We start from the raw sequence: 57,671 nt of genomic DNA, 5'->3' as shown, positions 1-57,671 counted from the left end.
CAAAATCATTGCTAAACATAAAAACCCAAGAGACATCTACGCAGATAAATTACTTTCTGACGGTGTAATCGATGCATCTTATGTTAATGCTTTAGAAAAACAATACAAATCTGCTTTAGAAGAAAACTTAGAAGCTTCACGTAAAAAAGACTTAACAATCATTACTCCATTCATGAAAAACGAATGGGACGGATTTGTTCAAGTAACAGATACTCAAATGCTTCAAAAAGTTGATACTACTTTTGCTAAAGAAGGATTAGATTCTATCATTAAGACAATCTCAACTTTACCAGAAGACAAAAAGTTTATCAACAAAATAAGTAAAATTGTTACAGACAGAAAATCTGGTTACGATAACAATACCATCGATTGGGGAACTGCAGAAGCACTAGCTTACGGTTCGCTTTTAACAGAAGGATTTGACGTTCGTATTTCTGGTCAAGATGTTGAGCGTGGTACATTCTCTCACCGTCATGCTGTTGTAAAAGTAGAAGATTCTGAAGAAGAGGTAATCTTATTGAACGCTATTGAAAACAAAAAAGGAAACTTTGGCGTATTCAATTCACTTTTATCAGAATATGGAGTTTTAGGTTTTGATTATGGATATGCATTAGCAAACCCAAAAGCCTTAACAATTTGGGAAGCACAATTTGGAGACTTCTCTAACGGTGCTCAAATCATGATTGACCAATACATTTCTTGTGGTGAAGACAAATGGAACAACCAAAATGGTATTGTTTTATTATTGCCTCACGGATATGAAGGTCAAGGTGCAGAACACTCTTCTGCAAGAATGGAACGTTATTTACAGCTTTGCGCAAGACACAACATGTATGTTGCTGATTGTACAACGCCAGCTAACTTCTTCCACTTATTAAGAAGACAAATGAAAACGAATTTCCGTAAACCATTGGTAGTTTTCTCTCCAAAAAGTTTATTGCGTGATCCAAGATGTGTATCTACAGTTGAAGAAATTGCAAGCGGAAGTTTCCAAGAAACAATTGATGATAATACAGTAGACAAAAAAGGTGTAAAAACTTTAGTTTTTGTTACAGGTAAATTCTACTATGATATCGTAGCAGAAAGAGAAAACAACGGAAGAAATGATGTTGCAGTGGTTCGTATCGAACAATTATTCCCTTTCCCTGTAGATCAAATCAAAGAAATTATTGCACAATATCCAAATGCTGACGATTATGTTTGGGCACAAGAAGAGCCTAAAAACATGGGAGCTTACAGCTTTATGTTAATGAACTTTGATCTTGTAAAATGGAGATTGGCTTCATTAAAAGCATATTCTGCTCCAGCGTCTGGAAGCTACACACGTGCAAAACGTCGTCATGCAGATGCAATTAGAATGGTATTCGATAAAAATTTATTCAGATAATAAAAAAAATGTTTCAAGTTTCAATACCGATAGCTATCGGGAATGAAACCATAAAAACCTTAAACAAAGAAATAAGATGATTTTAGAAATGAAAGTCCCATCACCAGGGGAATCAATAAAAGAAGTTGAAATTGCAACTTGGTTAGTAAAAGACGGAGATTATGTAGAAAAAGATCAGGCGATTGCTGAAGTTGATTCAGATAAAGCTACTCTTGAATTACCTGCTGAAATGAGCGGTGTAATTACACTAAAAGCTGAAGAAGGTGATACAGTAGCTGTAGGCGCTGTAGTTTGTTTAATTGATACAGATGCTGCTAAACCAGCAGGTGGCGCAGCTCCAGCGGCTGAAGCTCCAAAAGCAGAGGCGCCGAAAGCGGAAGCTCCAAAGGCAGAAGCACCAAAAGCTGAAGCTCCTAAAGCAGCTCCGGCAGCAACAAGTTATGCAGCTGGAACTCCATCTCCTGCAGCAAGAAAAATATTAGACGAGAAAAATATTGCTCCAGCAACAGTTTCTGGAACTGGTAAAGGCGGAAGAATTACTAAAGATGATGCTGTAAATGCAGTACCTTCTATGGGAACTCCAACTGGTGGTAGCCGTGGAACTGAGCGTACAAAATTATCTATGTTACGTCGTAAAGTAGCAGAAAGACTAGTTTCAGCTAAAAATGAAACAGCTATGCTTACTACTTTCAACGAAGTAAACATGACACCAATCAACCAAATTCGTAATGAATACAAAGATGCTTTCAAAGCAAAACATGGTGGTCTTGGTTTAGGTTTTATGTCATTCTTTACAAAAGCAGTTACAAGAGCTTTACAATTATATCCAGATGTTAACTCTATGATGGACGGTGATTACAAAATCGCTTACGATTTTGCAGATATCTCTATCGCAGTTTCTGGACCAAAAGGATTAATGGTTCCTGTTGTTCGTAATGCTGAACTTTTAACTTTCCGTGGAATTGAAGCTGAAATCAAAAGATTAGCTTTAAGAGCTCGTGATGGTCAAATCACAGTTGACGATATGACTGGAGGAACTTTTACAATTACTAACGGTGGAGTTTTTGGAAGTATGTTATCTACTCCAATCATCAACCCTCCGCAATCAGGAATCTTAGGAATGCACAACATCATCGAGCGTCCGATTGCTGTAAACGGAAAAGTTGAAATTCACCCAATGATGTATGTTGCTCTTTCTTACGACCACAGAATCATCGACGGACGTGAGTCTGTTGGTTTCTTAGTTGCTGTAAAAGAGGCTTTAGAAAACCCAGTAGAATTATTAATGAATGGCGACGCTAAACGTGCTTTAGAGTTGTAATTTTTAAAGTAATTTTTCACAATAATATAAAACCTGTTCATTAATTTGAGCAGGTTTTTTTGCTTAAGATTAGCTTAATTTTAACTTAAGCTGTTAATTTTTTAAAAAAAAGTAAATTTTACCCTTTAAAAAATATTTAATTTAGAATAAATAAGAATAACTTGTGTAGTTGCCGTCCAACAATTAAATTTGCACTATCAAAATTAATTCTAAATAAAAATGAATTTAAAATTTACAATTTCTTTTTTGAGTTTTTGCTTTGCTTTAATGACCAGCGTATCAGCTTTGGCTCAAGAAAAAGCAACTATTAAAGGTCAAATAAGCTTAACAAATAATCAGGCTGCAGATAATGTATCTGTCACATTGAAAGGAACAAAAATAGGAACTAACACAGACGCAAACGGTTTCTATGAAATTAAAAATATTAAACCAGGTAACTATGTGCTAAAAGTTTCTGGAATTGGCTATTCTTCTAAAGAAAAAAGCGTTAGTCTTAATAGCGGCGATTCAATTATTGAAGATTTTAGAATTAGTGAAAACTCTCAAGAATTAAATGAAATTGTTGTAAACGGAAACAGAAAAAATCCGCTAGCTCGCAAAGAAACACAACAAGTATCAAGATTACCTCTTAAAAATCTTGAAAACCCACAAGTTTATACTACAATTACTGCTGAGTTATTAAAAGAACAAGTAGTTACCAATCTTGATGATGCGCTTAAAAATGCTCCAGGATTAACACCTCTTTGGGCTTCTACAGGTCGTGGAGGTGATGGTGCAGGTTACTTCTCTTTAAGAGGATTTGCTGTACAACCAACAATGACTAATGGATTGCCAGGTTTAACAAACGGAGGTTTAGATCCTGCTAACATAGATAAAATTGAAGTAATTAAAGGCCCTTCTGGTACTTTATTCGGAAGCAGTTTAATCTCTTACGGAGGTTTAATTAACTTAACTACAAAAAAACCTTATGATCGTTTTGGAGGAGAAGTTAGCTACACTGCTGGAAGCAACGGTTTAAACAGAGTAACGGCAGATGTTAATACTCCTGTAGACGAGGAACACAGAATTAATTTCCGTGTAAATACTGCTTATCATACAGAAAACAGTTTCCAAGATGCTGGATTTAAAAAATCATTCTTTTTTGCTCCATCATTATCTTACCAAGTAAATGACAAACTTTCGTTTTTCGTTAATACAGAATTCATGAACAACAAACAGACCAACGCTACTATGTTATTTTTAGACAGAGCAGCTCCGTTGAGAGTTCACAATATGGATGAATTAGGTTATGATAACAAACGTTCTTACACTAGTAATGAATTAGCAATCGAAACTCCTTCATACAATTTACAAGGTCAAATGATGTACAAATTCAATGATCAATGGACTTCACAAACTGTAGTTTCAAGAGGTTCTTCTTCATCTAATGGATACTATAGCTATTTATACGAAGGAACACAATACGCTCCAGCTGAAATAAGCGAAGGAATTGTTTTAGGACGTTCTATGAATTATCAAAATTCTACAACTCTAACAACAGATATTCAACAAAACTTTATTGGAGACTTTAAAATAGGAAACCTAAGAAACCGTCTTGTTGTTGGTTTAGATTACTTCAACAGAGGTATGGTTGACAATAGCTCTAATTACGTAAGAAATGGTAATGTTTACATCGGTAATCTAGATGTTGCAACTGTGAATCAATATCTTTATAATATCACAGATCCTACTAAATACATCACTAATGGAGATAATGGAAACTTAACTAAAGCTGGAACTGATGCTCTTATTGCAAGTGCCGGAATTAGTATGAACAAAACAAAACAAGAAGTTTACAGCGCCTATTTTTCTGACGTAATCAATTTTACACCGGCTTTATCAGCAATGGCAAGTTTACGTGTTGACCGTTTTGTAACTGCTGGTGATTTATCAACAAGTGCCGATGATTTTAATCAAACTGCATTTTCTCCTAAATTTGGTATCGTTTATCAGCCAATTATAGATAAAGTTTCGCTTTTTGCGAACTACATGGATGGTTTTGCTAATTCAGCTCCAGTAACAGAAATTTTAGGTGACGGAACTACTCGCCCAAGAACTTTCAAACCAGAACACGCTAACCAATTTGAAATTGGTACAAAATTAAACGTGTTTAAAGATAAACTTTACGCGACATTTAGCTACTATGACATTCAGGTAAAAGACCAAGTTTATGTAGTTTATACGGCTACATCTCAAACGCCTTACCAAGATGGAGCACAAAGAAATAAAGGTTTTGAAGCAGAATTCGTTGCAAACCCTATTGATGGTTTAAACATCGTAGCAGGTTACAGCTATGTTGATGCTGTCTTAAACGCTGGAGATCCTTCTTTTGTAGGACGTAGACCTGAGAGTTCAGGACCAAGAAACTTAGCAAATCTTTGGGCAAGTTATAAATTCCCAGAAGGAGATTTAAAAGGTTTTGGTTTAGGTTTTGGAGGAAACTACGCCGACAAAAACTTAATCATGAACAGAAACGGTGTTGGTCAATTTACAATCCCTTCTTATACTGTTTTAAATTCTTCTATTTTCTACGGAACAGAAAAATACACATTGACATTAAAATTAGACAATATTGCCAATGTTGATACATATGATGGTTGGTCAACAATTCATCCAAGAAATATGAGAACTGTTGCAGCGAACTTCTCGTACAGATTCTAATAAAAAACAATAAAAACACCTTTCTCGTAAAAGAAAGGTGTTTTTTAAATTTTAAAGATTATGATTACAACTGCCAGCGTTATCGTTTTTTTAGCTTTTTACACTCTTTATTATACTTCAAAAAGAGCTGTATTGTCTTATGATTTAGGTTTTGAAAAATGGATGCAGAAAAATCCAAAACAAACTAAAATCATTGGCTTAATGCTTTTGTTATCTGCTTACATGATGTGGCTTTTTACACAATCATTAGGCTGTGGCACTTTGATATTTTTTATTCAGCTCATGACAGTTGGAAGTTTAATCATTATCCTTACACCATTAAAAAAAATAAACAGTAAGTTACTTTTGGCATTACTGGTTTTTATTGCACTAACAGAATTCTACTACCAGTAATCATTATCAAATTATGCCAGCAAATTCAAAATATCTAAATTCCTCTTTTTGGCCACGCTTTTCCAAAATTACTGCTGCAATTTTAGGAGGATACTTTGTTTCTGTTACTTTTCATTTGGCTTTAGCTTCTTGCTTTAACCGTGCCAATGTATTAATCACAATGGCATTTAGCGGTTTTATTCTATGGGTCGCTTTAATGATCATCGCATTTTTAGCCAAAAGTGGTTGGAAAATATGGGGAATTTATATCTTGCTTTCGTTACTTTTTTGTCTTTTTATCTATTTGGGTCAAACCTATAATACGGCACAATAATATTTATGAATAACCGTCATTACAATATCTATTTTCACACACATACTGTCAGCGGAATCGTTATCAGTGTAGTTCTTTTTGTAATTTTCTTCGCTGGATCTTTTTCTTTTTTTAGAGATGAAATCATCAATTGGGAAAGAAGTGAATCTACAGCAATCACAAGAGAAATTCAATTAGATTACAATAACGCACTGCAGCATCTGGACAAAAAATATGTTTTGCACGGAAGAAATATCACTATTTCTAAACCTTCAGTAGAAAATCGAGTAGCTGTTTATATGGAAGGAACCAAAGATACCTTGGCTCCAAAAAAACAGCAAGCAGGGGAGTTTTTTTATTTAGACAACAAAAATTACAAAGGCTATACTTATGAAGAATCGTATTCATTAGGTGAACTTTTATACCGTCTGCACTTTCTGGCGCAAATTCCATATCCTATAGGATACTATTTATCTGGATTTACAGCTTTGTTTTTTTTATTCGCAATCATAACAGGCGTTTTGTTGCATTGGAATAAAATTGTTTCTAATTTTTACATGTTCCGTCCAAAAGAAAAATTAAAAACACTTTGGACAGATGCACATACAGCTTTAGGAATGATTGGTTTGCCATTTCAATTTGTATATGCAGTTACAGGAGCATTTTTTATGATTAAACTTTTAATTGTAGCACCAGCCGTAATGGCTTTATACAAAGGAGACCAAGATAAACTATACAAGGAACTGGAATATACAGATCCCGATTATAAATTTGAAAATAAAAAACTGGCCAATCCATTTAATATTAATGAGCTGGTTGCCAAAACCAAAAAGAATTGGGCCGATTTTGAAATTACCCGTGTTTTTATCCAAAATTATGGAGATGCAAATATGCATGTTTTGGTAGAAGGCGAACTTTTAAGCCATAAAAAGTTTACTGGAATTGGAAAAGTAGTTTACAGAGTTGCCGACGGAAAAGAAATTGCCAAAAAAGACCCAATTGCACAAACCAGTTATTTAGATGTTGTAAAAAATGTTTTGTATAGAATACATTTTGGCGATTATGGCGGATATGCTTTAAAAATTGTAAGCTTCATTTTAGGAATTATAACCTGTTTTGTCATTATTTCTGGAGTTATGATCTGGCTTGTTGCCCGACAAAAAAACAATATGCCAGAAAAGAAAAGGCGTTTCAATAATGCTGTTGTTCGCATTTATCTGGCCATTTGCTTGAGCATGTATCCAATTACAGCACTAGCCTTTATAGGAAGTAAAATTTTCTATCCGTTAAGTCAGTCTAATTTGTATGCACTTTATTTTGGAGGCTGGCTATTGCTAACTATTTTCTTTATTATTAAAAAGAATGATGCTTTTACCAACAAATTCTGTCTGATTTCAGGAAGTATTTTAGGATTCTTAATTCCAATTACCAACGGAATCGTTTCTGGAAATTGGTTTTGGACTTCATTTATGGAAAACAAATTTCAGATTTTCTTTATTGATGTTTTCTGGATTTTCCTAGCTGGAATTTCATTATACACCGCTTATCATTTAAAGCCAAAAAAAGCAGTTTCTTAAAAATTAGCTTAATTTATTTGCCCTCTATTGGTTTTGCGTATACTTTTACGCTTTTAATCAAAATATGGGATTCAAAACCAAAATACGTTTTATACACAAATGGCTCGGATTAATTTCTGGGCTTATTGTTTTTATAGTTTGTATTACGGGCTGCATTTTTTGTTTTCACGACGAAATAAAAGACATCACAAGAAAAGAATGGCGCTTGGTTGAACCTCAAAACAAACCTTTTCTATTACCATCTGAATTACAGAAAAAAGCGAAGGAAGTTCTTCCGGCAAACAAAACCAGTATGGTTGCTTATTATGGAAAAAACAGATCAGCAATTGTTTATACCTATTCGGACACAGAGAATTTATATCTCTATTTTAATCCCTACACAGGCAAATATTTAAAAACAGAAAATCCAAAAACCGATTTCTTTATTATTGTAGAATACATTCATTTGTATCTGCTCCTACCCGATTACATTGGAAAACATATTATTGGTGGCGCAACCATTATTTTTATCCTATTATTAATTTCCGGAATTATACAATGGTGGCCAAAACGAAAAAGTGACATTAAAAGAAGTTTCACCATTAAATGGTCTGCAAAATGGCGACGAGTAAATTACGACTGGCACAATACTACCGGTTTTTACATTTCATTAATTGCCTTAATTCTTGCTATAACCGGACTTACTTTTACTTACGAATGGGTTGGCGACGGAATTTATAAATCTTTCAATTTTGGCGGAGACAAAGCTGCCGAAACCAAAATACCTGTGATTGACACAACCACTTACAAAGCAAATTCAGTTACTGCAATTGACAAAGCATTTACTCAAACCTTAAAATTACAGCCAAAAGCAGAAATGTTCTTTGTAATGATTCCGCAACAAAAAGGCGATATTGTGAGTACAGGTGCCTATCCGCATACCTTACGTTACGATCAGCAAAGCAATTATTATTTTCATCCGTCAAGCGGAAAATTGATTCAGAGCCAGACATTTGATAAAAAGACTTTAGGATTACAGGTTGTAGAAATGAATTACGGAATACATACAGGGCAAGTTCTAGATCTTCCAGGAAAAATTATAGCCTTTACCGTGAGCTTAATTGCCGCCATACTTCCTATCACTGGATTTATAATTTGGTTTGGAAGAAACAAGAAATCTAAAAAAGTAAAAGCATAAAAAAACCGTCTCGTTTTTAACGGGACGGTCTTTTTATAATTGGACTGAAATTATGTGATTAATTTCTGTTTGCTAAAGCATTTTTCTGTAAATTTTTAACCGAACTTACTTTGTTGTCAACATAAGCAACTTCTTTCAAGCTGTCTTCATTAAAGTAAATCCATTTACCAGTTTTAACTCCGTCTGCGTATTCTCCAACGGCTTTTTTGTTTCCATTTTCGTCATAAGATACCCAAACACCGTCTAATTTACCATCTTTAAAAAAGCCTTCTTGCTGCACTTTACCACTTTCATAGTAATACGTTGCTTTTACCTTGTTTCCAGCAGCTTCTAATTCAGGCTTTCCTTCTTGTGCAACTACAATTCCAGAGAACAATATTGCAGCTAAAATTACACTCTTTTTCATATCTTTAGGTATTTAATGTTAAGAAATCTTTATCAAATATAGTTAATAGTTTACATTAAAAAAACTTTTACTTAACAATTTGGTAACATTGATTAAAAACTTAACATTGGAAAAATAGACCTAATAAAAAAACCAGCGCTCAGGCACTGGTTTTACTGGTGTTTTAGAAATATTTAAACTTTACGATAACGTTGTAAATTTCGTAAATAAATTAGTTCAATAATGCTGTAAGCTGTTTATCCAATTCTGGGTCTGAAGGTCTCGCCGCATCATATTTTACAATATTACCACTTGGATCTAGCAGAATAAATCTTGGAATTCCAGTTACATTATAATTAACAATAAACTCAGATTCCCAATCTTTATCGGCTAAAAGTTGTGTACCGCCAAGGCTTTTATCGGCAACAAATTTTCTCCATTTCTCACTGTCTTTCAATTTATCAATAGAGATACTCACAAACTCGATATTTTTTCCATGATACTTTTCTTCTAACTTTTTTAAATACGGAATCTCAGCTCTACAAGGTGCGCACCAAATTGCCCATAAATCAATGTAAACATATTTCCCTTTAAAATCAGAAAGTTTGGTTTTTCCTCCTTTATAATTTTCATAATCAAAACTCGGAGAAGCTTTTCCTATAAATTTATTTGATTTTAAAACTCTCTCGTAATCTTGAGCTACATATTGATGAAAACTTTCAAAACTGCGCTTTAAAGCCGTTTTAAAATCTGTCGAAAAATCACTCTTCTCTATTTTTTCTGTATCCGATTTCAATTTGCCATCCAGTAAAGCAGCAAATTCATTCGGTTCTTTAGTAAAAGCCTCTTTAGTAAAGTTTTCATCACTTAAGGCCTGTTGCGCCAAAAAGTTACTTTCCTCTACCCCTTTACCTTTATATACAATCGTTTCATCAAATTCTTGCGCGTTTAGTGTTAAATTGACTTCAGAATTTGGTTTTAAATACAAATTAGAAGATTCCTTTCCATCATACAACACATAAAATCCTTGAGGAGCATTAAAAGTGGTTGCAAAAACTCCTTTTTTATCAATTGGGATTATTTTCTCAAAATTATCTCTTCCCTTAATTATTAATGTATCACTATTTCTATTGGCAATTTTAGCCGTAAACTTGATAGAATTTGTGTCTTGAGCGACTATGTTTAAAGCATTAAAAATTACTAATCCTGCAACAAAGAGTTTTTTCATAGGTATTTCAATTAGTTTTTAGATAATCAAAACTAAAGAAATTAAAGCTTCCACTTTTTGGAATTAACAAAATATTTAAAATTATTCTGCATCAACTTATCACTTTACTATATTATCTTGAATTTTGTATTTACTTTTGCAGTCTAAAATTTTGATTATGTATAGAAGTCATAATTGTGGCGAATTAAACGCTTCAAATATTAATACCGAAGTTACACTTGCGGGCTGGGTTCAAAAATCACGTGATAAAGGATTTATGAATTGGGTCGATTTACGTGACCGCTACGGAATTACACAACTTATTTTTGACGAAAGTCGTACTAATAAAACTGTTTTTGAATTGGCAAAAACACTTGGACGTGAATTTGTAATTCAGGTAAAAGGAACTGTTATTGAGCGTGAAGCTAAAAACAAAAACATCCCAACTGGTGAAATTGAAATTTTAGTTTCAGAATTAACGATTTTAAATAGTGCACTTACTCCTCCTTTTACAATTGAAGATGAAACTGACGGTGGAGAAGATATCAGAATGAAATACCGTTACTTGGACATCAGAAGAAATCCAGTAAAAAATAGTTTATTATTCCGTCACAAAGTGGCAATGGAAGTTCGTAAATATTTATCTGATTTGGATTTCTGCGAAGTTGAAACACCTTACCTAATCAAATCGACTCCAGAAGGAGCAAGAGATTTTGTTGTGCCAAGCCGCATGAATGAAGGTCAGTTTTATGCTTTGCCGCAATCTCCGCAAACTTTCAAACAATTGTTGATGGTAGGTGGAATGGATAAATATTTCCAAATTGTGAAATGTTTCCGTGACGAAGATTTACGTGCAGACCGTCAGCCAGAGTTTACTCAAATTGACTGCGAAATGGCATTTGTAGAGCAAGAAGATATTTTGAATATTTTCGAAGGATTGACAAGACATTTATTAAAAGAAATTAAAGGCATTGAAGTAGATAAATTCCCAAGAATTACTTACGACTACGCCATGAAAACATACGGAAACGACAAACCGGACATTCGTTTCGGAATGAAGTTTGGAGAATTGAACGAATTTGCACAACACAAAGAATTCCCTGTATTTAATGCGGCTGAATTAGTTGTCGGAATTGCGGTTCCTGGAGCAGGAAATTACACTCGTAAAGAAATCGACGGGTTAATTGATTGGGTTAAACGTCCACAAGTTGGAGCGTCAGGAATGGTTTATGTAAAATGTAACGAAGACGGAACTTACAAATCGTCTGTAGACAAATTCTACGATCAAGACGATTTGACAAACTGGGCAAAAGCAACAGAAGCAAATCCTGGAGATATGATTTTTGTTCTTTCTGGTCCAGCAAACAAAACACGTGCTCAGCTTTCTGCTTTACGTATGGAATTAGCAACTCGTTTAGGCTTACGTAATCCAGAAGAATTTGCTCCATTATGGGTTGTTGATTTCCCATTATTGGAACTTGACGAAGAAAGCGGACGTTATCATGCAATGCACCACCCATTTACTTCTCCAAAACCAGAAGACATGGCTTTACTAGAAACAGAACCTGGAAAAGTTCGTGCAAACGCTTATGATATGGTTTTAAACGGAAATGAAATTGGAGGTGGATCTATTCGTATTCACGATAAAGCGACACAACAATTAATGTTTAAATATTTAGGATTTACTGAAGAAGAAGCAAAAGCACAATTCGGCTTCTTAATGGATGCTTTCCAATTTGGAGCACCACCTCACGGAGGACTTGCTTTTGGTCTTGACAGACTTGTGGCAATTCTTGGAGGTCAGGAAACAATTAGAGATTTCATCGCTTTCCCTAAAAACAATTCAGGACGTGATGTAATGATCGATGCTCCTGCTGCAATTGACGACGCACAATTAAAAGAACTTCGAATTAAAGTAAATATTGCTTAATTTGAAGTAAATTATTCATAAAAAAATAAAAAGCCGCTGAAATTTCAGCGGCTTTTTTAATTTAACCAAATACTAAGAAAAATCTTAAAGGCTATTTTTTTTAGAATTATCATATTCCTACAAACGTAATGTTTTTATATTCCTACAATTAATGATTCGCAAATTATGGTATTTTATAAACAAATTGACGCAATAAACCGCGTAAAAACACTGTAAATCAATAATTTTTACAAAAAATTAACACGTATATGTCTTTTGTATGATTTTAAATATTACATTTGTTTATTATAAATTATTATTACATTACAAATGCGTACAGGTACAGTAAAATTTTTCAATGAATCTAAAGGTTATGGATTCATTACAGACGAAGAAACAGGAAAAGACATCTTCGTTCACGCTTCAGGAATTAACGCGGAAGAATTACGCGAAGGTGACCGTGTAAGCTATGAAGAAGAAGAAGGAAGAAAAGGGAAAGTTGCTGCTAAAGTAGCAGTAATCTAAGAAAAATATAGCAATTTATTTTTTTTGCCTCTGAATGGTCTCAGAAGACGTCCCGAAGTATCGGGACGTTTTTTTTTGCCCATTTCTTAAAAAAATATTAAAATAACGCAATGTTATTTATAATCAATAAAAATTAGACATAAACGCGGTTTACTACCCTACTTAAATCCTTTTTTAGCTTGTGTTTTACAGAGTTCCAAGTTATCTTTGTGGCTCATTTTTTAAGTAAAAAATCGAAGTTTATGCAATCTGATCAATACAGTTACATTCCTATTTTAATGCAGTTTATTCTAGCTGTTGGTTTTGTGGTAGGAACAATCATTATCTCTGGAAAATTAGGACCAAGAAGAACCTCTGAAGTTAAAGATAAAAACTTCGAGTGTGGTATCGAATCTGTTGGTAACGCCCGTATTCCATTCTCTGTAAAATACTTCTTAGTTGCCATTTTGTTCGTATTATTCGACGTAGAGGTTATTTTCCTTTATCCTTGGGCAGTAAACTTTAAAGACTTAGGAATTGAAGGAATGCTAAAAATGTTAGTTTTCATGTCTTTGCTTTTAGTTGGTTTCTTTTACATCATCAAGAAGAAAGCATTAGAGTGGGAATAATGATTTTAGATTTTAGATCGGAGATTTTAGATTTATCTAATATTGAGATTTAAAATTTGAATTCAAATTTAAAGTACTGATTTAAAAAATTGATTTTACTTTTTACGATTTCAATGAATCTAAAATCTAAAATCAGAAATCTAAAATAAAATGAGCGATTCAAAAGTAAATATGGTTGCGCCGCCAGAAGGAGTTACTGGTGAAGGTTTCTTCGCTACAAAACTTAGTGATGTTGTTGGTTTAGCAAGAGCTAACTCATTATGGCCGCTTCCTTTCGCGACTTCATGCTGTGGTATCGAATTCATGGCAACAATGGCATCTCACTATGACTTAGCTCGATTTGGTTCTGAGCGTGTGAGTTTCTCGCCAAGACAAGCCGATATGTTATTAGTTATGGGAACTATTTCTAAAAAAATGGCCCCAATTTTAAGACAAGTATACGAACAAATGGCCGAGCCTCGCTGGGTTATTGCTGTTGGAGCATGCGCTTCGTCAGGAGGAGTATTTGACACTTACTCTGTTCTTCAAGGAATTGACAAAGTAATTCCTGTTGATGTTTATGTGCCAGGATGCCCGCCAAGACCAGAACAAATTGTTGATGGAGTTATGAGACTTCAAGACCTGGTAAAAAGCGAATCTGTGAGACGAAGAAGCTCACCTGAATACCAAGAATTATTAGCTTCATATAATATCTCATAAGATGGCTTTAGAAAACACCCTGATCCAAGATAAACTTACTGAAACATTTAATAACGATGTTTTCAATTTTCAGCAAGAAAGAGATATTTTTTCTTTAGAAGCTTCGGCTGATAAAATTACGCCCCTGATTCTATTCCTTAAAAATGATCCTGAATTACGCTTTCACTTCTTAACAGATTTGTGTGGTATTCATTATCCAGATAACGAAACAGAACGCCAGTTTGCAGTTGTTTATCATTTACACAACTGGTACGAAAACAAAAGATTGAAAATCAAAGTTTTCTTAAACGGCGAAAAACCAGAAATTAAATCGGTTTCAAACATTTTCTTGTCTTCTAACTGGATGGAAAGAGAAACTTTCGATTTCTATGGGATTGACTTTATAGGACATCCTCAATTGAAACGTATTTTAAATATGGATGAAATGTTGTCTCACCCAATGAGAAAAGAATTCCCATTGGAAGACAGCGGAAGAACAGATAAGGATGACCGATTCTTCGGAAGAACAACAACAAATTGCTAAAAAATAATTCAACATTATAAAATGTCAGAACTATTATTACCACCAGAGCATCGATATGCTAAAATAATTAAGGAGAGACTAAACGAAGACGGAAGCGAACTTTCTGTACTGAATTTAGGTCCGACTCACCCTGCTACACACGGTATTTTTCAAAATATCTTGTTGATGGATGGTGAAAAAATTCTTGAGGCTGAACCAACTATTGGTTACATCCACAGAGCATTCGAAAAAATTGCCGAAAATCGTCCTTTTTATCAAATTACACCTCTTACAGACCGTATGAACTATTGTTCATCTCCTATCAATAATATGGGATGGTGGATGACTGTAGAAAAATTATTAGGCATTGAAGTTCCAAAAAGAGCTCAATACTTAAGAGTTATCGTTATGGAGCTGGCTCGTATTACAGACCACATTATCTGTAACGGAATTCTAGGGGTTGATACTGGTGCGTATACTGGTTTCTTATACGTTTTTCAATTTAGAGAAAAAATCTACGAAATCTACGAAGAAATTTGTGGAGCTCGTTTGACTACAAATATGGGAAGAATTGGTGGTTTTGAAAGAGACTGGTCTCCAGAAGTTTTCAAAAAACTAGATAAATTCCTTGAAGAATTCCCACCAGTTTGGCAAGAATTCCAAAACTTATTCGAGAGAAATAGAATTTTCCTTGATAGAACTGTAAACGTAGGTGGTATCACTGCCGAAAAAGCAATGGCTTACGGATTTACAGGCCCAAACTTACGTGCTGCTGGAGTTGATTATGACGTACGTGTAGCACAACCTTATTCATCTTACGAAGATTTCGATTTTATTGTACCTGTTGGAAAATCAGGAGATACGTACGATCGTTTCTGTGTTCGTAATGCTGAAGTTTGGGAAAGTTTAAGCATTATTCGTCAGGCGTTAGAAAAAATGCCTCCCGGAAACGAATATCACGCTGAAGTTCCAGATTACTACCTTCCTCCAAAAGAAGACGTTTACACTTCTATGGAATCTTTAATTTATCACTTTAAGATCGTAATGGGAGAAGTTCCTGTACCAGTTGCAGAAATTTACCACCCAGTAGAAGGAGGAAATGGAGAGCTAGGTTTTTATTTAGTAACAGACGGAAGCAGAACTCCATATAGATTACATTTCAGAAGACCATGCTTTATTTATTATCAAGCATTCCCAGAAATGATTAAAGGTGCCATGCTTTCTGATGCAATTATCATCTTATCAAGTTTGAACGTAATTGCAGGAGAATTAGACGCCTAAATAATTGTTGATTTTAGATTGTAGATTTTAGATTGCTGATTGAGAATGCAGATTTTAGAATTTAGGTTTAAAATTATAATTGAGAATTGAGAATTGAAAATTCAGATTGAAGAATCTAAAACTTAAAACAAAGATTGCAGAATAAGGATTGTAGATAAAGATTTGAAAAAATCTAAAGTCTAAAATCTAAAATCTAAAATAAAAATGGAACGTAAACATTACAAACAAGAAATAAACATGACTGAAGCATTGATCGCTCGTATCAATGAATTGATCAGTCATTATCCTGAGGGCAAACAAAAATCGGCTTTATTGCCTGTTTTGCACGAAGTTCAGGATGCACACAACAACTGGCTTAGTATTGAACTGCAAGATAAAGTTGCCGAGATTCTTCAGATAAAACCAATTGAGGTTTATGAAGTGGTTACTTTCTATACGATGTTCAACCAGAAGCCAATTGGAAAATACATGTTTGAATTTTGCCAGACCTCTTGTTGTTGTTTAAACGGTGCCGAAAATTTAATGGATTATACTTCTGAAAAATTAGGCATTAAAATGGGCGAAACAACTCCAGACGGAATGTTTACCATTGCTGGTGTAGAATGTTTAGGTGCTTGCGGATATGCTCCGATGATGCAATTAGGTGATTTCTACAAAGAGAAATTGACAGAAGAAAAAATCGATCAGATCATTGCTGATTGTAGAGATGATAAAATAATATTACACGATAAATAAGATGTCACAAAAAATATTATTAGATAAAATCAATATTCCTGGAATTAAAACCTACGAAGTGTATCGCCAAAATGGTGGTTATGCTTCTGTAGAAAAAGCTTTAAAAACACTTACTCCAGACGAAGTTACGGAAGAAGTAAAAAAATCAGGATTACGTGGACGTGGTGGAGCAGGTTTCCCTGCGGGAATGAAATGGAGCTTTATTGATAAAAAATCAGGAAAACCAAGACACTTAGTTTGTAACGCCGACGAATCAGAGCCAGGAACGTTCAAAGACCGTTATTTGATGGAATTTATTCCTCACTTATTGATCGAAGGAATGATCACTTCAAGCTATGCTTTGGGCGCTAACCTTTCGTATATCTACATTCGTGGAGAATATATGTGGGTTTTCAAAATTTTAGAAAGAGCAATCGCCGAAGCTAAAGCTGCTGGCTGGTTAGGAAAAAATATATTAGGTTCGGGTTACGATCTTGAACTTCATGTTCACTGTGGAGCTGGAGCTTATATCTGTGGAGAAGAAACTGCATTGATCGAGTCTTTGGAAGGTAAAAGAGGAAATCCTCGTATTAAACCACCTTTTCCAGCGGTTTCTGGTCTTTGGGCAAATCCAACTGTGGTAAACAATGTGGAAACAATTGCGACTGTGCCTTGGATTGTAAACAATTCTGGTGATGATTATGCAAAAATTGGAATTGGACGTTCTACAGGAACTAAATTAATTTCTGCTTCAGGGCACATTAAAAATCCTGGCGTTTACGAAATTGAATTAGGTTTGAGTGTTGACGAATTCATGAATTCTGATGAATATCTAGGAGGAATGTCTTCAAGCAGACCTTTGAAAGCATTTGTACCTGGAGGTTCTTCTGTGCCAATTTTACCAGCTGAATTGATTTTCAAAACAGCAAATGGCGAAGATCGTTTAATGACTTACGAATCTTTAAGTGATGGTGGTTTTGCTACTGGATCTATGTTAGGTTCTGGAGGATTTATTGTGTACAATGACACTGCTTGTGTGGTTAGAAACACTTGGAACTTTGCTCGTTTTTACCACCACGAATCTTGCGGACAATGTACTCCATGCCGTGAAGGAACTGGATGGTTAGAAAAAATCTTATGGAGAATCGAAAACGGTCAAGGCCGTGAAGAAGATATCGAATTATTGTGGAGCATTCAGAGTAAAATTGAAGGAAACACAATTTGTCCGCTTGGTGACGCTGCTTCTTGGCCAGTAGCTGCAGCGATTCGTCACTTTAGAGATGAATTTGAATATCACGTTCGTTTCCCAGAAAAAATTAAAAATAGAGATCACTTTGTTGCCGAGCCTTTCTCACAAGTTAAGCATTTAATTGGCGGTAAAGTAATCGTTTAAAAAATATATAGCAGAAAGTTATAAAGTTAAAAATATTAAAAGGACAGCAACTCTTTTGAATATTCCGACTTTCAACATTCAAATCATAAAGAGATGAAAGTAACCATAGACGGTCAAAGTATAGACGTAGAACCAGGAACAACGATCCTGCAGGCTGCACGTATGATTGGAGGGGATTTAGTACCACCAGCCATGTGCTATTACTCAAAATTAAAAGGCAGCGGCGGTAAATGTCGTTGTTGTTTAGTTGAAGTTTCTAAAGGAAGTGAAGCTGACCCACGACCAATGCCAAAATTAATGGCATCTTGTGTAACAGGATGTATGGATGGTATGGAAGTTAACAGTAAATCGTCTGCAAGAGTAACTGAAGCCCGTAAATCTGTAACAGAATTTTTATTAATCAATCACCCATTAGATTGCCCTATTTGTGATCAAGCTGGTGAATGTGATTTACAGAATTTAAGTTTTGAGCACGGAAATCCGAAATCACGTTACATTGAAGAGAAAAGAACATTTGAACCAGAAGATATTGGTCCAAATATTCAACTTCACATGAACCGTTGTATTTTATGCCAAAGATGTGTGCAAGTTGCAGATCAATTGACAGACAACAGAGTTCACGGAGTATTGGATCGTGGTGACCACGCTAATATTTCAACTGGAATTTCTAAAGCGATCGACAATGAGTTCTCTGGAAACATGATTGATGTTTGTCCAGTTGGAGCTTTAACAGATAAAACTTTCCGTTTTAAATCAAGAGTTTGGTTTAACAAACCTTATAACGCACACAGAGAATGTACTACTCCAGGATGCTGCGGAAAAACTACAGTTTGGATGTTTGGTGGAGAAATTCAGCGTGTAACTGGTCGTAAAGACGAGTACCATGAAGTGGAAGAATTCATTTGCAACAGCTGTCGTTTTGATCACAAAGATGTGAAAGACTGGATAATTGAAGGACCAAGAGAATTTGAAAAAGATTCTGTTATCAACCAAAACAATTACACTCAAAAATTAGAGAAAGTTACAATCGATACAGAAAAGAATATTCTTTTAGGTAGAGATATTGACCGTAAAAAGATTAGTATGGCTGCAATTCCATTAACTGATAAAGATCAAAAATAGTAAGAAATGGAAAGTGCATTTATTATAGAAAAAAGTGTTGTTATTGTTGTCGTTTTTGCGGTAACAATGATCATGGCGATGTATTCTACTTGGGCAGAACGTAAAGTTGCTGCTTTCTTGCAAGATCGTGTTGGACCAAACCGTGCTGGATGGGGAGGTTTATTACAACCACTTGCAGATGGTATGAAATTGTTCTCTAAGGAAGAGTTTTTCCCAAACACACCAAATAGATTTTTATTTGTAGTTGGACCTGCAATTGCAATGAGTACTGCTTTAATGACTAGTGCTGTAATTCCGTGGGGAGATCGTTTGCATCTTTTCGGAAGAGACATTATTCTTCAAGCTACAGATGTAAATATTGCTTTATTGTACATTTTCGGAGTTCTTTCTGTTGGAGTTTACGGTATCATGATTGGTGGATGGGCATCTAACAATAAGTTCTCTTTGATGGGAGCTATTCGTGCCGCTTCTCAAATGGTTTCTTACGAGGTTGCAATGGGATTATCAATAATTGCTTTATTGATGATGACTGGAACAATGAGTTTAAAAGAAATTTCATTACAGCAACAAGGAATGAATTGGAATGTTTTTTATCAGCCTTTATCATTCTTAATTTTCTTAATCTGTTCATTTGCAGAAACAAACAGAACTCCTTTCGATTTAGCAGAATGTGAAAACGAATTAATTGGAGGTTACCATACCGAATATTCATCTATGAAAATGGGATTCTATTTATTTGCTGAATATGCAAGTATGTTTATCTCTTCTACTATTATTTCTGTATTATTCTTTGGTGGATACAACTACCCAGGAATGCAATGGATGGTAGAAAATGTAGGTGTAAATACAGCAAACTTATTAGGAATTGGAGCATTATTTATAAAAATATGTTTCTTCATTTTCTTCTATATGTGGGTACGTTGGACAATTCCAAGATTTAGATATGACCAATTAATGAACTTAGGTTGGAGAATTTTAATTCCGCTTTCGATTATTAATATCATGATTACAGGTGTTGTTATTTTAAGACACGAAATCTTAGCGGCTTTAGGGTTCTAAGAACTGTAATTAGCTTCAAATAAAAACAAAATAGATTTTGAATTTGATCGATGTCAAATTATAAATCATAAACTATAATAGTAAAAATGTCAATAGAAACTATATCATTATCGGGTAGAAAAAAGGTGGTCTCAAATAAGGAGATGTCTTTTGTTGAGCGATTGTATCTTGTGGCGATTGTAAAAGGTTTGGTTATTACAGTAAAACACCTTTTCAGAAAAAAAGTTACCATTCATTACCCAGAGCAGGTTCGTGAAATGAGTCCAGTTTACCGTGGCCAGCACATGCTGAAACGCGATGAACAAGGTCGTGAAAACTGTACAGCTTGCGGATTATGTGCTTTATCATGTCCTGCAGAAGCGATCACTATGAAAGCTGCAGAACGCAAACCTGATGAAAAACACTTGTATAGAGAAGAGAAATATGCAGAAATCTACGAAATCAATATGCTTCGTTGTATTTTCTGTGGTTTATGTGAAGAAGCTTGTCCAAAAGACGCTATTTACTTAACCGAATCTAAAGTATTAGTTCCTGCTAATTACAATAGAGAAGATTTCATTTTCGGGAAAGATAAATTAGTAATGCCTTTAGAAATGGCTTTGAAAAACGCTCAACTTAAAAACGCTAACTAAATGATACATATTCCTGATTTTGCACACGCAACAACTGTTCAAGTTATCTTTTGCTTTTTAGCGTTCATTACCGTTATTACTGCTTTCTTGACTATTTTCAGCAGAAACCCGATTCATAGTGCCATCTACTTGGTAATTTGTTTCTTTTCTATCGCTGGTCATTATTTACTATTAAATTCTCAGTTTTTAGCTGTTGTTCATATAATAGTCTACTCCGGAGCTATTATGATTCTGTTTCTGTTTACCATCATGTTGATGAACCTGAACGAACAGCGAGAAGTTCACCGACCTAGAATTACACGTTTAGGTGCTATCGTTTCTTTCTGTTTAATATTGATTGTTTTGATTACAATCTTTATTAACTCGAAACCAATTGTTGGTGAATACGATTCTACTGGAGAAGATTTCCAATCAATTAAAGTTTTAGGTAAAATATTATTGAACGAATATATGGTTCCGTTCGAATTTGCTTCGATCTTACTTTTGGTTGCTATGATTGGAGCAGTTCTATTGTCTAAAAAAGAAAAATTAAATAAATAATGGGTAATATATTAAATCAAATAGGTATTGAAAACTACATCTTTTTGAGTGTTGTACTTTTCTGTATTGGTATTTTTGGTGTATTGTACAGACGAAATGCTATTATCGTTTTCATGTCTATCGAAATTATGTTGAATGCGGTAAACCTTTTATTTGTTGCTTTTTCAACTTATCATCAAGATGCACAAGGACAAGTTTTTGTGTTCTTCTCGATGGCGGTTGCTGCAGCCGAAGTTGCGGTAGGATTGGCCATTTTAGTTTCTATCTTTAGAAATATCGGATCAATTAGTATCGATAATTTAAAAAATTTAAAAGGATAATCAGAAATGGATACCAATTTAGCTTTAATTTTAGTTTTAACTCCTTTACTAGGTTTTCTAGTAAATGTCTTTTTTGGAAAAAGCTTAGGCAAAACAGTTTCTGGTGCAATCGGAACAATTGCTGTAGCAATTTCTTTTGTAGTTTCTCTTTTACTTTTTAATCAAATAACTTCAACTGGAAAAGGAATTCAAGTTACTTTATTTGATTGGATTCAAATTAGCAACTTAAAAATCAATCTTGGATTTTTATTAGATCAATTATCTGTTCTTTGGTTACTTTTTGTAACTGGAATTGGATCTTTGATTCACTTATACTCTATCAGTTACATGCACGATGATGAGAATATGCACAAGTTTTTTGCTTATTTAAATCTATTCGTATTCTTCATGATAACACTTGTAATCGGAAGCAACTTATTAGTTCTTTTCATTGGATGGGAAGGTGTTGGACTTTGTTCTTACCTATTAATTGGATTCTGGCATAAAAACCAAGACTACAATGATGCTGCAAAAAAAGCTTTCATCATGAACAGAATTGGAGATTTAGGTCTTTTAATCGGTATGTTTATAATCGGTTCGATGTTTTCAACATTAGATTATGCGACTTTAAAAACGGCAATTGCAGGAGCTTCAAACTTAAATTTACCTTTACTTTCTTTAGCAGCTTTATGTTTGTTTATTGGAGCTTGTGGTAAATCTGCTCAAATTCCGTTATACACTTGGTTACCTGATGCGATGGCTGGACCAACTCCAGTTTCTGCTTTGATTCACGCTGCTACGATGGTAACTGCTGGTATCTTTATGGTAACAAGATTAAACTTTGTATTTGACCTTGCAACAGATGTTCAAACTGTAATTGCGGTTATTGGAGCTATCACTTCATTAGTTGCGGCTACAATCGGATTGGTTCAAAACGATATCAAAAAAGTATTGGCTTACTCTACAGTTTCACAATTAGGTTTAATGTTCTTAGCATTAGGTTTTGGAGCTTATGAAGTAGCCGTTTTCCACGTAATCACTCACGCTTTCTTTAAAGCTTGTTTATTCTTAGGATCTGGATCTGTAATTCACGGATTACACGGTGAACAAGATATGCGTAACATGGGAGGTTTGCGTAAAGCAATGCCAATTACATTCTGGACCATGTTGATTTCTTCATTAGCAATCTCAGGAGTTCCATTCTTCTCAGGTTTCTTTTCTAAAGACGAAATTTTATTGACAGCTTTCCACCACAGTATTCCATTATATGTTGTTGGATCGATTGCTTCAATCATGACAGCTTTCTATATGTTCCGTTTAATGTTCTTGACTTTCTTCAAAGAATTTAGAGGAACTGAAGAACAAAAACATCACTTACACGAAAGTGGTTCATTAATTACTATTCCGCTTATCATCTTAGCTATTTTAGCAACTTTTGGCGGATTAATCAGTTTACCTGGAAACAGCTGGTTAAATGGATACCTTGCTCCTCTTTTCACAAAAGTGGCAGGTGAAGAACACCATTTAGGCGCAACTGAATACACTTTAATGGGTGTTGCAGTTTTAGGCGGATTACTAGGAATTTTAATTGCTTACATAAAATACTTTAAACAAGATAATGTTCCAGAATCTGATGAAAACATTACTGGTTTAAGCAAAGTGTTATACAACAAATATTATGTAGACGAAGTTTACGATGCAGTATTTGTTCAGCCAATTAATAGTTTATCTAAATTCTTTAGAGACTATATCGAGACAGGATTATCTGCACTTGTATTTGGATTAGGTAAAATAGCAAACGAAATTGCTTTCCAAGGAAAAAAATTACAAACCGGAAGTATAGGATTATATCTATTTGTATTTGTTTTAGGACTTTGTGCAATTGTTTCCTATATATTTTTAGCTCAATAATATTATTACTATGAACGTTTCTACTATATTAATTATACTTTTAATTGGTGCATTTGCCACTTACTTTTCTGGTGACAAACTAGCTTCAAAAGTTGCTTTACTTTTTAGTTTAGCTGCTTTAGGATGTTCAATTGTATTATTGAATAATTATAACGCTGGTGAAAATATTAGCGTAATCAACAGCTGGATTAATCAGCCAAAAATTTCTTTCGCTTTAAATGGTGATGGACTTGGGCTTGCAATGGTTTTACTAACTGCAGCTTTAACTCCGATAATCATATCTTCTTCTTTCGGAAATGAATATAAAAATGCAAAAGGCTTTTATGCTCTAATCTTGTTTATGGCATTTGCTATGGTCGGGACTTTCTTAGCAGCTGATGGTCTTTTATATTATATTTTCTGGGAATTAGCACTTATTCCAATCTACTTTATTGCTTTGATCTGGGGTAATGGCGACGCTGAAGAACGCAGAAAAGCAGTGGTTAAATTCTTTATTTACACACTTGCTGGTTCGTTATTCATGTTAACTGCATTTATTTATTTATATCAAAAAGCAGGTTCTTTCTTAATCGAAGATTTATATAAAGTAAACTTATCTGCTTGCGAGCAATTCTGGATTTTCTTGGCTTTCTTCTTAGCTTATGCTATCAAAATTCCAATTATTCCTTTCCATACTTGGCAAGCAAATGTATACCAAAAAGCACCAACTGTTGGGACAATGCTTTTATCTGGTATCATGCTTAAAATGGGATTATACAGTGTTATCCGTTGGCAATTGCCAATTGCACCAATCGCTGCAAAAGAATACATGTATATCTTTATTGCTTTAGGAATTGCAGGTGTAATCTACGGATCAATCGTTGCATTGAGACAAAAGGATTTAAAGAAATTATTAGCTTATTCTTCTCTTGCTCACGTTGGATTAATCGCTGCGGGATCTTACACCTTAACTCTTGATGGTTTAAGAGGAGCTGTTTTGCAAATGATTGCTCACGGTTTTGTTGTAGTTGGATTATTCTTTGCTGCTGAAGTAATTTTCAGAAGATATGAAACTAGAGAAATTTCAGAAATGGGCGGAATCCGTTCTCAATCTCCAAAATTCACATCAATGTTTTTAATCTTAGTATTGGCTTCTGTTGCATTACCAAGCACATTTAACTTTGTTGGAGAGTTTACCGTATTGTACAGTTTATCTCAAATCAATATTTGGTTTGCTATTCTTGGCGGAACGACTATCATTTTAGGAGCTTACTATATGTTAAGAATGTTCCAGCACGTAATGTTAGGTGAAACAAATTCTAAAACTTTTTCTGATGTTACGCTTAACGAAGGAGTTTCATTTGCGGTAATCATTGCAGTTTTACTATTCTTTGGTTTCTATCCAAAACCAATCACAGATTTGATTACACCAAGCTTGGAAACTATTTTACAAGTTATCAATAAGAACTAATATTTTAAACAAAAAATAAATTAGGATTTAAGCTTAAAATTGAAATCCTAAATCAAAAAGATAAAAATGAATACATTAATAGCTATAACAGGATTGGGTATTTTCTGCCTATTGTTTGAAATTCTTAATTTAAGAAAGGCCATAATTCCTATTACCATTTTGGGTTTAATAGGTGTATTGGCACTTAATTATTGTGAATTTGGAACAGAACAAAGTTATTATAACAATATGATAGCAGTGAGTAAGTTTTCTACAGCTTTTTCATCATTGTTTATCGTTTTGACGATTTTCCTTGTAGCGTTAAGTCACAATTTTTACCAAAATCACCCAACGAAAATTTCAGATTTCGTTGCAATTAAAGTATTCTTACTAGCTGGAGCTGTAGCAATGGTTTCTTTTGGAAACTTAGCGATGTTCTTTTTAGGAATTGAAATCTTATCTATTGCTTTATATGTACTTGCTGCAAGTGATCGTTTGAATATCAAAAGTAACGAAGCAGGTATGAAGTATTTCTTAATGGGATCTTTCGCATCAGGAATTATTCTTTTCGGAATCTGCTTGATCTACGGCGCTATGGGAAGCTTTGATATCAGCGAAATTCACGAAAGTGCTTTGTCTGCAGAGTTACCAATCTGGTTTCCAATCGGAATGATTTTAATGGTTGTTGGAATGTTATTTAAAGTAGCTGCTGTTCCTTTCCATTTCTGGGCTCCAGATGTTTATGAAGGTTCTCCTGCACTAACCACTGCTTTAATGAGCACATTGGCAAAAGTAGTAGCAATTGCAACTTTATTTAAGCTAATTGCTGGTATGAACTTCATTTCTTCATTAGAAAATCAAGATCTATTGCATACTTTTGAAGTTATAGTGGTTATTATTTCTATTGCTTCAATGTCTGTTGGTAATATTATGGCACTTAGACAAGTAAACGTAAAACGTATGCTTGCTTTCTCTGGAATCTCTCACGCAGGTTTCATGTTAATGACATTGTTAACTGTTTCTGCATCAGCTGGAGTTTTATTGTACTACACTGCTGCTTATGCATTAGCAGGAATCGCAGCTTTCAGTGTGATTTTATATGTATGCAGAGATCAAGATAATGAAGATATTACAAACTTCCACGGTTTAGGAAAAACAAATCCGCTATTGGCTGCAGTTTTAACGGCTTCATTATTATCAATGGCTGGAATTCCTATTTTCTCTGGATTCTTTGCTAAGTTGTTCTTATTCAATCAAACAATTCAAGCAGGATATATTGGTTTAGTAATTGTTGCAGTAATCAATTCTATCATTAGTGTTGGATATTATTTCAAACTGATCATTGCAATGTATTCTAAAGAACCTAATCAAGAAAGAACAGGAAGGCCATTCCTTATTTATGCTACAGCTGTAGTATCAATTGTTTTAAATATTGCTTTAGGTTTATTCCCATCATTAGTTTTAGACTTATTGAAATAAGATAGTTTTTTTAAATTAAAATATTCAAAATCCATTAAATTAGTTTTAATGGATTTTTTTTATGCCTTAAATAAAGAACAGAAATTCATGTTAAAAAATTCTTCTATGCAAGTGCACATCAAAAAATCTCCATATATTTGAATTCAATTAAATGTATTAAAATATGAACTTTAATTCAAAAAATCCATTTTTAAACAGTAAGCGTTTTTCGTCTAATACTGAATCAAGAACAGAAGTACACCAAGCTCAGATTATTGATTACAATCAAGAAATGACGGTGTCTGGAACAATTAACAAAACAGCAATCTTATTTCTAATTTTATGCGGAGCTGCTATGGTGACATGGTGGATGGCTTTTAATGGAATGAATCCGATGTTACCTACAATTGGAGGTGCAATTATTGGTTTTATTTTAGTATTAGTTTCTTCATTCAAACCACAGCTATCTCCTTACCTAGCGCCAGGATATGCTTTATTCGAAGGATTGTTCATAGGAGGTATTTCTGCAATATTTGAATTAAAATTTCCAGGAATCGTAATCAATGCAGTTGGTGCAACTCTTGTTACTTTCTTGGTTTGCCTTGGTTTGTACAAATTTAGAATCGTAAAAGTTACAGAACAATTCAAATCTGTTGTGGTTGCTGCAACGTTAGCAATTGCGACTTATTATTTAATTTCTTGGGTTGTATCAATGTTTACAAGCTGGACACCTGTTCATTATGGAAATTCTATGATGAGTATCGGTATCAGTGTTTTTGTTATCATTATAGCAGCACTTAACCTTTTCTTAGATTTTGATTTAATTGAAAAAGGTGCAAGAGAAAAAATGCCAAAATATATGGAATGGTTTGGAGCAATGGGATTAATGATCACATTGGTTTGGTTGTATATTGAATTCTTAAGACTTTTATCAAAACTTTCTAGTAAAGACTAATTGTCCAAAAATATTAATTCAGGCCCTTTTGAGTAAAATCAAAAGGGCTTTTTTTATTTCTAATAGACTAAAATTTGAATGCCAATTCAATATTCTAATTAAATCTTCTAAGAATAATCTCTTATTCAAAACGGAAAAAGAATCCATTTCCTACAAAAAATTAAAATGTAATTTATGTAATAAAAAAAAAATACAGATTATCCCCTTTCATTTTGTTTAAGGTTTAAAATTACTAAAAGCGAGAAAAATACGGCTTTCCGTACTCAACGACTAATATGTAATAAATTACAATTAATGCAATTTATTACATTTTTAATATTTTAAAAGCTTAATAATTCAAGTATCTTCTTTTTTTTAGCAAAAAAATTATACTATTAAAAATTAATGCATAATTTTGTGTAATCGATTACAATTAAACCACTTGAAATCGAAAGTAAAAACCACTTACTTATTTTATTAACTATCTTAAACAAACCTTATGAAAAAAAACCTACTTTTCGTGGCTGTCTTTCTCATGACAGTTCAATTATGGGCCCAAACTATCCAAATTAATGAAGCTTCTGGCTGGTTGGAAACTGCTTTTGTAAAATGGCAGCCAGTCAGTGGTGCTCAGACCTACAATGTGTATTACACTGGCAACGGATTTACGGACCAAAAAATAGACGACCAGCTTATTAGAAGTTATGGTTCTTATTTCCGCGCTGACATTCCGGGACTTAAAGCCGGAACTTACACTGTAAAAGTAAAACCTGTTGTAAATGGCACAGAAGGAACTGGAGCCACAACAGGAAATCTAACTGTAACTGCACACGACAGAAACGGATTTGCTTTTGATGGCGGGCGTGTTCCAGGAGGATACAAAGCAGACGGAACTCCTAAAGACAATGCGGTAATTCTGTACATTACCCAAAATACTAAAAACACTATTTCAATGAATATTACTGGTGCAAGTTCAAACCCTTGTATTGGTTTACAGAATATTCTTTACGCTATCAAGAAAGGAAAAGATACGCGTCCATTTATTATTCGTTTAATCGGGAATATTACTGATATGACGGTTATGGAAGGTGGCGATGTTGTTATTGAAAACGCAAATAATGCTTCGAGTTATGTTACCATTGAAGGTATTGGAGACGATGCTGTCGCAAATGGATGGGGAGTTAGACTGAAGTCGGCTTCCAACATCGAGGTAAGCAATCTTGGGTTTATGAACTGCAATAGTACTGCAGGCGATAACGTAGGAATGCAGCAGGACAATGACCACGTTTGGGTTCATAACTGTGATTTATTCTACGGAAATGCAGGCAGTGATGCTGACCAAATAAAAGGCGACGGTGCACTTGACAACAAAACTTCAACTTATATCACATTATCATACAACCACTTTTGGGATAATGGAAAAGCAAGTCTTTTAGGTTTAAGCGAAGGAACAACTTCTGGACTTTATATCACGTATCACCACAACTGGTTTGACCATTCCGATTCACGTCATCCTCGTGTGCGTTATTATTCAGCACATATTTATAACAACTATTACGATGGTGTTTCTAAATATGGAGCAGGATCAACTATGGGATCTTCACTTTTTGTTGAAGGAAATTATTTTAGAAATAGTAAGCACCCAATGCTAACTTCACTTCAAGGTTCTGATATTTGGGATGAAGCAAACCAAGTGAATAATGCTGGAACAATGGGAACATTCTCAGGTGAAGCTGGAGGAAGCATTAAAGCTTTCAATAATACTTTTGATGCTTCTAACGGAACAAATAATATGCGTTTTGTAGCTTATAATGATCCAAATCCATTGTACAATATTTCAGGAAAAATAAGCTCTACAACAGATTTTGATGCTTACGTAGCAGCAACAAGAGGAGAAACGGTGAGCAGTGCTGTAAAATCTAAATCGGGCGCTAATGTTTACAATAACTTCGATACAGATGCTAATTTGTATGTAAAAAATTTAGTAATCGATACTCCCGCTGCGGCGAAAACAAAAACTACTCAATATGCTGGACGTGTTTCTGGAGGAGATTTAAAATGGACATTTAATAATGCAACAGATGATACTTCTTCATTAGTAATAACTGCATTAAAAACAGCTCTTACAAACTATACGGGAACTTTAGTAGCTGTACAAGGAGAAGGAAATCCACCTGCTGGAACGCAGACCTTAACTTTGACTTCTGCATCAAACAACAATCAAACAGTTGCAAGTGGCACTGCAATCTCTTCAATCGTATTTACATGGGGTGGAGATGCAACTGATGCAACAGTAACAGGATTGCCTGCTTCTGGATTATCTTTTGTAAAAAATTCTACAGCTAAAACTATAACTATTACGGGTACGCCAACTGCAACAGTTTCGTATTCCATTGCAACTTCTGGAACTAGTGGTTCCCCAGCCACTGGTTCTGGAACTGTAACAGTAACTGCAGCTGGAACACAAACATTAACTTCATCTGGCAACGACAGCCAAACGGTATCTTCTGGAACTGCTATTGCTTCAATTATATTTACTTGGGGCGGAAACGCTACAGATGCATCTGTAACTGGATTACCTGTTTCTGGATTGTCTTTTGTAAAAAATACAACAGCAAAAACTATAACTATTACAGGAACACCAACAGCTAATGCATCTTATTCTGTAACAACATCAGGCACTGCAGGAACACCTGTAACGGCATCAGGAACAATAACGGTAACAACAGGCTCAACTGGCGGATCTGAGCTTCATAACTTTACAACATCTGGAAAAACGAGTACGTTCTACTCTATTACAGGAAACATGAATTCTACTCCTGGATCTGTAAGCTATAACGGATTAACATTGACAGAGCGTTTAAAAATAGAATCTAGTACATCAATAACGTATACAACAACTAGTGCATCAACTTTAACTTTGGTTTTCGATTCAAGCTTTACTGGAACGATTAAAGTAGACAATGTTTCTTATACAGCATCGGCAGGTATCGTAACGGCTTCAATTGCTGCTGGGTCTCATACTATAACAAAAGGCTCTGTTGCTAATTTATTCTATATCAGCACAGTTTACAGCGGAACGACTTTAAAAATGGCCGCAGTAGCCGAAACTACAACTCCAGAATCAGCAAAAATAATTTTATATCCTAATCCTGTTTCAAGTACATTATACTTATCAGATTCAGAACAGAAAGTGCAAAAAGTACTTATTTACAATATTTCTGGAAACCTTGTAGTTAATTCTGGAAACTCTGAAAGCATTGATACAAGCGGTTTAATTCCTGGAACTTATCTAGCTAAAATTTATACCGTTGACGGGTCATTTAACCAAACATTAATTAAAAAATAACTTAACTTAAAAAGGCTTCCAAATCTGGAAGCCTTTTTTACTTTATTATCATTATCTTCTTCGATTTCTAAACTCCTCTTGTTCTGTAACTTTTCCAAATTCATTCAAACATTTTTTGATTGTTTCAAGATTAAAACCAACAAAAAACAACATTCCAATAAAAATGGTGATCCAACTGTACATAATTTTTACACCAGAAATATCTGAAGCAACAACATAAAAGACAATTGTTGGCAAAATAGCCACAAGCAATGTTAATCCTAAAGATAACATAAGCGGATTAATAAAATAGCTATTGAAACTTTTAAGTCCCAGTTTTCTAATCACTATTGAAATAAATAACAGCGCAACAATACTAAAAACAATACCTGCAAAACCATAGATTAGAACTTGGTCCCCCAGATTGTTAATCTGGTTTTCATGACCAAAAAAAGTATTAAAATTGAATCCCGTCATACTTCTTTTCATTGAGTGTAACTTCAAATAAACCTTGCGCTCTATAACCAATAATTTTGGCTAATATAAAATTAGGAAATTCCTGAATTCCAACATTATAAAGACTTACACTATCATTAAAAAACTCTCTCCTGTCTGCAATTTTATCTTCCATTTGAGAAACTCTTTTCTGCAATTCTAGAAAATTATTGTTGGATAAAAGAGCTGGATAATTTTCAGAAACTGCAAATAGATTTTTCATGGTTTTTGAAAACTCATTGGCATTTTCTATTTTTTCATCAACTGTTTTTGAATTCAAAAAATCAGTTCTTAATTTGGTCAAACTGGTTAGCATTGCGGTTTCATGTTCCATAAATTTCGAAGCTACTTTCACCAATTCTGGAACTTCATCAGCTCTCTGCATTAAAATAACATCAATGTTTCTAAAAGCTTTCTCATAATTATTCTTTAGCATAACCAACTTATTATAAATTCTGATAAGTACATTAAAAAATATAAGTATGAGAAGTAATCCAACAATTAAGGCAATGTTTTGAGCGGTCATATTTTTTTAATTTAAAATGATATAAATGAGTATAAGGGAAATGAAAAACAAAGTCACCAAAAAAGAGTCTAATAAAGGTTTATATTTATTTCTGAATGAAATACTTCTCGGCATAGCAATGCCAAAAACAGTATCTGGACTTCCTTTTCTAATTATGGTAGTACCATTGTCTGAATCTGCGTAACCTATAAGAAGCATATAATCATTGCTTTTTAAGTAAGTTTCGGTATACCTTGTCTTTCCTCCTGCTTGATTATCTATTCTGTTGAAATAATATTCTAATCCTTCCCCATCTACTGTTACCGAGCCTGTTTCGTCTTTTATCTTAAATTTACCTGTTTTAATTTCTGAAAAAATAGTGCTGTAAGTCGTTCTTCCATCATCATCGCGAGGACTTTCTTTTTCAATTTTATAATAATATCCAATACAAGGTTTATTAAAATAGGGCGAAATAATGGGTTCGATTTCTTCTAAATCTCCTACAATCTCTACCTGACCCATCGCTATTGCATCAATTTTTGAAGTTGGTAAAATAGACTGCAGCCTCATAAATTTGCTTTTATTACTTGGGAAAAATATAGAACTAACTATAATGAAACCTGGAATAATGAGCAAAAGAAGTTTCAAATTTCCATTTTCAGCCAAATAGATAAAAGATAAAATAATACCGATCAAAACAACGATTCCAAGGATTTTTTTACTCAATGGTGTTTTTTGAATATTATGTTTTCGATTGAATTTTTCCCTTTCTATCCTTTCCTCTTTACTGTTTCTAATTCCCGAAACAATCATTCCAATAAAAGCCGATAAAAAAACAGACAAAAACAATAGCAATACAACTGCCAAAGGATACGAAGAATCAATTAGAAAACTTACTCCAACAATTGCAGGAGATAAAACAAAAAACAGCCAGTTTGGAAATTTAAAATTAAAAAGCCCTGAATAAATTACCGTCTGGAACAAAGCAATTCCTAAACTAAAAAGCATCAGAAAAACAACCTCTACGGCATCTGTTTTATTTTGAGTTAAAAATTCGAAAAGATCATTCATAAAATGATAAATAGTAATATGGTTAAAGGTTTAAAATAGGATCTCAACTTCCGTAGAAACTAATTTTCTGATTCTATTTCTTTCTACATCTGAAATTGGATTATTACTTAAATCCAAACCAATCAATTTACTCAATTTATTGATTTCGTTTGGAACTTCGGTAATTTGGTTATGACTTAAAATAAGAAACTTCAAATTTTTAAACTTCAAAATCTCTTCAGGAAATAGTACCAATTTGTTCTTAGACAAATTCAATTCTAATACTAATTCTGGTTTTAATTTCGCTTGTTCCAGATCATAGAAAGACGTTTTTTCTCTTTTCTTCTCTTCTTTATTTTTACTCAAAAGACCAAACCCTGCTAAAACAAGTGCTGCTACAAAAAAAATGCACAAGAAAGCAACCCAAACAGGATCTTGATTTTTTTCGTTTGTGAAAAGTCTTTGGTAAATATAAAATGCCATTCCGAAAAACAGAACCAGAAATAAACCTAAAAAAATTAAATAAAGAAGGTATTTAAAAAAGGTAAAAATCACTTTTTTAACGCTAGAAGTATTTTTTGCAAATCGGAAATAGACAACTAACGCCAAGATTAAGACCCAAAAAACAGCAACTCCAATTTTAGCCCATAGGTTTCCATTTTCAATAATCGAAAAGGAAATAAAAGTTGGAAACATCAAAACAAACCAAATAATTATTCCTCCAATTCCAATAGAAACACAGCCAATTTTATCCTCTTTCCCATTTGATTTCAACCAAAAATAGGCCAATAAAAACGATAAAAGAAGTACTCCAAGAAATCCGTATCCAAATGGCGTAAGTCCGGCTAAAAAAAATAGAGTCATTTTGGGTTGCTTATAAATTATAGAAAGTCTAGGCTAATAAAAGTAAAAATACTACAAATATTTAGCATTAAAAAACCGCCTTTCTCAAATACTGAAAAAAGCGGTTTTTGTTTATTTTTAAACTTCCTGTATTACAAGTCAAATTTAATGCCTTGTGCCAACGGAAGATTTGTAGTATAATTAATGGTGTTGGTCTGACGTCTCATATAAATTTTCCACGCATCAGATCCTGACTCACGCCCTCCTCCTGTTTCTTTTTCACCACCAAAAGCACCTCCGATTTCAGCACCAGAAGTCCCTATATTTACGTTTGCTATTCCACAATCAGAACCTGTTGCAGATAAAAATCTTTCTGCTTCGCGTAAATTATTAGTCATAATTGCAGAAGATAATCCTTGCGCAACGCCATTCTGAATTTCGATGGCATTCTCTACTTCTCCAGAATATTTAATTAAATACAAAACCGGAGCAAATGTTTCGTGCTGTACAATTTCAAACGAATTTTCAGCTTCTGCAATTGCAGGTTTTACATAACAGCCACTCTCATAACCTTGACCAGAAAGCACTCCTCCTTCAACAAGGATTTTTCCACCTTCGGCTACAACTTTATTCAAAGCTGCTGCATACATTTCTACAGCATGAGTATCAATTAGAGGTCCAACATGATTGTTTTCGTCAAGCGGATTTCCGATTCTTAATTGTTTATAAGCCGCAACTAGCGCGTCTTTTACTTTATCATAAATACTTTCATGAATAATCAATCGTCGAGTTGAAGTACAACGTTGTCCAGCCGTTCCAACAGCTCCAAAAACAGCACCAATAACCGTCATTTTAATATCTGCATCTGGAGTAACAATAATAGCATTATTTCCTCCTAATTCTAATAATGATTTTCCTAGTCTTCCTGCAACAGTTTGTGCTACGATTTTCCCCATTCGGGTAGAACCTGTAGCTGAAATAAGCGGAATTCGAGTATCTGCAGTCAATAATTCTCCTATTTTATAATCACCATTTATTAAACACGAAATTCCTTCTGGAAGATTGTTTTCTTTTATAACTTGAGCAATTATATTTTGGCAGGCAATTCCGCAAAGAGGTGTTTTTTCAGAAGGTTTCCAAACGCAGACATCTCCAGAAATCCAAGCTAAAGCTGTGTTCCAAGACCAAACTGCAACTGGGAAATTAAATGCCGAAATAATTCCAACAATTCCAAGCGGATGATATTGCTCGTACATACGGTGTCCAGGTCTTTCAGAATGCATTGTTAACCCGTGAAGCTGACGAGATAACCCTACTGCAAAATCGCAGATATCAATCATTTCCTGTACTTCTCCATATCCTTCTTGTAATGATTTCCCCATTTCGTAAGAAACCAATTTACCAAGCGCTTCTTTATTTTGTCTCAATTTTTCTCCAAACTGACGCACAATTTCACCACGCTGTGGAGCAGGAATTAATCTAAAAGTTTTAAAAGCTTCTGCCGCAGTTTGAATTGCTTTTTCGTAATCAGCTGCCGTTGACATTTTTACCGAAGCAATTAATTTTCCATCAACTGGCGAATAACTTTCTAGGATTTCTCCAGAAGAAAAATTATTAATTCCTGTTGATGTTCCTTCATTTATTGTCTTGATGCCCAATTTATCAAGAGCTTCCTTCATTCCAAATTGCGATGCTATTGTTGTCATTGTAACTTTTTTGGTTAAAATTGTTATATTTTTATGTAAAGATATTGTTTTAGAATTAATTTTAATTATTTGTCGCTTTTAAAAACACGCTTATTTTTAAGAAACAATAAAAGCAGAATAACAAAAAGAATAAAACTCAGACTTGATAAAATACAAATCACTTTATTTTTTCTTTCTAATTTTTCTTCAAATGATTTTTTAACTAAATCTATTTGATATTTAATGTTATTCTGAAATTTAATGATTTGTATACCTCTATTTTTTTTTGATTTATTATACAACTCATCTAACAATTCTAATTCACTATTCTGAATATTTTGTAATAGATTCGTTCTCGAACATATCGAACAGTCTAAAGCATTATAATCTTTTTGGGTATAAATCAAATACTCTTTTCCTTTTTCAAAATAATAATCACAAGATCCCATACTAACTCCTAGAATCGTTCTAAAACTTTGTCCATTAATAATCTCGTCTTTATAAATTTTTGAAATTTTAATAGTATAGGAGTACATTTTTTGACCATATTCAGAATATAAAGAACTATCAACTTTTACTACTTTTCCAATAAAAACCTGATGGGCTAGCTCCCAATTTTCTTTTATCGATGGTTTTTCCGAACAATCACAGCAATATACTTCTGAGCTCATTAAAAACAAAAACAGTACAAATAGCGCCTTTTTAATCATCCTATATATTTTTAGTTAAATGTAAATTTAGGGTTAATTAACATGATTTTTTTCAAAATTGAGTGCTTTATTTCTCTTTATTGATGAAATTTGCAATTCTAATTTTTTTGAATATGAATAATTTCCATCGCTTTTTTCTTTGCATCATTTTAATTTCATCTAATGCTTTTTCCCAAAAGGAAAAAACCTCTTTTTCTGTAGTTCCATTGGGAGTAATGGGCGGTATCGACGAGAAAAATCTTTCGTCTTACTTAATCGCTCCAGCCAATACAACTGATTATATCTGTCTTGATGCTGGAACTGTAAACGCCGGAATCGAAAAAGCTATAGAAAATAAAACTTTTAAAGTTTCTACAAGCGAAGTTTTACGAAAATACGTCAAAGGATATTTGATTTCTCATGCACATTTAGATCATGTGTCAGGTTTGATAATCAATTCTCCTGCCGATTCTTCGAAAACGGTTTATGCTACAAAGAAATGCATGGAAATGATGGAAAACCATTATTTCAACGATCAGACTTGGGCTAATTTTGGAGATGCAGGTCCTGGTTTTCATATCAAAAAATATCATTTTCAGACTTTAGATTTGGCGAAAGAAACTCTTTTGACCAATGCTAAAATGACGGTTAAAGCATTTCCTTTAAGCCATGTTAATCCGTTTGAAAGTACCGCTTTCTTAATTAAAAACGACAATAATTATGCTTTGTATTTAGGTGATACAGGGCCTGACGAAGTAGAAAAAAGCAATAATCTTCGCAATTTATGGACCGCAGTTGCTCCATTGGTTAAAGCCAAGCAATTGAAAGGAATTTTTATTGAAGTTTCGTTTCCAAATGAACAGCCAGATAAATTTTTGTTTGGTCATTTGACTCCGAATTATTTAATGAAGGAACTTCATGTTTTAGAGGAATTAGCAGGAAAAGGTTCTCTGGAAAACTTTAAAATTATTATTACACATTTGAAACCGCCGGCAAAGAATATTGCCAAAATTAAAGAGCAGTTAAAAGCTCAAAACAATTTAGGATTGAAGATTATTTATCCTGAACAAGGAAAGAAATTTGAGTTGTAATTTTATTTTGTTACTGATTCTGAGGATTATTTTTTTATAAATCCTAAACATAAAACATTAATTAAACCCGACAGTTTTTTGAAACCTGTCGGGTTTCGTATTTCTATCAAATAAAATATTACTTCTTAGCCGTAAATCTAGGATCGGTTTCCATAACAGTTCCACAATTATCACAGGTTCTTAATTCTTCTGAGTTGTAGAAATGTTCAAAATGAAGAAGAAAGTCTTTCTCTATATTATGAAGTTCAAAATACACTTCATACAATTTATGATTGCAGTTATCGCAATGCCAAAGCAAACCATCTGTAAAACCTTGCCCAGCACGTTTTCTTTCGATCACGAGTCCGATAGAGCCTTCTGAACGAACAGGAGAATGCGGCACTTTTGCAGGATGCAGATACATATCGCCTGCATTTAATTCCATTTCTTTACGCTGTCCATCTTCCTGAATGACAACCTTAATGCTTCCTTCTAACTGATAAAAAAGCTCCTCTGTTTCGTTATAATGATAATCTTTTCGCGCATTCGGACCTGCAACAATCATTACAATATAATCTCCAGAATCAACATACAGGTTTTTATTTCCAACAGGCGGTTTTAGTAAATGACGGTTTTCGTCAATCCATTGCGTCAGGTTAAAAGGTTTTGCTATAGCCATTTTTATTCAAAATTTATGAAAAGCTAAGGTAGTGAAATTGTAGAGACGCACCGCAGTGCGTCTATGGGTTTGTATTTTAATTTCTGAAAAACGTTAGACACACTGCAGTGTGTCTCTACCTTAAAACCTCTTTTATCAAATAAACATAAACCGGAAGATGATCACTAAAACCTGCTTCGCTGAGTGTATTTCGTAAGGGATAACCCTTATAAGCGCCAAAATTTTGAATAAGATAAGGTCTATTGAAAATACCTGCTTTCCAGAAATTAAAAGTCGAAAAATCAGCTTTAACCAAAGATTCTGTTAGGATAATTTGATCAAAAATATTCCAAGAGTCTCTATAAGCAATAGTTCCTAAGCCTTTTTTAGCAAGCTCTTCAAACGGATTAAAAACATCAAATTCAGCGACTTCAGATTTTATTCCCTTAGCACCTAACCCTATTTTTATACTTTTATTAAATGGTCCGTCATTAAAATCTCCCATTGTCAATACTTTTGCCTGCGGATTAATTTGTTGTAATGAATCAATAATTTTTCGGTTCAATTTTCCTGCGGCTTCCCGAAATATCATTGTTGCTTTTTCTCCTCCAGATCTGGACGGCCAGTGATTGACAATAATATGGATTTCCTCGTCTTCCAAAAACCCCGAAACCAAAAGCTGGTCCCTTGTAAAAACTCGATTTTTATTTTCTTTTTTAACTTCAATTTCCTCATCAACAACTTCTGCTTCTTGTTCTTTTTTGATCATTTCTTTTTTATAAATGATTAAAGGAATATTCGAATAAGAAGTGGGTCTAAAATATTTTTTCTGATACAGCAAGGCCACATCGATTCCTCGTTTGTCTGGGGAATCAAAATGAATGATTCCTAAATCTAGCGGCAACAGCTTTGGTTCTTTTATTAAATCTTCTAAAACGTCACGATTTTCTATTTCAGCTCCACCAATTAAGGTTGGCGCATTTGAATTTTCAGGCATTCCAATTTCAGAAATAACTCTTGCTAGATTTTTTAATTTCTGCTGATATTTTTCTGTCGTCCAACGTTGTGCGCCATTTGGCGTCCACTCGTCATCATTTATAAATTCATCATTTACAGTGTCGTAAAGATTTTCAAAATTGTAAAAAGCTACGGTGTGTATTTTGTATTTTTTGGGTTGACTAAATAGAACGTTCAACGCAAAAAGAACAATCAAAGAGAATTTATATTTTAACGGCATAGAGAAGATTTTAAAAAAACAAATTTAACTATTTTGTAAGATTTTTACCTGGATAAAATTTAAAAATATTACATTTGTTTCTAATAAAAGTCTTGTATCTTGCTAAAAAAATCTGACAATTAATAACATGAGAAAAATGCTGTTTTTTGCTTTATTCTTGAGCTTTATGAATCCATTTTACGGGCAAAAAAATAGTTCCAGAGCAGAGGAAATCAGAAAACAATATAAAATTCCAGAATTGGCTTATGCAGTTGTTTCTTCAGATTCTATTCTTGAAATTGAAGCTTTAGGATTTCAACGTTACAAGTCTTCTCATAAAGCAAAAATTAATGATATATTTCGTTTAGGATCCATCACAAAAACGATCACAAGTTATATTGCGGCAACTTTAGTCAAAGAAGGAAAAATAAAATGGGATACTAAATTTTTTGATTTGTATCCTGAATTAAAAGCAGAAAGTAATCCAGAAATTTATAATGCAACTCTGCAAGATTTCTTGACATTTAGAGCGCCAATTCCAACTTGGTCTTATGGAAATGATACTCCAAATCAGCAAGAAATTAAAGGCAATAATCAAGAACAGCGTTATGAGTTTATGAGCTGGTTTTTTAAGCAAAAACAAATTGTTACAGAAAAACAAGAATGGTATGGTTCCAATCCAAGTTTTGTTGCTGCAGGTTTAATGCTCGAAAAAGCAACTGGAAAGAGTTATGAAACTTTAGTGCAAGAATTGGGTAAAAAGCTAAATATTAACTTCGGTTTTGGACAACCAAACGTGACTGATATAAACCAGCCGTGGGGACATGATGAAAATTTGAAGCCCGAAAAACCATTTGTAAATTATAAATTAAATTGGCTTTCATCAGCAGGAAATATCAATGTAAATCTTCCTGATTTTTGCAAATTTACACAGATGCAACTACAAGGTTTGTTAGGAAAATCAAAAGTAATGTGTGAAGAAGAATTTAATAAAATGCATTTTGGTTTTCCTGAATTTTCTTTTGGATGGTATTCTGAAATAAATGAAAATTCGGGCCTAAAATATTCTTTTCACTACGGAAATCCAGGAACATTTTTAACCAAAGTGTATATTTGCAAAGACATCAATAAAGCTTTTATCTTATTTGCCAATGTGCAGTCTGAAGAAGCAGACAAAGGTTTAATGTTACTTTTGTCCGAACTGCAAAAACAATATGGAGGTTAAATTGTTAAACCTTAAAAATTAATTTTATAATTTTAAGCAAAAGAAAAAAATGAATAAAAACTGCTTTCACTATATAAAGAGACACTTTGTCTTTTGTAAACTCGCATTTCTTATTTTTGCTTTACATTCATTCAACTGTCAATCTCAACAAAACATGATAACACCGCCTTATTTACAAAAAGGAGATACTGTGGCACTTTTGGCAACAGCAAGAAAAAACATTGACGACAATTTAAAACCAACAATAGATTTATTGCATAGTTGGGGTTTAGAGGCCGTAATTGGTTCTACAATTGGATTAGATTATCATCAATTGGCTGGAACAGATGAACAGAGAGCTGCCGATTTTCAAAAGCAATTGGACAATCCGAATATTAAAGCTATTTGGTGTGTTAGAGGCGGATACGGAACTGTTAGAATGTTAGATTTATTAGATTTTACCAAATTTAAACAGCATCCAAAATGGGTTATTGGTTTTAGCGATGTAACGGTTCTTCATAATCATTTGAATACAATGGGTTACAAATCTATTCATGGTATTATGCCCGTAACGGTTCCTAGAGCGACTCCAGATGCTGTGAGCTCGTTAAAAGCCGCTTTATTTAACGAGCCTATTTCCTACTCTATCAGCCCAACTCCGATGAATCGTTTGGGAAGTGCTACTGGAGAATTAGTAGGCGGTAATTTATCTATTTTGTATAGTTTATTAGGATCCCCATCGGCAATTGACTGCAAGGATAAAATTTTATTTATAGAAGATTTAGACGAATATCTGTATCATATTGACCGAATGATGATGAATCTAAGACGTAACGGATGTATCGAAAATTTAAAAGGAATTATCATTGGCGGAATGACAAGCATGAAAGACAATGAAGTTCCTTGGGGGAAAAATGCTCTGGAAATTATTGATGATGTAACAAAAAAATACAATATTCCAGTAATTTTTAATTTCCCAGCAGGTCATATTAGAGACAACAGAGCCTTAATTATGGGAAATACTGTTTCTATAGAAGTTACTGCTTCTGGAAGCACGGTTACTTTTAAAAAGTAATATCGCATTGCTTAGGATTTAAGCAAATCTAACAATACCACATAAAATCTCGCAAAGACGCGAAGTCGCAAAGTTTTAATATTCTTTGCGACTTCGCGTCTTTGCGTGCAAAAAACATAAACCTATTATTCAATTTTCAACAACCTGAAACCTGAAACAAAAAAACAAAACCCATGGCAGAACATAACGATTTAGGAAAATTAGGAGAAGATCTCGCTGCAGCATATCTTGAAGAAAATGGATATTCGATTATAGAACGAAACTTTGTTATCCAAAAAGCAGAAATAGATATAATCGCACAAAAAGATGCTGTTTTGGCAATTGTTGAAGTTAAAACCCGTTCGAGTTTAGATTTTGGTTCTCCGCAAGATTTTGTGAAGTCCAAAAAAATTCAATTACTCATTAAAGCAGTAAATGCCTACATAAACGATAGGGAAAAGGATTTTCAAGAAGATTTAGAAATCCGTTTTGATATCATTGCGGTGCATAAAAACGGCGAATCATTTGCAATTGAACATCTTACTGACGCTTTTTATCACTTTTAACATATTTTTTCATTGTTATAATTGTAACAATTTGTTTTTTTATTTATATTTGCAAAGAATTATAACATCGCAATGTTAAATTAACTACCAACTCAACTGTTACCAAAAAAAAAAAAAGATTATGAAAACTGTTTCTTCTATTGTAGAAAACTACATTAAAACAAAACCATTTTTATTAAATGCCCTGTCGCTCGGAATTATTAACCTAACTTCACTTTCGCGAAATATTATGACCGAATTAGAAAGTGAGTTTGGCAAAGAAGTAAAACAAGGCGCTGTTGTAATGTCTTTAAAACGACTAACGGAAGAACTAGATTTTAAACTAAACCACAAAATCAATAAAGTAATTAAAAATATTGGTGAAATCACAGTTCGTTCGGAACTTACCGATTACACTTTTGCTGCATCTGAAACTGTCTTAAACAAACAAGCAGATTTGATCTCTGATATTAATGCTCTATCTGATATTTTTTATACCTCATCTCGTGGAGTAAACGAAACAAATATCGTGGTGAGCAGCAGTGTAAATCACTTAGTTGAAAAACACTTTATGAGAGAAAAATTAATCCAAAAATTGGATAATTTAGCTTCTATTACGGTAAAATTACCAAAAGAAAATATTGTTGTTCCTGGTATTTATTACTTCATTTTCCAACGTTTGGCTTGGGAAGGAATTATTATCAATGAGGTAATTTCTACTTCGAATGAATTTACAATCTTAGTTGGAGAAGATCAAGTAGATGTGGCTTTTAAAGTAATTAAAGACTTGAAAAACTAATTTGACTCTTCTTTCTTTTTAAAAATAAATTTAGAGTTTATATATAACAAAATCCTTTTGTCTTTTCAGGAAGACAAAAGGATTTTTCTTTTGAAATAAAGCAGAACAAGAGTTTCTGTTATATTTCTCAAATAAGAATATTCTCAAAAGTAAAACTCAAAAATTACTTTTTTCTTCAGAAAAGCGTCAATATGACACTTACTTGTAAAATGCCACTTTACAGAACATTTTATGTCTTTCTCTAAAAAAACTAACAAAAAATTTGAATTAAGTTTTTTTATATATGATTTGTTGAGAATAATATTTTTATATATTTGCGAAGAAGTCAGACATCAGACCTCGCATTTTGATAGTTTAATACCACTGGAATTAAATAAACGCAAATTAAATTGTTAGAAGCGGCCAACCATAGTGAAAAATTATTGGTAAGTGAACTCAAAAAAGGAAACGAAAAATCCTTTCGACAACTTTTTGATATGTACCGCCAAGATATTTATGGATACAGCATTAGTCTTCTTAAATCAAAAGAAGCTGCAGAGGAAAATGTACAGGATGTTTTTATGAAAGTTTGGCTCAATCGCGAAAGTCTAAATGTAGAACAATCTTTTAAAGCCTACATTTTTACCATTGCCAGAAATCAGGCTTTTAATGTTTTGAATAAGGCTGCAAATGAAATTTTATTGAAAGAAGCCGTTTTCTACGAAAGTCAGAAATCACATGAATACGGAGATTATACGGTTCGGGAAGCCGATTGCAAAAAACTTCGAAAACAAGCTATAAAACAGCTCCCGCCCAAACGACGGCAGATTTTTAAAATGTCGCGGAAAAAAGGAATGAGCTACGAAGAAATAAGCGAGGAACTCGGAATCTCGATAAATACAGTCCGGAACCAAATGAGTAAAGCGCTCGAATCGATGCGCGGTTTTTTTCAACTTCACGATGAAATTATCTAACCAAAACCACAATAATGCCATTAAAATCACTCTCCGGAGTGATTTTTTTTTTGAATGCTTTTAAAACTTCACCCAATCTTGTCATCCTGAGGAACGAAGGATCGCACACGAAATTCCACAATCGAAATCAATAATTTTTTGTCTCTCCTATTGATTTTCCCTATTAAAAATGAAAAAAAAGAATCGTGAATAAACCTGTTTGCCCGCGAGAGGGATGGGAGCAAGCTACCGAAGTAGCGCGGACAGCCCGACAGCATTAGAAAAAGGGGCGCATAAAGACAAAGATTGTTGGCCCTTTTTTCTAATGCTGGCTCGCCCAAAAAATCATTTTTATATTCAGGTTGAGGGATTTCTTTGTCGATTTTCTTGTGTGATCCTTCATTTCTCAGGGTGACAAATGCATTTAATCATTATTTCTTCAAAAAAATAAATTCTCATTTCATTAAAAACCAATGCATTAAATAATTCAAAATGTTAAAATTTAAAAATTTATAACGTTTGAGTAGTACTCGATTGCATCTCGGCTGTATTATAGAAACACAGAACCTAAAAACATTCTTAATGAATTCAAATTCTGAAATAAAAACGCTTTTAGAGAAATTTATTTTAAACCAATGTACTGCCGAAGAAACAGAACAAGTTATTGCCTATTGCCGCAATAATAATCTTACTGATGATTTTCCGACAGTAGAAGAAGTGAAAAATCTGTTGGGCGAAATGCCAAAAATGGAGGAACAGAAAGCTGATTCTATTTTTGATGCTATTCTAGCTACAGCAAAAGAACAGGAAACAGTAATAGAAATAGAGCCTAGAAAATCTAATTATAGAAAATATATTTCTATTGCGGCTTCTGTCTTGGTGCTTTTGGGTGTTGGTTTTGCTTACAAACAAGGTTTCTTTACTAAAAGTGCGGAAGTTCCATTCGATTTTAAAAGTTCGGATATTGTCTTGCAGATGGAAGACGGAAGCGTTCAGGTTATTTCTGAAAATGGAAAAGTTCAGGTTCATGATAAAAAAGGAAATATTATTGGAAATCAAAACGGTGATAAATTAGTTTACGAAAATCAAACCGATTCTGATAAATTGGCTTACAACACGCTTAAAATTCCGTTTGGAAAAAAATTTCGTTTGCAATTATCTGACGGAACTATGGTTCATTTAAACGCTGGAACTACTTTAAAATATCCCGTAAAATTTATTGCTGGAGAAAATCGTCAGGTTTATCTGGACGGAGAAGCTTTTTTTGACGTTGCAAAAGATAAAAAACATCCTTTTATTGTAAATGCTGATGCGCTGAATGTACGCGTTTTAGGAACTCATTTTAATGTTTCTAATTATCCAGAAGATGCAGCTACAGATGTTGTTTTGGTTGAAGGCTCTGTTGGAATGTACCGTTCAAACGAAGAATTTGATGCTTCTAAAAATACAGTCTTAAAACCTGGTTATAAAGGAAGTTTCAATAAAGAAAATGCTTCGATTTTTACAAAACCGGTTCTTACTGAAATTTATACTTCTTGGATTGATGGCGGACTGACTTTTAGAAACATGACTTTCAAAAACATTATAACTAAACTAGAAAGACGCTATAACGTAACGATCATTAATAAAAACGAAAAACTGGCCAACGAGAAATTTAATGCCAGCTTTAAAGAAGAATCAATTGAGAATGTGATGAGCTATTTTAATGATGTTCATGGCATTAATTACACGATAAAAAACAATCAAATACTAATTAAATAACCACTAAAACCAATAAAAATATATGATGAGATAACATTACGGGAATAAAAAAATCGGAAAGAGCTGCGAACAATTTCCGATTAACTAAGTGATTGAATATAACGAATTAACTACAATCAATTAACAAAATTATGAAAAAAAAATCTAAGAATAATGGGTTTCTATACTCATTGTTCCAAAATGACCTAAAATTGAAATTAACTACTCTACTTATTTTGGTCGCCATGTTTAATATCAAAGCAAGTACTTATGCTCAAAAAACAAAAGTTACCCTTGAATTAAACAATTCAACAATCGAAAAGGTTATTGAGACCATTGAACAAAAAACAGATTTCAGATTTATTTACAAAATGAATGACGTCGACTTAGATCGAACGGTTTCAATCTCTGTAAAGGAACAATCGATATATGTAGTTTTGGACCGAATTTTTAAAGGAACCCCAACCGAATTTAAAATTCGAGACACACAGATTATTCTTAAAAAACCAGAATTAAAATCGCAAAATATTCAAGACGAAAAAGAAACTATTTCTGGAATTATTACTAACGAAAATGGTGCTCCGCTTCCTGGAGCTTCTATCATCGAAGAAGGCACAAAAAATAGTGTGGTAACCGATTTTGATGGTAAATTTAAATTTACTGTCGAAAGTAGTTCTTCTATTATCGTAGTAAGTTTTGTAGGATATAAAACTAAAAAAGTTTCTGCTGGAAATGGCATTTTAAACATTCAATTGGAACCAGACGCCACCAACTTACAAGAAGTTGTTTTAGTAGGTTACGGTTCTTTGTCTAAAAAAGACGTTACTGGAGCTGTGTCTACAATTAATGCAAAAGACATGAATCAGGGTGCTCTTGTAAATCCGTTGCAATTGATTTCTGGAAAAGCAGCTGGTGTAAATATCAATCAGATTGGTAGTGAACCAGGTGGTGCTCCAAGTGTGCGTATTAGAGGTGTTTCTTCTCTTATCGGAGGAAACGATCCTTTGGTAGTTGTAGATGGAATTCAGGGAAACTTAGATTTATTGAATCAGATTCCACCAACAGAAATCGAGAATATTGATATCTTAAAAGATGCATCGGCTACTGCAATTTACGGTTCTCGCGGTGCGCCTGGAGTTATCATTGTTACTACTAAAAAGAATAAAGCAGGTAAAACTACAATCGAATATATCGGTTCTGCATCTGTAGATTTTATTCCAAAAAAACTAGATATGTTAAGTGCTGATGAATGGTGGACAGCGGCTCAAAATGTTGGTGTTCCAGCATCTGCAAACCACGGTTCTGATACAGATTGGTACGGAATTTTAACTAAAACTGGAATCACTCAAAACCATACTTTATCATTTGGCGGAGGTGCAGAAAAATTTAATTACAGAGCTTCGATCAGTGCGATTTTGCAAGATGGAGTTGTAATCAATTCAAATAATAAAAAATATATTGCGCGTGTTCAGGCATCGCAAACGGGTTTAGACGGAAAATTAAGATTGACTTATAATTTAAACAACGGAACAGATTATACCACCTCAAGTATTCAATCTATCGGACGCGTAAATTATGTTTCTAACTTAATTACAAATGCTTATTTAATGCGTCCGACTGATCCGGTTTTCAATACTGACGGAACGTATTTTACAGATCCAAACGTTTTTCAATACTTAAATCCTTATGCTGCGCAGCAGGAAATTACAAACGAATCTCAAGCTGATAATTTGTTTGGAAGCTTAAAAGCTGATTTGGATTTATTTGACGGATTAACCGCAAGCTGGTTCGGAAGCTGGAGAAAAACAAACAAAACGATTGGTTTTTATAATCCATCATCATCTACAGATTCTCATGCAATTGATCAAAAAGGTTTTGCTAACATTAAAAATGACAGACAAAACGAAAGATTAATGGACATCAGTCTTAATTACAAAAAGACTTTTGGAGCGCACAGCATAAATGTTTTGGCATTGTATGAGTGGCAGAATCAATTGTACCAAGGAAATTATGCTCAAATAAGAGGTTTTGTTGATGACATGACAACGTACAATAATCTAGAATTGGGAGACGTTTCGAAAGTACTTCCTGGAGATATGAAATCGTACAAAAATGACAGAACTGTTGTTTCTTTCTTAAATCGTATTAATTATTCTTATGCAGATCGTTATTTGTTTACCGGAAGTATTAGAAAAGATGGTGCGTCTGTATTTGGAGCTAACAATAAATGGGGGTATTTCCCATCTGCATCTGTTGCATGGAATATTTCAAAAGAAAATTTCATGGCAAACCAATCTCTAATTAACGATTTAAAATTAAGAGTTGGCTATGGTGAAACAGGTAATCAGCAAGGATTAGAGCCTAATAAAACACAACTTTTGGTTGGTAGTAGTGGAAGCACTTATTTTGGTGGTTCTCAAATTAATAATTTCAATATTGCTCAAAACGCAAATCCTGATTTGAAATGGGAAACTAAAAAACAAACCAATATCGGTCTTGATTTTGCTATGTTAGACAACAGATTAAGAGGAACAATAGATGTTTATACTTCAAAAACAGATAATTTATTATTTGATTATACGGTACCTCAGCCTCCTTATCCTTTCAATAAAATTAAGGCAAACGTAGGAAGTATTTCAAACAAAGGTCTTGAGGTTGCTCTTGGATATGATGTAATCAGAAACGAAAACACCACTTTTACACTTGCTGGAAACGTTTCTTTAATGAAAAACGAAGTACTTAACTTAAGTGGCAGTATTAATGGAGTTCCTTTAAATACAGATTATGTTGCTTGGGGAGGCGCTGGTTCAAGTTCTTACTTAATAAAAGGACAGCCAATTGGTACTTATAATATTTTACATCACACAGGTGTAGATGCCGCTGGAGTTGAAACAGTCGAAGATCGTGACGGAAATGGTACGATTGATCAAGGTGATAGAAGTGCAGACAGAGTAATTAGAGGATCTGCTTTACCAAAATATACATATGCTTTCAATCCAACCTTTACGCACAAAAACTTTGACGCTTCAATGTTATGGAGAGGTTCAGGAGGAAATAAAATCTACAACCAAGTACGTGCTAACATAAGCAAACTGGAAAATATTGGTAAATCTAACATTCTGGCAAGTGCTGTAGATGAAGGTATTTACACTTCTCCTTACGCATCTGATATGTACTTAGAAGATGGTTCATTTTTGCGTCTGGAAAATGTTACTGCTGGATATAATTTTCGTTTTACTGATGTTAAATACATCGAATCTGTTAGAATCTCTCTTACAGGAAACAACCTTTTACTTATCACAAATTACTCTGGTATAGACCCAGAAGTAACTTTGAGCGGAAGTGGAAAAGTTGAAGATAACTTTGGTTCAGATAGAGGAATTTATCCTCGTACCAGAAGTATTGCTATCGGTTTGAATGTAAAATTTAAATAGTAAAAGAAATGAAACTTAAAAATATATTAGTGTTAGGAAGTGTATGTTTCCTGTCTCTTGTTGGCTGTACCAATGTAGATGAAAATATTTATGATAAATATCCTGCCGAAGATTTCTACGGAACCCCAGCCGGTGCAGATGTTGCGCTTGCTAGTGTATATGCTCAAGTAGGCGGAAACTGGGATGGTGTAGGATACGCTGGTGCAGATAACGGCTGGTACGATTTGAACAGTATGGCTGCAGACGAACAAGTAATTCCGCACAGAAATACAGGCGACTGGCAGCTTGACTTTGCACGTGTTTACACGCACAAATGGCTTCCAACAGATTTGATGGTAAACAACACTTGGAATTGGCTTTACAAATCAATTTTCAGTGCCAATTTAGCCGTTTCTCAATTAGAGACTGCCAATGCAGAAAAGTCAAAAATTGCAGAAGCAAAAGTATTGCGTGCTTTTTTCTATTACCTGTTAATGGATGATTACGGAAATATTCCGTTCTACACAGACAATAATATTACCGTTGATAAAATTCCGCAAGCAAGCCGCCAGCAAGTTTATGATTTTGTTATAAAAGAATTGACTGAAAATGTAGAATTGCTTTCTGGAGAAAAAGGAGGAAATTATTACGGAAGATTTAACAAATGGGCTGCTTATACTTTATTAGCAAAAGTATATTTGAATGCAGAAGTTTATACAGGACAAGCAAAATGGGCGGAATGTCTTGCGGCTTGCCAAAAAGTTTCTGAAGGAAATTTTAGCCTTCACCCAGCTTCAAACAATGCTGCAAGTCCGCTTGGAAATACGTATTATGAATTGTTCGGAGATGTACTTCCTGCAGATGAAACTATCCTTTCTATCTATACAACTGTAGATGTTGTTTCTAGAAATATTCTTAGCGTAAGAAGTTTATACGGACCACATTGCCAGGCTCTTTTTGGGTATAGCGGATGGAATGGTACAATTGTTCCTAAAGATTTCTATCAAAAATATACAGATAGTGACATTCGTAAAAAACAGTTTTTAATTGGAGAACAGCCAGGCGGAACAAATTATACACTTGACATCAGTTCATTGGACAATCCTGGAGCAGGTGCTCAAGAAGGAGTTCGTAACGTTAAATTCTATCCTGTAACTCCTAGAAATGGCGGAGGTGCATCAAACGACTTCCCTATTTACAGATATGCAGACGTTCTTTTAATGATGGCGGAATGTAATGTTCGTTTAAATAATCCCGCTGCTGCAAAACCATTTATCGACGCAGTTAAGCAACGTGCTGGTTTAGGAGCTTTGGATAACGTACCTACTTTAACTGATATTTATAACGAAAGAGGTCTTGAGCTAAACTGGGAAGGTCACAGAAGACAAGATATGATCCGTTTTGGAACTTTCTTAGCCGCAAAACAATTCATGGAAGGTTCAGAAGAATATAGAAAAATCTATCCTATTCCAACTTCTGCTTTAAATGCAAATCCAGGTCTTAAACAAAATCCAGGTTACTAATTAAAAGTATTTTATATGAAATCGCCGTTCTAAAACAAGTTTAATAATGAAGTACGGCAGTATCATAGTACTTTAAAAACAAATAATAACTACATATGAAACAATATATAAATAGATTATTTGCACTTACAGCCTTACTTATTGTTGGAGCTGCTTGTGAAAATGATGCAGAATTAACCTATCTAAAAGATGTCCAGTTCTCATCAGATATAAAAATTGCTCCAGGTACAACTTTTGTACTTCTGGAAGACAATGCAGATACAGATGCCATTACTATTTCTTGGGATAAAGTCACTTTTCCTATTGAAGCACCTGTAACTTATGCTGTACAATTTGATGTTCCTTCAGATATTACGGGTTCAAATGCTTGGCTACATGCCACACGTATAGAAGTAGGGCAAGATGTTTTGACTAAAACTTTTTCAGTAAGAGATTTCAATAAAATTGCGACAGATTTAGGTTTACCAATAGACAAAGCAAGCAAACTTGTAGTGCGTGTTGAAGCTCTAATGGACAGAAAAGTGTTTTCTAAAAACGTAGAGTTGACTGTTACTCCTTATGAAAAAGCAGTTGCTTTTGGCGAAATTTATATGCCTGGCGATTATCAAGGTTGGGCGGTTGAAACTGCTGCAACTTTAACCGCAATTGAAAAAGGAGTCTATCAAGGATACATGACTGCTGAAGGAACTGCACTAGCATTCAAATTAAATACTGCCAGAACATGGGCTGAATTTTATGGTGCAGGTGCTACTAATGAAGATTTAGTTAGAATGGATGATGATAATTTATTTCTTCCAAGTGCAGGTTCGTACCAAATTAAAGTAAATTTGAACACGTTGAAATGGTCTGCAACTGCTTATGCATGGGGAATTGTTGGAACTGCTCAAACAGGAGGATGGGACAACAGCACACCAATGAGTTATGATCATCAAACTAAAACATGGAAAGTAACAGCAGACTTAGTTCCTGGAGCATTGAAATTCAGATTGAACAACAAATGGGATGTTAATTATGGCCCTGCTGATGAGTCTAAAAATGTTATTACTAAAGATAATGCAGGTGCTTACACTATTTCTGAAGCGGGAACTTATGAAATTACCTTCACTATTGAAGAAACAGATCCAAACACAAATGGCTATCCTGCAACAGCAACTTGCAGCATAGTTAAAAAATAATCTAACATCATTCATACTGGTTAGATTAGTTTTGAGTGATACCTGCCTTTCTGAGCAAAAGGCAGGTTATCTAAAAAAATAAAAACTGCCGCTCAAAACCTATCCAATTTAATTTTAAAATTATGAAGTCTAACTCCAATATTTTTCTTGCTTTACTGCTTTCAATAGCTTTTGTGTCGTGCAGTTCTTCTGAAGAAAACCTTAAACCAGAGCCAAATCCAGGAACAGAAAACGAATATCAGCAGTATGGATCTCCATTTGATAAAGTGGCAGCCAACGAAGATGCCGTAATTTATCAGGTAAATGTGCGCTCTTTTAGTCCAGAAGGAAACTTAAAAGGTGTTCAGAAACGACTTGGAGATATTCAGAAACTAGGTGCAAATGTCATTTATCTGATGCCGATTTATCCTGTTGGAAAAATAAAAACAGCTGGAAAATTAGGTTCTCCTTATTCTATTAAGGATTATAAAGCCGTTAATTCTGATTACGGAACATTAGAAGACCTTCGAGCATTGGTTACCGAGGCACACAGCAAAAATATGGCGGTAATTTTAGACTGGGTTGCCAATCATACTTCTTGGGATAATCAATGGATAACGGCTCATCCTGATTGGTACCAAAAAGATGCCAGCGGAAACATTACCATTCCGCCTAGAACAAACTGGCAAGATGTAGCGCAGTTAAATTATACCAATGCAGAAATGAAAAAGGCGATGATCGATGCCATGTCCTATTGGGTTTACAATGCCAACATTGATGGATTTAGATGTGATGCAGCCGATTTTGTTCCGATGAATTTCTGGTCAGAAGCGATTTCTAAAATCCGTAAAATCAAAAAGCAAAGAATGATATTAATGGCAGAAGGCACTAGAGTCAATCATTTTGATGCGGGATTCGATTACACTTTTGGTTTTGCTTATTTCGGCGCTTTAGAAAAAGTGTTTTCAGAAGCGCAACCTGCAAGTTATCTTCAAACTGAAAGCTCCAAAGAATATGGACAGCTGGACGCTTCAAGAAGAATTGTACGTTATACAACAAATCACGACGTGAATCTTTCTGACGGAACTCCGCTTGAACTTTTTGGAGGAAAAAAAGGTTCTTTAGCCGCATTTGTAATTGCATCAAGCATGAAATCTGTTCCTATGATTTATAATGGTCAGGAAATTGGGTACAACAAACGCATCGATTATTTTGACAATGTTCCTATCGATTGGTCTACTGCAGATAATGAAATGCTTTTAGAATATCAGAAAATAATCGCATTTAGAAATTCTAGTGAAGCACTCCGAAAAGGAAAACTAACGGGTTATAGCAGCAATGATGTGAGTATTTTTACAATGGAAACTACAAATGAAAAAGTCTTAATTGTAGCAAATATTAAAAATAAATCTATTAAATACACGACTCCAACTTCTTTGGCTAATACCAACTGGAAAGATGCATTAACTGGAAGTACAATTTCTATTGGTTCAGAAATTAATTTAGAAGCTTACCAATATTTAATACTTAAAAAAGAATAAAAGCTTTTAATAAAGTTAGATTTGCAAAAAACTAAATAAAATGAATTTTCAATCCCAAAAAACATTGCTTCAAATGCGTTTGAACAAAAAAACAGCGCTTTTATTTTTTGTTATCCTAAGTGTATTTTCGCTTCAGGCACAAGAAATAACTTCGCCAGACAAAAATCTTTCTCTAAAATTTGAATTAAAAGAAGGCGGCATTCCGTCTTACCAATTATCATACAAACAGAAACCGGTTATTAAACCAAGTTCTTTAGGTTTAGAGCTTAAAAACAACGCTTCGTTTATGGATGGTTTTACCATTACAAATACTGCACAATCTTCTGTTGATGAAAATTGGAATCCGGTTTTAGGAGAAGAAAAAACAATTCGCAATCATTACAACGAATTGGTTGTCACTTTAGCGCAAGCGAAAAACAACAATAGGTTTATCCGTATTCGTTTCCGTTTATTTAACGACGGATTGGGATTTAGATATGAATTTCCGAAACAAAATGATCTGAATTATTTTGTAATTAAAGAAGAGCGCACTGAATTTCAATTGGCTGGAAATCATAAAATTTTCTGGATTCCAGGAGATTATGACACCAACGAATATGCTTATACAACATCAAAGATTTCAGAAATTCCTTCTTTGATGAAAAAAGCTACGATTGAGATTAATGCACAGCAGCCAATCAAAGAATTATCTGTACAAACACCATCTATGATGAAATCAAACGATGGTTTATATATCAACATTCACGAAGCAGGATTAATTAACTATCCCGCAATGTACCTTGAAGTTGATGCTAAAACCAACAAAATGACAAGTCATTTGGCACCAGATGCCATTGGTGCAAAAGGCTACATGCAGACTGACACTCAAACACCTTGGAGAACTATTGTAGTAAGTGATAAAGCAACTGACATTTTAGCTTCAAAATTAATTTTAAACCTTAACGAACCAACCAGTTACAAAGATGTTTCATGGATTAAACCTGTAAAATACATTGGAATTTGGTGGGAATATTTCGTTGCAGGAAGAAGCACGTGGGCTTTCGGGAAAGAAAACAACGTAAAAATGACAGATGATTTTACGAAACTTACGCCAAACGGAAAACACGGAGCCACTACAGAACGTGCAAAAGAATACATTGATTTTGCTTCTAAAAATGGCTTTGATGCAATCCTTATAGAAGGTTGGAACATTGGCTGGGAAGACTGGATTGGCAACTGGAAAGAAGACGTTTTTGATTTTGTAACTGCATATCCTGATTTTGATGTAAAAGCGGTTCATGCTTATGCTGCTTCAAAAGGTGTAAAAATTATCATGCACCATGAAACCTCTGGATCGGCTACAAATTACGAACGTCGTCTAGATCGTGCTTTTCAATTTATGAATGACAACGGTTATGATGCCGTAAAAACAGGTTATGTAGGACAGATTATTCCACGTGGCGAACATCATGACGGGCAATGGATGGTGAATCATTACATTAACGTTGCGAAACGTGCTGCCGATTATAAAATTATGATTAACAGCCACGAGGCCGTTCGACCAACGGGATTAAACCGAACTTTTCCAAACTGGATTGCTCAGGAATCAGCGCGCGGTACTGAGTTCGAATCTATGGGAGGATTAGCTCCAGATCACACTACAATTTTACCATTTACCCGTTTAATGGGAGGTCCAATGGATTTTACGCCTGGAATTTTCCAGACCGATCTTTCGTATTACGGAACAGGAAGTTCACAACGAGTAAACACGACTTTAGTAAAACAATTGGCTTATTATGTAACTATGTACAGTCCGTTGCAGATGGCGGCTGATATTCCTGGAAATTACGAGCGTTTTCCAGATGCATTTCAGTTCATTAAAGACGTTGCCGTAGATTGGGATAACAGTTATATTCTAGAAGCCGAACCTGGAGATTACATTACAATTGCTCGTAAAGCAAAAGGCAAAAAAGAATGGTATATTGGCGGAATTACAGATGAAAATGCCAGAACAGCAAACATTTCATTTGATTATTTACCTGCAGGAAAAAATTTCGTTGCCACCATTTATGCCGATGCTAAAGAGGCCAATTGGAATCAAAATCCACAAAAATATACGGTTACTAAAGTTATCGTAAACTCAAAAAGCAAATTGAAGCAATATTTAGCTCCTGGTGGAGGTGTTGCCATTAGCATCAAAGAAGGAACTGCTTCAGATTTAAAAGGATTGAAAAAATTATAATTTAAGACGCTAAGATTCTGAGATACTCAGTTTCTAATTTTTTTTCCACGAATTTTCAGAATTAAGATTTTCTAGATAAATCCTTAATTCGATAATTCGTGGCAGAAAAACCTATGCTCCTTTTTAAGCAAAAAAACTTACTATTTTGAAACTATTAACCACAAATGTTTGTCGAATTTAAAAACAATGCGAGTGAGAATGAATTTTAGTTAGAAATGCCGACAAGCATCCAAAAAACTATTATTATGGAAATCAAAATTACCACTAGATTATTTCATATTACAAAAGCATTAATTTGCTTTCTACTATTATTTGCAAGTTCAGCTTATGCACAAGATCCTCCGCAGTACGGGACACCGTTTGCAGGAGTTCCTGACACGAGAGATATTAATATGTATCAGGTTCATATTCGTCCGTTTAGTGCCAACGGAGATTTAGCTGGAGTAACTGCCCGATTAGATAATATAAAAGCACTAGGAACCAATGTTATTTATTTAATGCCGATTTTTCCGCACGGCACCGATTCCCGAAGTTCACCTTCACCTTATTGTATCAAAGATTTTAAAGCTGTCGGATCAGAATATGGTTCATTGGCCGATCTAAGAACTCTGGTTGATGGTGCGCACAGCCGCGGAATGGCCGTTATTTTAGACATCGCTATCAATGGAACTTCTTGGGACAATGTCTGGATTGCTTCACACCCTGAATATTATAAACGAACTGGCACAACCATTCAGCAACTAGGAAACTTCTCTGATATTGCAGCGCTAGATCTTAACAGTTCGGCAACACGAGCAGCTATAAAAGACGCCATGCGTTATTGGATTTTTGCTGCCAACATTGATGGTTACCGTTGCGATTATGCTAATAATCCTCCTTTGGATTTTTGGTCAGAAGTGAATTCAAATCTTCGAAGCATAACTTCTCATAACTTATTAATGTTAGCCGAAGGAGACAGACAAGAAAACTTTCAAGTTGGTTTCGATATGAATTATGGCGACAGATGGTTTCATGCAGGTTTGTATGATATTGCCAATGGCGGACCAGTTTCTCAAAGAATCCAAGATCAGACAACTTATGAATATGCAAAAGCAACAGGTAATCAGCAAATCGTTAGATATACGGGTAACCATGATACGTACACCAATGATGATGGCGTAAGAAGACCAATTATTGTATTCAAGAATCATAACGGAATTGTTGCTAATTTCTTGGTTTCTGCTTACATGAAAGGGGTTTCTTTTTTAATGAGCGGACAAGAGATCGACTACGAACCCAAAACGGATTGGCCGTGGCAGAACTTTAAATTTAACTGGTCTCAAAATCCAACAGCTGCTGCAGATTTTGCAAAAATCTTAAATTTCAGAACAACAAGCGCAGCCATCAGACGCGGTGATTTAACGACATACGCAAATGATGATATTAGCATTTTCACTAAAACATTAGGTACAGAAAAAGTAATCGTAATGTCGAATTTGAGAAATGCAGCTAAATCGTATGTTATTCCAGCAGCTTTGGCAGGAACTTATGTAAATCCGTATAACAATAATGCTTCAGTAACTTTAACAGCAGGGTCTACACGTAATTTTGCTGCTTACGAATATTTGGTTTTAACGAATACCAATGCACCTGTTGTCGCAGTAACCGGAGTTTCAGTTAGTCCAACAACGGTAACAGTTGGTTTAGGCACAACACAGCAGTTAAATGCGACGATTGCTCCAGCAAATGCCACAAATCAAAATGTAACTTGGACATCGAGTAATACAGCGGTTGCAACCATAAATGCTTCTGGATTGATTACGGCAGTTGCAGCAGGAACTGCAACGATTACAGTTAAAACAGTTGACGGAAATAAAACAGCAACTTCGGCTATAACTGTGGCAACAATTCCAGTTTCTTCTGTGGCAGTTTCTCCAACTTCTGCAAGTCTGTATGCTGGAAATACACAACAGCTTTCGACGACAATTTCGCCAGCAAATGCCACAAACAAAAATGTAACTTGGTCTTCAAGCAATACAGCAATTGCAACTGTTAATAGCGCTGGTTTAGTAACAGCTGTTGCAGCAGGAACAGCAACGATTACAGCAACTACACAAGACGGAAATAAAACAGCTTCGGCAACCATTACGGTTAATCCGAATACGAATTTCACGGTTTATTTCTACAAACCATCAAACTGGGGAACTGGAATTAAAATCTACTATTGGAATGCTTTACCAACAGGCGTTTTAGCAAATGCAACGTGGCCTGGAGTAAACATGACTGATAATGGAAATGGATGGTATAGCTACACTTTTACAAATGTAACCTCAACCAACTTAATTTTCAACGACGGAACCAACCAAACGGCTGATTTAAGCAGAGATAAAAACGGCTGGTACATGAACAGCGCTTGGTACGATTCTAATCCAGGAACGGGTGTTGCGGTTACAAGTGTGAGTTTGAGTCCTACAACAGCTTCATTAAACGTTGGCGGAACGCAACAGCTTACTCCTACTATTCTTCCTGCAAATGCAACGAATAAATCGGTAACCTATAGTTCTAACAATACT

At 34.2% G+C, this 57,671-nt stretch carries 48 protein-coding genes (2 of these 48 cut by a window edge); 38 read left to right on the top strand and 10 right to left on the bottom strand.

Annotated elements, in window-relative coordinates:
* The 7 genes from BSF41_RS11650 to BSF41_RS11620 all read left to right on the top strand — a co-directional run.
* Positions 1 to 1,387: the 3' end of a 2-oxoglutarate dehydrogenase E1 component gene (locus BSF41_RS11650; RefSeq protein ID WP_095929664.1), read on the top strand. The gene continues 1,388 nt to the left of window position 1, outside the view; only the last 1,387 of its 2,775 coding nucleotides appear in the window; its start codon lies off the left edge, out of view; the stop codon is at positions 1,385 to 1,387.
* A gap of 76 nt (positions 1,388 to 1,463) precedes the next feature.
* Complete coding sequence (gene odhB, locus BSF41_RS11645; RefSeq protein ID WP_095929663.1) at positions 1,464 to 2,708, top strand: 2-oxoglutarate dehydrogenase complex dihydrolipoyllysine-residue succinyltransferase; 1,245 nt, start codon at positions 1,464 to 1,466, stop codon at positions 2,706 to 2,708.
* Between the two features lie 219 nt (positions 2,709 to 2,927).
* Positions 2,928 to 5,408, top strand: coding sequence for a TonB-dependent receptor (locus tag BSF41_RS11640; RefSeq protein ID WP_095929662.1), 2,481 nt, complete (start codon positions 2,928 to 2,930; stop codon positions 5,406 to 5,408).
* Between the two features lie 60 nt (positions 5,409 to 5,468).
* Positions 5,469 to 5,801 (top strand): hypothetical protein, encoded by a 333-nt coding sequence (locus BSF41_RS11635; protein ID WP_095929661.1) that lies wholly within the window; start codon positions 5,469 to 5,471, stop codon positions 5,799 to 5,801.
* A gap of 13 nt (positions 5,802 to 5,814) precedes the next feature.
* A complete protein-coding gene (locus BSF41_RS11630; RefSeq protein ID WP_095929660.1) occupies positions 5,815 to 6,114 on the top strand; it encodes a hypothetical protein in 300 nt (99 codons plus the stop codon).
* 5 nt (positions 6,115 to 6,119) lie between these two features.
* Positions 6,120 to 7,670 (top strand): PepSY domain-containing protein, encoded by a 1,551-nt coding sequence (locus tag BSF41_RS11625; RefSeq protein ID WP_095929659.1) that lies wholly within the window; start codon positions 6,120 to 6,122, stop codon positions 7,668 to 7,670.
* A gap of 64 nt (positions 7,671 to 7,734) precedes the next feature.
* Entirely contained in the window at positions 7,735 to 8,847 is a 1,113-nt protein-coding gene (locus BSF41_RS11620; RefSeq protein ID WP_095929658.1) for a PepSY domain-containing protein, read from the top strand.
* 58 nt (positions 8,848 to 8,905) lie between these two features.
* Here BSF41_RS11620 and BSF41_RS11615 read toward each other — a convergent pair whose 3' ends face one another.
* Positions 8,906 to 9,253 (bottom strand): toxin-antitoxin system YwqK family antitoxin, encoded by a 348-nt coding sequence (locus BSF41_RS11615; RefSeq protein WP_095929657.1) that lies wholly within the window; start codon positions 9,251 to 9,253, stop codon positions 8,906 to 8,908.
* 211 nt (positions 9,254 to 9,464) lie between these two features.
* A complete protein-coding gene (locus BSF41_RS11610) occupies positions 9,465 to 10,460 on the bottom strand; it encodes a TlpA disulfide reductase family protein (protein WP_095929656.1) in 996 nt (331 codons plus the stop codon).
* Between the two features lie 157 nt (positions 10,461 to 10,617).
* Here BSF41_RS11610 and aspS point away from each other — a divergent pair, with 157 nt between their 5' ends.
* The 18 genes from aspS to BSF41_RS11520 all read left to right on the top strand — a co-directional run bounded on the left by aspS (position 10,618) and on the right by BSF41_RS11520 (position 30,803).
* Entirely contained in the window at positions 10,618 to 12,369 is a 1,752-nt protein-coding gene (gene aspS, locus BSF41_RS11605; RefSeq protein WP_095929655.1) for an aspartate--tRNA ligase, read from the top strand.
* A 309-nt stretch (positions 12,370 to 12,678) separates the two neighbouring features.
* On the top strand, positions 12,679 to 12,873 hold the full coding sequence (locus BSF41_RS11600; protein ID WP_007137066.1) for a cold-shock protein: 195 nt from the start codon (positions 12,679 to 12,681) through the stop codon (positions 12,871 to 12,873).
* A 242-nt stretch (positions 12,874 to 13,115) separates the two neighbouring features.
* Positions 13,116 to 13,481: an NADH-quinone oxidoreductase subunit A gene (locus BSF41_RS11595; RefSeq protein WP_095929654.1), complete on the top strand. Its 366-nt coding sequence runs from the start codon at positions 13,116 to 13,118 to the stop codon at positions 13,479 to 13,481.
* A 150-nt stretch (positions 13,482 to 13,631) separates the two neighbouring features.
* A complete protein-coding gene (locus tag BSF41_RS11590) occupies positions 13,632 to 14,180 on the top strand; it encodes an NADH-quinone oxidoreductase subunit B (protein WP_095929653.1) in 549 nt (182 codons plus the stop codon).
* A gap of 1 nt (position 14,181) precedes the next feature.
* On the top strand, positions 14,182 to 14,703 hold the full coding sequence (locus BSF41_RS11585; RefSeq protein ID WP_095929652.1) for an NADH-quinone oxidoreductase subunit C: 522 nt from the start codon (positions 14,182 to 14,184) through the stop codon (positions 14,701 to 14,703).
* Between the two features lie 21 nt (positions 14,704 to 14,724).
* On the top strand, positions 14,725 to 15,963 hold the full coding sequence (locus BSF41_RS11580; RefSeq protein ID WP_095929651.1) for an NADH-quinone oxidoreductase subunit D: 1,239 nt from the start codon (positions 14,725 to 14,727) through the stop codon (positions 15,961 to 15,963).
* Positions 15,964 to 16,167: 204 nt separating this feature from the next.
* Complete coding sequence (locus BSF41_RS11575; RefSeq protein ID WP_095929650.1) at positions 16,168 to 16,698, top strand: NAD(P)H-dependent oxidoreductase subunit E; 531 nt, start codon at positions 16,168 to 16,170, stop codon at positions 16,696 to 16,698.
* A gap of 1 nt (position 16,699) precedes the next feature.
* Positions 16,700 to 18,070 (top strand): NADH-quinone oxidoreductase subunit NuoF, encoded by a 1,371-nt coding sequence (gene nuoF / locus BSF41_RS11570; protein ID WP_095929649.1) that lies wholly within the window; start codon positions 16,700 to 16,702, stop codon positions 18,068 to 18,070.
* Between the two features lie 93 nt (positions 18,071 to 18,163).
* A complete protein-coding gene (locus BSF41_RS11565) occupies positions 18,164 to 19,192 on the top strand; it encodes a 2Fe-2S iron-sulfur cluster-binding protein (RefSeq protein WP_095929648.1) in 1,029 nt (342 codons plus the stop codon).
* A gap of 6 nt (positions 19,193 to 19,198) precedes the next feature.
* Positions 19,199 to 20,251, top strand: a complete 1,053-nt coding sequence (nuoH, locus tag BSF41_RS11560) for an NADH-quinone oxidoreductase subunit NuoH (RefSeq protein WP_095929647.1) — start codon at positions 19,199 to 19,201, stop codon at positions 20,249 to 20,251.
* An 86-nt stretch (positions 20,252 to 20,337) separates the two neighbouring features.
* On the top strand, positions 20,338 to 20,883 hold the full coding sequence (locus BSF41_RS11555; RefSeq protein WP_095929646.1) for an NADH-quinone oxidoreductase subunit I: 546 nt from the start codon (positions 20,338 to 20,340) through the stop codon (positions 20,881 to 20,883).
* Positions 20,884 to 21,423 (top strand): NADH-quinone oxidoreductase subunit J, encoded by a 540-nt coding sequence (locus BSF41_RS11550; protein WP_095929645.1) that lies wholly within the window; start codon positions 20,884 to 20,886, stop codon positions 21,421 to 21,423.
* Entirely contained in the window at positions 21,423 to 21,743 is a 321-nt protein-coding gene (nuoK, locus tag BSF41_RS11545; protein WP_008466103.1) for an NADH-quinone oxidoreductase subunit NuoK, read from the top strand. The genes BSF41_RS11550 and nuoK overlap by 1 nt, the downstream gene beginning before the upstream one ends.
* 6 nt (positions 21,744 to 21,749) lie before the next feature.
* Positions 21,750 to 23,633 carry an NADH-quinone oxidoreductase subunit L gene (gene nuoL, locus BSF41_RS11540; RefSeq protein WP_095929644.1) on the top strand — a complete coding sequence of 628 codons (1,884 nt, stop codon included), beginning with the start codon at positions 21,750 to 21,752 and terminating at the stop codon, positions 23,631 to 23,633.
* A gap of 10 nt (positions 23,634 to 23,643) precedes the next feature.
* A complete protein-coding gene (locus BSF41_RS11535) occupies positions 23,644 to 25,083 on the top strand; it encodes a NuoM family protein (RefSeq protein ID WP_095929643.1) in 1,440 nt (479 codons plus the stop codon).
* Between the two features lie 66 nt (positions 25,084 to 25,149).
* Complete coding sequence (locus BSF41_RS11530; RefSeq protein WP_095929642.1) at positions 25,150 to 26,541, top strand: NADH-quinone oxidoreductase subunit N; 1,392 nt, start codon at positions 25,150 to 25,152, stop codon at positions 26,539 to 26,541.
* 163 nt (positions 26,542 to 26,704) lie between these two features.
* Positions 26,705 to 27,475 (top strand): Bax inhibitor-1/YccA family protein, encoded by a 771-nt coding sequence (locus BSF41_RS11525; protein ID WP_095929641.1) that lies wholly within the window; start codon positions 26,705 to 26,707, stop codon positions 27,473 to 27,475.
* A 478-nt stretch (positions 27,476 to 27,953) separates the two neighbouring features.
* Positions 27,954 to 30,803 (top strand): T9SS type A sorting domain-containing protein, encoded by a 2,850-nt coding sequence (locus tag BSF41_RS11520; RefSeq protein WP_095929640.1) that lies wholly within the window; start codon positions 27,954 to 27,956, stop codon positions 30,801 to 30,803.
* Between the two features lie 51 nt (positions 30,804 to 30,854).
* Here BSF41_RS11520 and BSF41_RS11515 read toward each other — a convergent pair whose 3' ends face one another.
* The 6 genes from BSF41_RS11515 to BSF41_RS11490 form a co-directional block, all read right to left on the bottom strand.
* Entirely contained in the window at positions 30,855 to 31,271 is a 417-nt protein-coding gene (locus BSF41_RS11515) for a hypothetical protein (protein ID WP_141248137.1), read from the bottom strand.
* Positions 31,240 to 31,713 (bottom strand): LemA family protein, encoded by a 474-nt coding sequence (locus BSF41_RS11510; protein ID WP_253251812.1) that lies wholly within the window; start codon positions 31,711 to 31,713, stop codon positions 31,240 to 31,242. The genes BSF41_RS11515 and BSF41_RS11510 overlap by 32 nt, the downstream gene beginning before the upstream one ends.
* A 96-nt stretch (positions 31,714 to 31,809) precedes the next feature.
* The gene (locus BSF41_RS11505) at positions 31,810 to 32,853 is read right to left on the bottom strand and encodes a hypothetical protein (RefSeq protein WP_095929637.1); all 1,044 of its coding nucleotides are present in this window, start codon (positions 32,851 to 32,853) and stop codon (positions 31,810 to 31,812) included.
* 30 nt (positions 32,854 to 32,883) lie between these two features.
* Positions 32,884 to 33,696, bottom strand: a complete 813-nt coding sequence (locus tag BSF41_RS11500) for a leucine-rich repeat domain-containing protein (RefSeq protein WP_095929636.1) — start codon at positions 33,694 to 33,696, stop codon at positions 32,884 to 32,886.
* Between the two features lie 131 nt (positions 33,697 to 33,827).
* A complete protein-coding gene (locus BSF41_RS11495; RefSeq protein WP_095929635.1) occupies positions 33,828 to 35,381 on the bottom strand; it encodes an aldehyde dehydrogenase family protein in 1,554 nt (517 codons plus the stop codon).
* Positions 35,382 to 35,446: 65 nt separating this feature from the next.
* Complete coding sequence (locus BSF41_RS11490; protein WP_095929634.1) at positions 35,447 to 36,070, bottom strand: hypothetical protein; 624 nt, start codon at positions 36,068 to 36,070, stop codon at positions 35,447 to 35,449.
* 113 nt (positions 36,071 to 36,183) lie between these two features.
* Between BSF41_RS11490 and BSF41_RS11485 the strand changes: the two genes are divergently transcribed.
* On the top strand, positions 36,184 to 37,140 hold the full coding sequence (locus BSF41_RS11485; protein WP_095929781.1) for an MBL fold metallo-hydrolase: 957 nt from the start codon (positions 36,184 to 36,186) through the stop codon (positions 37,138 to 37,140).
* Positions 37,141 to 37,258: 118 nt separating this feature from the next.
* On the opposite strand, the gene BSF41_RS11480 is transcribed toward BSF41_RS11485, so the two are convergent.
* Both BSF41_RS11480 and BSF41_RS11475 read right to left on the bottom strand, forming a co-directional pair.
* On the bottom strand, positions 37,259 to 37,798 hold the full coding sequence (locus BSF41_RS11480; protein ID WP_095929633.1) for a 3-hydroxyanthranilate 3,4-dioxygenase: 540 nt from the start codon (positions 37,796 to 37,798) through the stop codon (positions 37,259 to 37,261).
* 115 nt (positions 37,799 to 37,913) lie between these two features.
* Positions 37,914 to 39,014, bottom strand: coding sequence for an endonuclease (locus tag BSF41_RS11475; protein WP_095929632.1), 1,101 nt, complete (start codon positions 39,012 to 39,014; stop codon positions 37,914 to 37,916).
* Between the two features lie 166 nt (positions 39,015 to 39,180).
* Here BSF41_RS11475 and BSF41_RS11470 point away from each other — a divergent pair, with 166 nt between their 5' ends.
* From BSF41_RS11470 to BSF41_RS11410, 12 genes are all read left to right on the top strand, one after another.
* Positions 39,181 to 40,218, top strand: coding sequence for a serine hydrolase (locus tag BSF41_RS11470; RefSeq protein ID WP_172426894.1), 1,038 nt, complete (start codon positions 39,181 to 39,183; stop codon positions 40,216 to 40,218).
* 154 nt (positions 40,219 to 40,372) lie between these two features.
* Positions 40,373 to 41,272, top strand: a complete 900-nt coding sequence (locus BSF41_RS11465; protein ID WP_095929630.1) for an LD-carboxypeptidase — start codon at positions 40,373 to 40,375, stop codon at positions 41,270 to 41,272.
* Between the two features lie 173 nt (positions 41,273 to 41,445).
* A complete protein-coding gene (locus tag BSF41_RS11460; protein ID WP_095929629.1) occupies positions 41,446 to 41,817 on the top strand; it encodes a YraN family protein in 372 nt (123 codons plus the stop codon).
* 121 nt (positions 41,818 to 41,938) lie between these two features.
* Positions 41,939 to 42,595, top strand: coding sequence for a hypothetical protein (locus tag BSF41_RS11455; protein ID WP_008466087.1), 657 nt, complete (start codon positions 41,939 to 41,941; stop codon positions 42,593 to 42,595).
* Between the two features lie 389 nt (positions 42,596 to 42,984).
* Positions 42,985 to 43,548: an RNA polymerase sigma factor gene (locus BSF41_RS11450; RefSeq protein WP_095929628.1), complete on the top strand. Its 564-nt coding sequence runs from the start codon at positions 42,985 to 42,987 to the stop codon at positions 43,546 to 43,548.
* Positions 43,549 to 44,109: 561 nt separating this feature from the next.
* Positions 44,110 to 45,288 carry a FecR family protein gene (locus tag BSF41_RS11440; protein WP_095929626.1) on the top strand — a complete coding sequence of 393 codons (1,179 nt, stop codon included), beginning with the start codon at positions 44,110 to 44,112 and terminating at the stop codon, positions 45,286 to 45,288.
* A 191-nt stretch (positions 45,289 to 45,479) separates the two neighbouring features.
* On the top strand, positions 45,480 to 48,701 hold the full coding sequence (locus BSF41_RS11435) for a TonB-dependent receptor (protein ID WP_253251811.1): 3,222 nt from the start codon (positions 45,480 to 45,482) through the stop codon (positions 48,699 to 48,701).
* 8 nt (positions 48,702 to 48,709) lie between these two features.
* A complete protein-coding gene (locus BSF41_RS11430) occupies positions 48,710 to 50,203 on the top strand; it encodes a RagB/SusD family nutrient uptake outer membrane protein (RefSeq protein ID WP_095929624.1) in 1,494 nt (497 codons plus the stop codon).
* A gap of 95 nt (positions 50,204 to 50,298) precedes the next feature.
* Positions 50,299 to 51,378: a SusE domain-containing protein gene (locus tag BSF41_RS11425; RefSeq protein ID WP_095929623.1), complete on the top strand. Its 1,080-nt coding sequence runs from the start codon at positions 50,299 to 50,301 to the stop codon at positions 51,376 to 51,378.
* Positions 51,379 to 51,500: 122 nt separating this feature from the next.
* Positions 51,501 to 52,898 (top strand): alpha-amylase family glycosyl hydrolase, encoded by a 1,398-nt coding sequence (locus BSF41_RS11420; RefSeq protein ID WP_095929622.1) that lies wholly within the window; start codon positions 51,501 to 51,503, stop codon positions 52,896 to 52,898.
* A gap of 73 nt (positions 52,899 to 52,971) precedes the next feature.
* Entirely contained in the window at positions 52,972 to 55,119 is a 2,148-nt protein-coding gene (locus BSF41_RS11415; RefSeq protein ID WP_095929780.1) for a glycoside hydrolase family 97 protein, read from the top strand.
* A gap of 245 nt (positions 55,120 to 55,364) precedes the next feature.
* Positions 55,365 to 57,671: the 5' portion of an Ig-like domain-containing protein gene (locus BSF41_RS11410; protein ID WP_172426893.1), read on the top strand. 810 nt of this gene lie beyond the right edge of the window; the window shows 2,307 of its 3,117 coding nt (coding positions 1–2,307); it begins with the start codon at positions 55,365 to 55,367; its stop codon lies beyond the right edge, outside the window.

Origin of the sequence: Flavobacterium sp. ACN2 (genome assembly GCF_002303885.1) — a bacterium.
Taxonomy (GTDB): domain Bacteria; phylum Bacteroidota; class Bacteroidia; order Flavobacteriales; family Flavobacteriaceae; genus Flavobacterium.
This window is presented reverse-complemented; position numbering and strand designations above follow the sequence as displayed.

Bases quoted from the DNA above. Each gene is read 5' to 3' on its own strand.
- odhB (WP_095929663.1), top strand. From the start codon at position 1,464: ATGATTTTAGAAATGAAAGTCCCATCACCAGGGGAATCAATAAAAGAA.
- BSF41_RS11640 (WP_095929662.1), top strand. From the start codon at position 2,928: ATGAATTTAAAATTTACAATTTCTTTTTTGAGTTTTTGCTTTGCTTTA.
- BSF41_RS11635 (WP_095929661.1), top strand. From the start codon at position 5,469: ATGATTACAACTGCCAGCGTTATCGTTTTTTTAGCTTTTTACACTCTT.
- BSF41_RS11630 (WP_095929660.1), top strand. From the start codon at position 5,815: ATGCCAGCAAATTCAAAATATCTAAATTCCTCTTTTTGGCCACGCTTT.
- BSF41_RS11625 (WP_095929659.1), top strand. From the start codon at position 6,120: ATGAATAACCGTCATTACAATATCTATTTTCACACACATACTGTCAGC.
- BSF41_RS11620 (WP_095929658.1), top strand. From the start codon at position 7,735: ATGGGATTCAAAACCAAAATACGTTTTATACACAAATGGCTCGGATTA.
- BSF41_RS11615 (WP_095929657.1), bottom strand. From the start codon at position 9,253: ATGAAAAAGAGTGTAATTTTAGCTGCAATATTGTTCTCTGGAATTGTA.
- BSF41_RS11610 (WP_095929656.1), bottom strand. From the start codon at position 10,460: ATGAAAAAACTCTTTGTTGCAGGATTAGTAATTTTTAATGCTTTAAAC.
- aspS (WP_095929655.1), top strand. From the start codon at position 10,618: ATGTATAGAAGTCATAATTGTGGCGAATTAAACGCTTCAAATATTAAT.
- BSF41_RS11600 (WP_007137066.1), top strand. From the start codon at position 12,679: ATGCGTACAGGTACAGTAAAATTTTTCAATGAATCTAAAGGTTATGGA.
- BSF41_RS11595 (WP_095929654.1), top strand. From the start codon at position 13,116: ATGCAATCTGATCAATACAGTTACATTCCTATTTTAATGCAGTTTATT.
- BSF41_RS11590 (WP_095929653.1), top strand. From the start codon at position 13,632: ATGAGCGATTCAAAAGTAAATATGGTTGCGCCGCCAGAAGGAGTTACT.
- BSF41_RS11585 (WP_095929652.1), top strand. From the start codon at position 14,182: ATGGCTTTAGAAAACACCCTGATCCAAGATAAACTTACTGAAACATTT.
- BSF41_RS11580 (WP_095929651.1), top strand. From the start codon at position 14,725: ATGTCAGAACTATTATTACCACCAGAGCATCGATATGCTAAAATAATT.
- BSF41_RS11575 (WP_095929650.1), top strand. From the start codon at position 16,168: ATGGAACGTAAACATTACAAACAAGAAATAAACATGACTGAAGCATTG.
- nuoF (WP_095929649.1), top strand. From the start codon at position 16,700: ATGTCACAAAAAATATTATTAGATAAAATCAATATTCCTGGAATTAAA.
- BSF41_RS11565 (WP_095929648.1), top strand. From the start codon at position 18,164: ATGAAAGTAACCATAGACGGTCAAAGTATAGACGTAGAACCAGGAACA.
- nuoH (WP_095929647.1), top strand. From the start codon at position 19,199: ATGGAAAGTGCATTTATTATAGAAAAAAGTGTTGTTATTGTTGTCGTT.
- BSF41_RS11555 (WP_095929646.1), top strand. From the start codon at position 20,338: ATGTCAATAGAAACTATATCATTATCGGGTAGAAAAAAGGTGGTCTCA.
- BSF41_RS11550 (WP_095929645.1), top strand. From the start codon at position 20,884: ATGATACATATTCCTGATTTTGCACACGCAACAACTGTTCAAGTTATC.
- nuoK (WP_008466103.1), top strand. From the start codon at position 21,423: ATGGGTAATATATTAAATCAAATAGGTATTGAAAACTACATCTTTTTG.
- nuoL (WP_095929644.1), top strand. From the start codon at position 21,750: ATGGATACCAATTTAGCTTTAATTTTAGTTTTAACTCCTTTACTAGGT.
- BSF41_RS11535 (WP_095929643.1), top strand. From the start codon at position 23,644: ATGAACGTTTCTACTATATTAATTATACTTTTAATTGGTGCATTTGCC.
- BSF41_RS11530 (WP_095929642.1), top strand. From the start codon at position 25,150: ATGAATACATTAATAGCTATAACAGGATTGGGTATTTTCTGCCTATTG.
- BSF41_RS11525 (WP_095929641.1), top strand. From the start codon at position 26,705: ATGAACTTTAATTCAAAAAATCCATTTTTAAACAGTAAGCGTTTTTCG.
- BSF41_RS11520 (WP_095929640.1), top strand. From the start codon at position 27,954: ATGAAAAAAAACCTACTTTTCGTGGCTGTCTTTCTCATGACAGTTCAA.
- BSF41_RS11515 (WP_141248137.1), bottom strand. From the start codon at position 31,271: ATGAAAAGAAGTATGACGGGATTCAATTTTAATACTTTTTTTGGTCAT.
- BSF41_RS11510 (WP_253251812.1), bottom strand. From the start codon at position 31,713: ATGCTAAAGAATAATTATGAGAAAGCTTTTAGAAACATTGATGTTATT.
- BSF41_RS11505 (WP_095929637.1), bottom strand. From the start codon at position 32,853: ATGAATGATCTTTTCGAATTTTTAACTCAAAATAAAACAGATGCCGTA.
- BSF41_RS11500 (WP_095929636.1), bottom strand. From the start codon at position 33,696: ATGACTCTATTTTTTTTAGCCGGACTTACGCCATTTGGATACGGATTT.
- BSF41_RS11495 (WP_095929635.1), bottom strand. From the start codon at position 35,381: ATGACAACAATAGCATCGCAATTTGGAATGAAGGAAGCTCTTGATAAA.
- BSF41_RS11490 (WP_095929634.1), bottom strand. From the start codon at position 36,070: ATGATTAAAAAGGCGCTATTTGTACTGTTTTTGTTTTTAATGAGCTCA.
- BSF41_RS11485 (WP_095929781.1), top strand. From the start codon at position 36,184: ATGAATAATTTCCATCGCTTTTTTCTTTGCATCATTTTAATTTCATCT.
- BSF41_RS11480 (WP_095929633.1), bottom strand. From the start codon at position 37,798: ATGGCTATAGCAAAACCTTTTAACCTGACGCAATGGATTGACGAAAAC.
- BSF41_RS11475 (WP_095929632.1), bottom strand. From the start codon at position 39,014: ATGCCGTTAAAATATAAATTCTCTTTGATTGTTCTTTTTGCGTTGAAC.
- BSF41_RS11470 (WP_172426894.1), top strand. From the start codon at position 39,181: ATGAATCCATTTTACGGGCAAAAAAATAGTTCCAGAGCAGAGGAAATC.
- BSF41_RS11465 (WP_095929630.1), top strand. From the start codon at position 40,373: ATGATAACACCGCCTTATTTACAAAAAGGAGATACTGTGGCACTTTTG.
- BSF41_RS11460 (WP_095929629.1), top strand. From the start codon at position 41,446: ATGGCAGAACATAACGATTTAGGAAAATTAGGAGAAGATCTCGCTGCA.
- BSF41_RS11455 (WP_008466087.1), top strand. From the start codon at position 41,939: ATGAAAACTGTTTCTTCTATTGTAGAAAACTACATTAAAACAAAACCA.
- BSF41_RS11440 (WP_095929626.1), top strand. From the start codon at position 44,110: ATGAATTCAAATTCTGAAATAAAAACGCTTTTAGAGAAATTTATTTTA.
- BSF41_RS11430 (WP_095929624.1), top strand. From the start codon at position 48,710: ATGAAACTTAAAAATATATTAGTGTTAGGAAGTGTATGTTTCCTGTCT.
- BSF41_RS11425 (WP_095929623.1), top strand. From the start codon at position 50,299: ATGAAACAATATATAAATAGATTATTTGCACTTACAGCCTTACTTATT.
- BSF41_RS11420 (WP_095929622.1), top strand. From the start codon at position 51,501: ATGAAGTCTAACTCCAATATTTTTCTTGCTTTACTGCTTTCAATAGCT.
- BSF41_RS11415 (WP_095929780.1), top strand. From the start codon at position 52,972: ATGCGTTTGAACAAAAAAACAGCGCTTTTATTTTTTGTTATCCTAAGT.